51 protein-coding genes and 1 tRNA gene (1 of these 52 only partly in view) are annotated in these 57,671 nt (G+C 47.9%); 48 read left to right on the forward strand and 4 right to left on the reverse strand.

Translation table 11 applies throughout. The features are described from left to right. Positions 1 to 224 precede the first annotated feature (224 nt). The 17 genes from PHF32_00555 (at position 225) to PHF32_00635 (ending at position 13,204) form a co-directional block, all read left to right on the forward strand. Positions 225 to 1,496, forward strand: coding sequence for a hypothetical protein (locus PHF32_00555; protein ID MDD4559221.1), 1,272 nt, complete (start codon positions 225 to 227; stop codon positions 1,494 to 1,496). Beyond that, entirely contained in the window at positions 1,493 to 2,296 is an 804-nt protein-coding gene (locus PHF32_00560) for a hypothetical protein (protein MDD4559222.1), read from the forward strand. The genes PHF32_00555 and PHF32_00560 overlap by 4 nt, the downstream gene beginning before the upstream one ends. A 13-nt stretch (positions 2,297 to 2,309) precedes the next feature. Beyond that, positions 2,310 to 3,566 carry a peptidylprolyl isomerase gene (locus tag PHF32_00565; GenBank protein MDD4559223.1) on the forward strand — a complete coding sequence of 419 codons (1,257 nt, stop codon included), beginning with the start codon at positions 2,310 to 2,312 and terminating at the stop codon, positions 3,564 to 3,566. Beyond that, positions 3,563 to 4,048 (forward strand): phosphatidylglycerophosphatase A, encoded by a 486-nt coding sequence (locus PHF32_00570; GenBank protein ID MDD4559224.1) that lies wholly within the window; start codon positions 3,563 to 3,565, stop codon positions 4,046 to 4,048. The genes PHF32_00565 and PHF32_00570 overlap by 4 nt, the downstream gene beginning before the upstream one ends. A gap of 9 nt (positions 4,049 to 4,057) precedes the next feature. Beyond that, positions 4,058 to 4,399 carry a preprotein translocase subunit YajC gene (gene yajC, locus PHF32_00575; GenBank protein ID MDD4559225.1) on the forward strand — a complete coding sequence of 114 codons (342 nt, stop codon included), beginning with the start codon at positions 4,058 to 4,060 and terminating at the stop codon, positions 4,397 to 4,399. Positions 4,400 to 4,402: 3 nt separating this feature from the next. Then, positions 4,403 to 4,954 (forward strand): peptide deformylase, encoded by a 552-nt coding sequence (def, locus tag PHF32_00580; GenBank protein MDD4559226.1) that lies wholly within the window; start codon positions 4,403 to 4,405, stop codon positions 4,952 to 4,954. After that, complete coding sequence (gene fmt, locus PHF32_00585) at positions 4,951 to 5,880, forward strand: methionyl-tRNA formyltransferase (protein ID MDD4559227.1); 930 nt, start codon at positions 4,951 to 4,953, stop codon at positions 5,878 to 5,880. The genes def and fmt overlap by 4 nt, the downstream gene beginning before the upstream one ends. Then, a complete protein-coding gene (locus PHF32_00590; protein MDD4559228.1) occupies positions 5,880 to 6,629 on the forward strand; it encodes a DUF116 domain-containing protein in 750 nt (249 codons plus the stop codon). Before fmt ends, PHF32_00590 begins: the two co-directional genes overlap by 1 nt. Next, the gene (locus PHF32_00595; protein ID MDD4559229.1) at positions 6,626 to 7,468 is read left to right on the forward strand and encodes a trypsin-like peptidase domain-containing protein; all 843 of its coding nucleotides are present in this window, start codon (positions 6,626 to 6,628) and stop codon (positions 7,466 to 7,468) included. Before PHF32_00590 ends, PHF32_00595 begins: the two co-directional genes overlap by 4 nt. A gap of 598 nt (positions 7,469 to 8,066) precedes the next feature. Next, positions 8,067 to 8,912, forward strand: a complete 846-nt coding sequence (locus PHF32_00600) for a GNAT family N-acetyltransferase (GenBank protein MDD4559230.1) — start codon at positions 8,067 to 8,069, stop codon at positions 8,910 to 8,912. Positions 8,913 to 8,918: 6 nt separating this feature from the next. Then, positions 8,919 to 9,704, forward strand: a complete 786-nt coding sequence (locus PHF32_00605; GenBank protein ID MDD4559231.1) for a lysophospholipid acyltransferase family protein — start codon at positions 8,919 to 8,921, stop codon at positions 9,702 to 9,704. Between the two features lie 37 nt (positions 9,705 to 9,741). Then, positions 9,742 to 9,936 (forward strand): hypothetical protein, encoded by a 195-nt coding sequence (locus tag PHF32_00610; GenBank protein MDD4559232.1) that lies wholly within the window; start codon positions 9,742 to 9,744, stop codon positions 9,934 to 9,936. Continuing rightward, positions 9,937 to 10,818, forward strand: coding sequence for a DUF58 domain-containing protein (locus PHF32_00615; protein MDD4559233.1), 882 nt, complete (start codon positions 9,937 to 9,939; stop codon positions 10,816 to 10,818). It abuts the gene before it with no gap. Continuing rightward, positions 10,815 to 11,660 carry a fumarate hydratase gene (locus PHF32_00620; GenBank protein MDD4559234.1) on the forward strand — a complete coding sequence of 282 codons (846 nt, stop codon included), beginning with the start codon at positions 10,815 to 10,817 and terminating at the stop codon, positions 11,658 to 11,660. Before PHF32_00615 ends, PHF32_00620 begins: the two co-directional genes overlap by 4 nt. Beyond that, a complete protein-coding gene (locus PHF32_00625; GenBank protein MDD4559235.1) occupies positions 11,660 to 12,163 on the forward strand; it encodes a fumarate hydratase C-terminal domain-containing protein in 504 nt (167 codons plus the stop codon). The genes PHF32_00620 and PHF32_00625 overlap by 1 nt, the downstream gene beginning before the upstream one ends. Positions 12,164 to 12,509: 346 nt before the next feature. Next, positions 12,510 to 12,770 (forward strand): hypothetical protein, encoded by a 261-nt coding sequence (locus tag PHF32_00630; GenBank protein MDD4559236.1) that lies wholly within the window; start codon positions 12,510 to 12,512, stop codon positions 12,768 to 12,770. Continuing rightward, positions 12,767 to 13,204 (forward strand): hypothetical protein, encoded by a 438-nt coding sequence (locus PHF32_00635; GenBank protein ID MDD4559237.1) that lies wholly within the window; start codon positions 12,767 to 12,769, stop codon positions 13,202 to 13,204. The genes PHF32_00630 and PHF32_00635 overlap by 4 nt, the downstream gene beginning before the upstream one ends. 78 nt (positions 13,205 to 13,282) lie before the next feature. Here PHF32_00635 and purE read toward each other — a convergent pair whose 3' ends face one another. Both purE and PHF32_00645 read right to left on the reverse strand, forming a co-directional pair. Continuing rightward, positions 13,283 to 13,732, reverse strand: coding sequence for a 5-(carboxyamino)imidazole ribonucleotide mutase (purE, locus tag PHF32_00640; protein ID MDD4559238.1), 450 nt, complete (start codon positions 13,730 to 13,732; stop codon positions 13,283 to 13,285). Next, entirely contained in the window at positions 13,729 to 14,403 is a 675-nt protein-coding gene (locus PHF32_00645) for a PTS sugar transporter subunit IIA (GenBank protein ID MDD4559239.1), read from the reverse strand. The genes purE and PHF32_00645 overlap by 4 nt, the downstream gene beginning before the upstream one ends. Before the next feature lie 98 nt (positions 14,404 to 14,501). Between PHF32_00645 and PHF32_00650 the strand changes: the two genes are divergently transcribed. From PHF32_00650 to PHF32_00750, 21 genes are all read left to right on the forward strand, one after another. Further along, positions 14,502 to 15,002, forward strand: a complete 501-nt coding sequence (locus tag PHF32_00650) for an LptE family protein (protein ID MDD4559240.1) — start codon at positions 14,502 to 14,504, stop codon at positions 15,000 to 15,002. Further along, positions 14,944 to 15,759, forward strand: coding sequence for a pseudouridine synthase (locus PHF32_00655; GenBank protein ID MDD4559241.1), 816 nt, complete (start codon positions 14,944 to 14,946; stop codon positions 15,757 to 15,759). The genes PHF32_00650 and PHF32_00655 overlap by 59 nt, the downstream gene beginning before the upstream one ends. A gap of 12 nt (positions 15,760 to 15,771) precedes the next feature. Then, entirely contained in the window at positions 15,772 to 16,845 is a 1,074-nt protein-coding gene (locus PHF32_00660; protein ID MDD4559242.1) for a DUF933 domain-containing protein, read from the forward strand. 16 nt (positions 16,846 to 16,861) lie between these two features. Further along, complete coding sequence (locus tag PHF32_00665; protein MDD4559243.1) at positions 16,862 to 19,105, forward strand: DNA translocase FtsK; 2,244 nt, start codon at positions 16,862 to 16,864, stop codon at positions 19,103 to 19,105. Further along, on the forward strand, positions 19,092 to 19,703 hold the full coding sequence (locus PHF32_00670; protein MDD4559244.1) for an outer-membrane lipoprotein carrier protein LolA: 612 nt from the start codon (positions 19,092 to 19,094) through the stop codon (positions 19,701 to 19,703). The genes PHF32_00665 and PHF32_00670 overlap by 14 nt, the downstream gene beginning before the upstream one ends. A 17-nt stretch (positions 19,704 to 19,720) precedes the next feature. Beyond that, positions 19,721 to 20,776 (forward strand): mannose-1-phosphate guanylyltransferase, encoded by a 1,056-nt coding sequence (locus PHF32_00675; protein ID MDD4559245.1) that lies wholly within the window; start codon positions 19,721 to 19,723, stop codon positions 20,774 to 20,776. A gap of 19 nt (positions 20,777 to 20,795) precedes the next feature. Continuing rightward, entirely contained in the window at positions 20,796 to 21,692 is an 897-nt protein-coding gene (locus tag PHF32_00680; protein ID MDD4559246.1) for a SagB/ThcOx family dehydrogenase, read from the forward strand. 282 nt (positions 21,693 to 21,974) lie between these two features. Further along, positions 21,975 to 28,793 (forward strand): choice-of-anchor D domain-containing protein, encoded by a 6,819-nt coding sequence (locus PHF32_00685; GenBank protein MDD4559247.1) that lies wholly within the window; start codon positions 21,975 to 21,977, stop codon positions 28,791 to 28,793. 456 nt (positions 28,794 to 29,249) lie between these two features. Further along, positions 29,250 to 30,284, forward strand: coding sequence for an S-methyl-5-thioribose-1-phosphate isomerase (gene mtnA / locus PHF32_00690; protein MDD4559248.1), 1,035 nt, complete (start codon positions 29,250 to 29,252; stop codon positions 30,282 to 30,284). Next, on the forward strand, positions 30,281 to 31,600 hold the full coding sequence (locus PHF32_00695) for an amidohydrolase family protein (GenBank protein MDD4559249.1): 1,320 nt from the start codon (positions 30,281 to 30,283) through the stop codon (positions 31,598 to 31,600). Before mtnA ends, PHF32_00695 begins: the two co-directional genes overlap by 4 nt. After that, the gene (gene smpB / locus PHF32_00700; protein ID MDD4559250.1) at positions 31,597 to 32,049 is read left to right on the forward strand and encodes an SsrA-binding protein SmpB; all 453 of its coding nucleotides are present in this window, start codon (positions 31,597 to 31,599) and stop codon (positions 32,047 to 32,049) included. Before PHF32_00695 ends, smpB begins: the two co-directional genes overlap by 4 nt. 138 nt (positions 32,050 to 32,187) lie before the next feature. Beyond that, positions 32,188 to 33,528 (forward strand): DUF4139 domain-containing protein, encoded by a 1,341-nt coding sequence (locus PHF32_00705; GenBank protein MDD4559251.1) that lies wholly within the window; start codon positions 32,188 to 32,190, stop codon positions 33,526 to 33,528. Between the two features lie 32 nt (positions 33,529 to 33,560). Beyond that, on the forward strand, positions 33,561 to 34,001 hold the full coding sequence (locus tag PHF32_00710) for an Hsp20/alpha crystallin family protein (protein ID MDD4559252.1): 441 nt from the start codon (positions 33,561 to 33,563) through the stop codon (positions 33,999 to 34,001). A 12-nt stretch (positions 34,002 to 34,013) separates the two neighbouring features. Then, complete coding sequence (locus PHF32_00715) at positions 34,014 to 34,571, forward strand: hypothetical protein (GenBank protein MDD4559253.1); 558 nt, start codon at positions 34,014 to 34,016, stop codon at positions 34,569 to 34,571. Positions 34,572 to 34,575: 4 nt separating this feature from the next. Then, positions 34,576 to 35,730, forward strand: a complete 1,155-nt coding sequence (locus PHF32_00720) for a HAMP domain-containing sensor histidine kinase (protein MDD4559254.1) — start codon at positions 34,576 to 34,578, stop codon at positions 35,728 to 35,730. Further along, positions 35,727 to 37,079, forward strand: coding sequence for a sigma-54 dependent transcriptional regulator (locus tag PHF32_00725; GenBank protein ID MDD4559255.1), 1,353 nt, complete (start codon positions 35,727 to 35,729; stop codon positions 37,077 to 37,079). The genes PHF32_00720 and PHF32_00725 overlap by 4 nt, the downstream gene beginning before the upstream one ends. Positions 37,080 to 37,631: 552 nt before the next feature. After that, complete coding sequence (locus PHF32_00730; GenBank protein MDD4559256.1) at positions 37,632 to 37,943, forward strand: hypothetical protein; 312 nt, start codon at positions 37,632 to 37,634, stop codon at positions 37,941 to 37,943. 134 nt (positions 37,944 to 38,077) lie between these two features. Beyond that, positions 38,078 to 38,440, forward strand: a complete 363-nt coding sequence (locus PHF32_00735; GenBank protein MDD4559257.1) for a hypothetical protein — start codon at positions 38,078 to 38,080, stop codon at positions 38,438 to 38,440. Positions 38,441 to 38,443: 3 nt separating this feature from the next. Further along, positions 38,444 to 41,569, forward strand: a complete 3,126-nt coding sequence (ileS, locus tag PHF32_00740) for an isoleucine--tRNA ligase (GenBank protein MDD4559258.1) — start codon at positions 38,444 to 38,446, stop codon at positions 41,567 to 41,569. 12 nt (positions 41,570 to 41,581) lie between these two features. Next, complete coding sequence (locus PHF32_00745; protein ID MDD4559259.1) at positions 41,582 to 43,609, forward strand: SUMF1/EgtB/PvdO family nonheme iron enzyme; 2,028 nt, start codon at positions 41,582 to 41,584, stop codon at positions 43,607 to 43,609. A gap of 162 nt (positions 43,610 to 43,771) precedes the next feature. Further along, positions 43,772 to 43,846: transfer RNA gene (locus tag PHF32_00750), tRNA-Asn, on the forward strand. A 387-nt stretch (positions 43,847 to 44,233) separates the two neighbouring features. On the opposite strand, the gene PHF32_00755 is transcribed toward PHF32_00750, so the two are convergent. After that, positions 44,234 to 45,541, reverse strand: a complete 1,308-nt coding sequence (locus PHF32_00755) for a thymidine phosphorylase (GenBank protein MDD4559260.1) — start codon at positions 45,539 to 45,541, stop codon at positions 44,234 to 44,236. A gap of 15 nt (positions 45,542 to 45,556) precedes the next feature. Further along, positions 45,557 to 46,528, reverse strand: a complete 972-nt coding sequence (gene phnE, locus PHF32_00760; GenBank protein ID MDD4559261.1) for a phosphonate ABC transporter, permease protein PhnE — start codon at positions 46,526 to 46,528, stop codon at positions 45,557 to 45,559. A gap of 237 nt (positions 46,529 to 46,765) precedes the next feature. Between phnE and PHF32_00765 the strand changes: the two genes are divergently transcribed. From PHF32_00765 to PHF32_00810, 10 genes are all read left to right on the forward strand, one after another. After that, complete coding sequence (locus PHF32_00765) at positions 46,766 to 47,254, forward strand: ferritin family protein (GenBank protein ID MDD4559262.1); 489 nt, start codon at positions 46,766 to 46,768, stop codon at positions 47,252 to 47,254. Between the two features lie 20 nt (positions 47,255 to 47,274). After that, on the forward strand, positions 47,275 to 47,784 hold the full coding sequence (locus PHF32_00770; protein MDD4559263.1) for a transglycosylase SLT domain-containing protein: 510 nt from the start codon (positions 47,275 to 47,277) through the stop codon (positions 47,782 to 47,784). A gap of 53 nt (positions 47,785 to 47,837) precedes the next feature. Continuing rightward, positions 47,838 to 48,491, forward strand: coding sequence for a hypothetical protein (locus PHF32_00775; protein MDD4559264.1), 654 nt, complete (start codon positions 47,838 to 47,840; stop codon positions 48,489 to 48,491). A 162-nt stretch (positions 48,492 to 48,653) separates the two neighbouring features. Then, positions 48,654 to 49,934, forward strand: a complete 1,281-nt coding sequence (locus PHF32_00780) for a bifunctional folylpolyglutamate synthase/dihydrofolate synthase (protein MDD4559265.1) — start codon at positions 48,654 to 48,656, stop codon at positions 49,932 to 49,934. After that, the gene (gene rnhC / locus PHF32_00785) at positions 49,927 to 50,865 is read left to right on the forward strand and encodes a ribonuclease HIII (protein MDD4559266.1); all 939 of its coding nucleotides are present in this window, start codon (positions 49,927 to 49,929) and stop codon (positions 50,863 to 50,865) included. Before PHF32_00780 ends, rnhC begins: the two co-directional genes overlap by 8 nt. A gap of 300 nt (positions 50,866 to 51,165) precedes the next feature. Beyond that, complete coding sequence (locus tag PHF32_00790; GenBank protein MDD4559267.1) at positions 51,166 to 52,008, forward strand: DNA alkylation repair protein; 843 nt, start codon at positions 51,166 to 51,168, stop codon at positions 52,006 to 52,008. Further along, positions 51,998 to 52,735 carry a TrmH family RNA methyltransferase gene (locus tag PHF32_00795; GenBank protein ID MDD4559268.1) on the forward strand — a complete coding sequence of 246 codons (738 nt, stop codon included), beginning with the start codon at positions 51,998 to 52,000 and terminating at the stop codon, positions 52,733 to 52,735. The genes PHF32_00790 and PHF32_00795 overlap by 11 nt, the downstream gene beginning before the upstream one ends. 95 nt (positions 52,736 to 52,830) lie before the next feature. Then, positions 52,831 to 53,679, forward strand: coding sequence for a DNA alkylation repair protein (locus tag PHF32_00800; GenBank protein ID MDD4559269.1), 849 nt, complete (start codon positions 52,831 to 52,833; stop codon positions 53,677 to 53,679). 435 nt (positions 53,680 to 54,114) lie between these two features. Continuing rightward, positions 54,115 to 56,697 carry an ATP-dependent chaperone ClpB gene (clpB, locus tag PHF32_00805; protein MDD4559270.1) on the forward strand — a complete coding sequence of 861 codons (2,583 nt, stop codon included), beginning with the start codon at positions 54,115 to 54,117 and terminating at the stop codon, positions 56,695 to 56,697. Positions 56,698 to 56,960: 263 nt separating this feature from the next. After that, a protein-coding gene (locus PHF32_00810; protein ID MDD4559271.1) for a carboxypeptidase regulatory-like domain-containing protein crosses the window boundary here: on the forward strand, positions 56,961 to 57,671 show its 5' end (the start). It continues 4,437 nt past the right edge of the window; the window shows 711 of its 5,148 coding nt (coding positions 1–711); its start codon is at positions 56,961 to 56,963; the stop codon falls past the right edge of the window.

Consider the following 57,671-nt stretch of genomic DNA (forward strand, 5'->3'; position numbering starts at 1 on the left):
GATAAGTGTGGATAACTTGATAAATAAGGCTTTAGCTCAATTTTCTGTGGATAAGCAGTGGATATTCCACGAGACTTATCCACAAGTTATCCACATCTACCCAAGCTTCATAAGTGCCTGCAAACATCCGAGTCTAAAAAAAAGCTTGACCGATTATCTACATATCCACAGAGCCTACTATAACTACTTAATTACAAAATCTATCTTAATTAGGATTATTTAATATGAATAACTCAAGATACCTGATAATAATGCTGGCTGCTGTTTTAGTTTTGCTTTTGGCAGCTTGTACCAGAAAAGACAATCTGACGGGAACCAATTGGTCTGGTATGAATGCCATCAGCTTTATAGACAGCGGAGCGTTGATCTCCGGATACAGCTATCCGGCAGATTCTCTGGCATCGGTATTGGCCAGACGCAAAGCCCTGCTGGTGGGTCGCTGGAATGGTAGTGAGGCTCGCAGTATATTACGCTTTACGGATATTCCCGCAGATAGTGTAATCACGAACTATAGTTCTTTTATCAACCTGAAACTGGATTTGATGCTGGCAAACAGCAGCAAGATCGAGACAAATCCCATAAAACTGAGATTCTACAAGGTAAATGGTAGCTACAACAGCGATCCGTTCCTGATTCCCGACGAGGAATTGGAACTAATCACGCAAAGTGAATACATTGTGCCTGCTACTATCACTTCTTCCGATACTGTGAGCGTAAGCCTGCCCTATAGCCTGCTGCAAGAATGGCAGGCAGATGCGGATTCCACGGGCTTGAACATCGTGGTGGGGGCATCGGATGAAGCCGGATATGGCGACGGCTTTGTGGAAATCCTGCTAAGTACTGCCACCAGCGGTTCCAAACTGAGCTGGGAATATAAGAATAGCGACGAAGAAGAGGAATACAAGAGCTACAGCCTTTTTGCCACCAAAAACGATTATAACCTGATATATGAGGATGCAGATATCGCTGAAGGAATCTGGCGCATCAGCAATTACTGCCCCCAAAGAATCTATGTGGATTTACAGCCGGATATGGGGTTGTTCCAGGATGAAGCCGGATTGCCAATGAGTGTGGAAGAACTGAAGAAAGTGAGCGTCAATAAAGCGGAAATAGTGCTATTTGTAAAGGATACACCCTCTCTGGACAATACCTTCAGCTACAGCTTCAGTACCCTGATGGCGAAAGACCGTCCTGAAGTTCCGCAAGTGATACCAATCACAGAATTGTATGTGCCGGAATATAGCGCGAATATCGTAAACCTCACCGTATCATCGGCGGATTCTGCTGTGGTGGACATCACCCCCATCATCCAGGCCTATGTGTCGCAAAAGAAGTTTCCTGATGGCAGTTTGATCCAGCCCAACGGCATCATTCTGATGAGCAAATATGAACGCAACGACTTTGGCGAGATCGAGTTTTGGCACCCTGCAGACAATGCCACTCCTGCCGAGAAAATGCCCTATATCAGGATCAAATATACACCTCCGTTCCTATGAAGAAAGTCTGGTTTATCTTGCTCCTTTTATCCTTATTGATGGTTTCTTGCCGCAATAAGGAGCAAACGCAGGATGTTTTAGCGGAGGTAAACGGCGAAACGCTAAGCCTCACTGCTTTTAAAGCTACCTTTCCGGAAGGTGAGTGGGAAACCATGGATGCCGTTCAAAAACGGCATTATGTGGAAGACTGGGTGAATCTCACTCTTCTGGCTCAGGAAGCGGAAGCACAAAAACTAACCGAGGATCCCGCCTTGCAAGAGCGCATCGATTATGCTCAGAAAAAAGTGAAGGCAAATGCTTTGATTGCGGATCGGCTGAGCCAGATTCGCATTTCGGAAGATCAGCTCTTTTCTTACTTTCGGGTGCATCAGGCAGAATTTCAAAAGCCGGCGTTAAAATATAGAATTCAACGCATCGGCTTGCCGGATAAACAATCGGCAGAGAAAGTATTGCAGCAGATCAATCAAGGCATGGACTTCGGTGCTGCTCTGCGGAGCTATTCCATCGATCCTCTAAGGGATAATGACGGTATGATGGACTTCGTGGAGTTTTCTTCACCTGATTCACTGTTTTGGTTGAGTGCCAGGGATTTGGCTCCGAATCAAGCGGGATTGCTTACAAAAGACGATAAATGGTACGTAATTCGCTACACAGAGACACAAGAGAGCGATAAAGAAGCCAGCTTTGAAGAACACCGCGCTGAAATCCGCCGTAAAATCCTGCTGGAAAAACAGGAAGAAGTGTATCAGGCACTGCTGCGGGAGATTAAAGCCAAAAACTCTGAAGTATATTACTATTAAAAAAGGAAGATAAATGAAGAAAGCCTTATGGATTGCCGTGCTGCTATGCCTATCACTAAATGTAGGTGCGGAATTGGTGGACAAGATCGTGGCCCGGGTGGGTTCCGAGATCATATTGCTCTCCGAATTGGAGCGCCAAATTGCCCAGATGCGCACAGCAGACATAGCTGAAGACCTGCTTGCTCCCGCTGAAGTGCTGCAGCACATGGTGGATCAACGGATTATGGTGCAAAAGGCGCGTCAGATGGATATCAAAGTAGATACCGACGCCATCAAAAAGCATGCGGAACGCTATGTTCAGCAAATCCGCAGCCAATATCCCAGTGAAGCGGCCTTTCAGGCGGATCTTGCCAAGATGAAGTTTACTCAGCGGGATCTGGAACAATTCTTTGCCGATCAGATCACCGAAAATGTAATGTCCGAACAGCTCATGGAACAGCACATTGCCAAGAAAGTGATGGTGTCCGATGCGGAAATGCTGGAATATTATGAAGCTACGAAAGATAGCATGGCGGTAAAACCTGTATCCTGGAATCTGAGGATGATCCTGCGCGAAGTAAAGGCTTCCGATGAAACCACCACCGCTGCCCTAGCCGAGATCAACTCCCTCAAAGCACAGCTTGAAGGAGGTGCGGATTTTGCAGAATTGGCGTCTACCCAAAGCGATTGCCCCAGTTCTGTGCAAGGGGGGGATCTGGGCTACTTCAAGCGCGGCATGATGGTAAAACCTTTCGAAGACGCAGCCTTTTCCATGAGCATCGGAGAAATCAGCCCGGTGGTGCAAAGCCAGTTTGGTTATCACATCATCAAGGTAACGGACATTCGTGGTGAGGAGATTCGCGCCAGTCACATTCTGAAGACTCTGGAGGCAGGGGAAGCCGATGAAGAGCGTGAAATGACACTGATGCAAAACATCAGGGAACGCATTCTGGCTGGTGACAGCTTTGCCGATCTGGCAGCTCAGTACTCTACTGATCCCGCTTCGGCGAATGATGGCGGAATCATCGGGGAATTTGCCGAAGAGGAATTTCCGGAGCTCTTTGCCGCCCCTATCATGAGCACACCCGTGGGCATACCCACTGAAGTGCTAAAGAATGAAGGACTGATCTACATATTTATGCGGGACAGTGAAATACCCTCTCGTGTATACTCTTTTGAAGAGGTAAAAGACCAGCTCAAAGGCTTCCTGATTAAAACCAAGACCATGGAAGCCTATGAGGAATGGATCGAAGAAGCCAAAAAGGAATCTTTCATAGAAATCAGCTTATGAAGCTTAAACTAGACATCAACACAGTGCTGGCCAGCTTCTTTGGGATCGGCTTTATCCGGTTTGCTCCTGGAAGTTTTTGCAGTGCGGCGGTTTATGGATTATATATGATCCTACCGGACAGCCTGTACAGGGGAAACTGGCTTTTCCTATTTCCCATAGTGATCCTGGTGTTGGCGCTACTCTCGGTGAGAATCTGCCACAATGCGGAACTGATCCTGGGAGAAGATGCCGGCAGCATAGTGTTGGACGAAGTTTGGGGCTATTTTGTGGCCACTATGTTTCTGCCGCATACTTGGCTTATCGGCCTGTATGCCTTTATTTTGTTCAGAGTGTTCGATATCGCCAAGCCGTTTCCCATCTACCGTTCTCAAAAGCTGAAGCGGGGGTGGGGTGTGGTGATCGATGATCTTCTGGCCGGTATCTATGCTAATATCGTAATCCAAATACTAATAAGAATCTATCCAAAGTTCTTTGGAATATAGGAGAAAAAAATGCAATATATCTTGCTACAAGCAAAAGCCGGAGCAGCACAGGGAGGATCGATGGCATCTTCATTGATCTTTTTCGTAGCCCTGTTTGCAATCATGTACTTCTTGATGATCCGCCCCCAACAAAAGCGTCAAAAAGAGATGCAAAAGATGTTGGACAGCCTTCAGGTAAACGACAAAGTGCTAACTTCCAGCGGCATCTACGGTCGCGTGGTGAGCATCAAACCGGATAAGAACATCGTGGTAGTTGAAATTGACGACACAAACAATGTTCGCGTGGATTTCCAGCGTGCCGCAATCGTTCAGATCCTGAATGTAAACACTAATGTGAGCGAAAGTAAGTAAACAATGCCCAAGATACTACCGATCAGGATATTAGGTGATGATATCCTGCGCAGGAAATTGAAGGAAGCAGATCCCAAAGATCCATTCTTGAAAAGCTATCTGCCGGATCTAATCCATACTATGTATGAACGTGACGGCGTTGGACTGGCTTCAAATCAGGTGGGTGTGGATCTGCGTATCTTTGCCATCGACCCATGGTGGGGCAGAGAAGGCAATAAACGCAAGCCCATCGTACTGATAAATCCGGTGATTCACCACATGGAAGGCGATCAGCTCTATGAAGAAGGCTGCATCAGCCTGCCGGATATCTATGCCAATGTGCCCCGTGCCCAAAAGATCAAATACAGCTACACCACTCCCAACGGAGATCATGTGGAAGCGGAAGCGGAAGGATATGAGGCCGTAGTCATCCAACATGAATACGACCATCTAGACGGCATTGTGTTCACGGATAAAATCTCTACTCTGGCAAAACTGAAATTGAAGCGTAAACTACGTGATATAGAAGCCACAGCCAAAGACGGAGTTAATATCCGCATATATGAAGACGAATGAAGATCATCTTTGCCGGCAGTTCAGACTTTGCTATTCCAGCGTTGGAAGAAATAGCCTCCAGCAAGGAGCATAAGATCGTTCTGGCCGTCAGTCAACCTGCAAAACCAAAGGGACGTAAACAAGTAATTGAGGATACTCCGCTGGCGAGAACCGCTCAAAAGCTGGGTATCCCCCTGTTTTGTCCTGAAAACATCAATGAACCGGACAGCATCAGGCGTCTGCAGGAGAGCGGAGCAGAGATGTTGGTTACCGCATCATATGGCGCTTTTTTGGGCAGAACTGTGCGCAATCTATGCCCTTTTGGCGCCATCAATCTACATCCTTCGCTGTTGCCGAAACACCGCGGGCCTTCACCTGTCCGAGCCGCAATCCTGGTGGGAGATACACTGACGGGAAACACTATCTTCAGGCTGGCTGCAAAGATGGATGCCGGGGCGATATTGATGCAGCAGGAGCTGAAGATAATGCCCAACGAAGATCATGGCAATCTGGAGCAAAGATTGGCTTTACTGGCCGCAAAGATGCTTTCGGATTACCTGAACAATCCTGACCGCTATACTCCAAAGGAGCAGGATCATGCTCGCTCTACATACAGCAATCTCCTGGCAAAAGAGGATCTACGCCTGGACTTTTCCCAGCCAGCAGAGCAGATTATGCGCCGCGTCAGGGCCTACGCTCCGGATCCGGGAGCATATATAGTATTCAAAGGCAGGATGCTGAAGATACTGCAAGCGGAGATTAGCGCTAATACTCATGATGCCTCTCCCGGACAGATCACCGGCATCGTACACAACAAAGGATTTTGCCTCTCCACCGCCGATGATGAACTCCTCATATTGCGGGTTCAGGCGGCGGGCAAAAAGCAGATGGACGCCTGGGCATATCATCTGGGCGCGCGTCTGAAAATAGGAGAAAGGATAGAATAATGAAACAATACTATCTGTCTGTAATTAAATTTCCGCTGATGGTCAGCTCAACTCTGTTCATCATCGCGCTGATATTCTTTTCCATAGCTTTGTCCAGCTATTTCAAACTGGGACTCAGCTCATACGAGACGTTGCTTTTTACGATAATCTTTGTCTTATTGGTGATTCTGGTGGCTTCCTGGATTTTGAACCTGATCAGTACGCACAGTCCCATCAAACCGCGCTGGATGTCGATATATGCCAAATGGATGCTGATGCATGTGTTTTACTATATTGCTCTGTTTATGGCCACCATCACCATGCAAAAGAAATCCAGGCTGCAAGAGAGCTTTGTGAATTTTAACAATGAAGTGGTGCTATCCGCAGCAAGGAATGTGAGTCACAAGAACATCCTGCTCTTGGTACCCCATTGTCTGCAGAATTCCGAATGTAATATCCGCATCACCTCAGATATCAATGAATGCGCTTCCTGCGGTAAATGCGATATCACCGAGATTAAGAAGATAGCAGAAAAGTTCAATGTGAAAGCAGCGGTTGCCAGCGGAGGATCATTGGCGCGAAAGATCATCAAAGACGTTAAACCAGATGTGATCGTAGCAGTGGCGTGTCACCATGATCTCAATGAAGGGATTCGTGATGCCTGGCGTTTCTCCACCTACGGAGTGTTGAATGAGCGTCCCAACGGTCCCTGCTTTGAGACTACTGTGAGCCTGAAAACCATAGAGTTTGCAATTCGGAAGTTTCAATGAAAGCATCGCAAATAGTACTATTTGGAATCATCATCCTGATCCTGAATGCCGGGATTACTCTGATCCTGATCAATCAGTTTCAAACCAATCAAGCCGGCGGACACGGTATCTTCAGCGCCCCGGATGTTCCCTGCGACAGCACCGGTATCAGCCGTCAAAACGCCATTACCCGTGCCGTGGCAGATGTGGAACCGGCGGTGGTAAGCGTAAACGTGATCAAAACCCAGATTGTTCGTGGCAGAATGGGAGCTCCCGGTCTTGGCTTTGGCTTCTTCGATTTCTTCGACTTCTTTGGCCCCATGCAGCGCCAGGTTCAATCGCTGGGGAGCGGCGTGATCTATGATCCCGAAGGGCTGATCATTACCAACGCCCATGTGGTGGAAGGCGCTACAGAGATCAAAGTAGTTCTGGCGGACAACCGGGAGTTTGACGCTACTCTGATCGGCCTGGATAAAGAGAACGATGTGGCAAAACTGCGCATCAGAGGTAACAATCTGCCTTATGCCAGACTGGGTAATTCCGATGACATCCTGGTGGGGGAATGGTGCATTGCGCTGGGTAATCCCTATGGTTACGTTATGAACGATGCCAAACCCACCGTGAGCGTGGGTGTGATCTCCGCTTTGGGCAGGAATCTGGATTTTGGCAGTTCGCGGCACTATAACCTAATCCAGACCGATACAGCCATCAATCAGGGCAATAGCGGCGGTCCGCTGGTGAATATCTATGGCGAAGTGATCGGCATCAATACCTTAATTATTTCAGAATCCGGCGGCAATATCGGCTTGGGCTTTGCGCTTCCCGTAAATGCCGTGAAACAGCTTGTGAACGCAATGTAAATCACATTATATCAGTTGAAGGCGGATGCAATTCTGCCTTTTTTGCGTCAGCATTTGGCAGATAATCTACCAAACGGTTCAAAAGCTTTATTCCTCCTCTGGTTTATCGATACTTGAACCTGATATTATCGGGTTATCATCGATTGAACACAGGATGATAACGGCTTGATATCAGCTTCAACACTGCATAGAACAAAGGGAAAGAGGAGAATGATCCAAAAGCTCCCTTCGGTCGCTGTGGCAATTCGTAGATAACCACAGCAAGCCTGATATGACAGCAGCATTGTATTCTGTCCCTATAACTGTAGAATAGCTCTGAGCACGATTTTTAACTAAGTTCATGCGATGGAGTCACATGTGACCATGTAAGATACTGGCAAGCAGGAAGTTATCTAAGACCAAATGAACTCCAAAGCATTATCAAAGGTTAACTCGGATTATCCATATTTATTGAGCACTAGCATCAGCAATTGCGAGGGCAAAAAAACATCCGCATCTTTGCCTCCTACCCCTTGAACACACTTTGCGCTTGACAGATTTTACAGGCTATAGAGATAATGAAAATAAAGTATATTTTCGAAGGAGGTATATGCTTCAGATGAAGGCGATTCGCCCGATAATCAACGCCAAGGTTCTATTGAGCATCCTGCAGCGCAACCGGATGAACAATTTCCGCGCACATATTCCGATCCTGATTGAGAAGAAAAACTTCATTGTGAAAACTGCCGATTGCCGTGAAGAACTGTACGATGCCCTCAAATTGCGTCACGATGTCTTTCTGATGGAACTACTCAAAAGAAAGAAAAGAAGCGGCCTGGATAAAGACCGCTTCGATAAACTCTGTGATCACCTGATAATCATAGATAAACGCAGCAATAACATTATTGGCACCTACCGTATGCAATCTTCGTTACACTCCAAAAAATGGTATACAGCCACCGAATTTCACATGAAACAGATCAAGCGTTTACCAGGTATCAAGCTGGAGCTCGGACGCGCCTGTGTGCATCCGGAACACCGCAACGCAGTAACCATCTCCCTGCTTTGGGAAGGGATCAATGCCTATGTGGAAGCCAGCGGAACAAGTTACCTTTTCGGTTGTTCAAGCATCAAAACCATGGATCGCGACGAGATTGGCAGGATTTACCAATATCTGCTTCAAAGCGGACACCTGAGCAACGAGCATCTGGTACGCCCCAAAGGGAAATTCAAGATCAATGGAATGAAACAAAACTACCGACAATATGACGAAAATTTACTGGGAAACATCGATACCAACATGAAAGAAAAAATACCCTCACTGCTGAATTCCTACTTGAAGGTCGGCGCAAAGGTCTGCGGCTCTCCGGCTTTGGATAAAAGCTTTAAATGCATAGACTTTCTTACTTTGCTGGACATCAAAGATATGCAGCATCAATTCATCCGGAAACCTCGTGATAACTGAAGAATCGTGAAAATCCTGCACTTGCTCCGCCATCTCTATCTGGTGGCCGAATACTTCATCCGGGCCTGGAGCATCAGCATATTATACAAAGACCCCCAGCGACGGCGGCATTGCTGGTGCCGAAACGTGAGCCACAGTGCCAAAAGATTTCAAAAAGCCTTGAATATCAAGGTGAAGCTCTTCAACGAAGAAAGGCTAAAAGAAATGAAGCACAGCTCCTATCTGCTGGTGGCAAATCACTCTTCCTACACGGATATCATCGTGCTGGCCGCTTTGGAAGAACTAGTTTTCATCACTTCGGTGGAGATGGGGAACAATCCGTTTCTAGGTTCCATTACCCGCATGGGGGGCTGCCTCTTCACCAATCGCAAGAATCCCATGAGCCTGAAAGAAGAGATCAAGATATTCAGCGACACCATCGCACAAGGATTCAAAGTTGTCCTCTTCCCTGAGGGAACATCCACCAATGGCAAGGACATCCGCGAATTCCGCAGGTCGTTATTTCAGATAGCGCTGAACGAGAATTGTCCCATATTACCTGTATGTATAAAATATACACATCTGGATGGTGAACCACTCAATGAAAGAAGCCGTGACACAATTGCCTGGTACGGGGACATGAGCTTTGCCCCTCATTTTATGAAGCTCATAGGACACCGTATCGATGCGGAAATTCATTTTTTGGATATAACACACAATCCGGGGGAGAAAACACGTCAGGAGCTGTCAAATAGCGTTTATGAGCAAATGCGAACTTGCTTCCATTCTGGAACGGCAGCTAGTTATACATAAATAATTGTTTGCAAGATAACTTTTAAAAGGAGTTATGATGAAGGATAAAGAGAAAGAAAAATTGCACCTGGGAAAGAAGAATGTGATTCTTCTCGCACTTGCCGGCATCATTCTGGTGCTGGCCTATGTAATTATGTCCTTCAACGAGATCACCATATCACCGGTGCTGTTGTTGATTGCATATGGGATACTTATCCCCTTTGCCCTGTTGTGGAACCCCAAAAAGAAATAGATGCCGCTGCTTAATGAGAGCCAACTGGCTCAGCTAAGTAAATTGCAATTGAGTGCCCGCCAGATCGTAGAGGGCTTTTTGATCGGACTGCACAAATCTCCTTACCACGGCTTCAGTGTGGAATTTGCCGATCATCGTCAATACAATCCTGGTGAATCCCTGAAGAATGTGGATTGGAAGATTGTGGCGCGTACGGGTCGTTACTACGTAAAACGCTATGAAGAAGAGACTAATCTGAGGTGTTACATCTTGCTAGATCACAGCAAATCCATGTTTTACGGCTCCGGAAATGAGACCAAGATGGAATTTGCCAAGCAACTTGCCGCAGCCCTGGCGTGGCTCATGATTGCTCAGAAAGATGCCGCAGGATTATATACTTTCAACGAGCGTATCACCTCCGCTATGGCGCCCAAAGCCTTCAAAAGCTATACGGGGCAGATATTTGCCCAGTTAGTCAAGCTGGAAGCGGGGGAAGGCACGGATATTTACAACGCGCTCATCCAAATAGCAGACAGCATCAAGAAGCGCAGTTTGATTGTGCTGATATCCGACCTGCTGGATGAACCGGAGCGCATCTTACAGACATTCAAACGCTTTCGTAACCACAAGCATGAACTGATAGTATTCCACATCTATGATCCTCAGGAACAGGAGCTTAATTTCAAGCGAGAAACCGAGTTTGTCGATAGCGAAACGGGAGAGAAGATAAGCGTGAATCCCTGGCAGATCAGAAGCGAATACCAGGGCTTGTACAATGACTTTTACCATACCTTAAAAGAGGCTTGTCACCAGATTCAGGTGGAATACAACCCGGTATCCTGCCGTGAGGAAATTGGGAACATGCTCATGAGGTATATGATCAAACGCAAGAGTGGTCTATGATAAAAAGACTTGGCAAGGAAATGATCACACTAAAGGTATTTGAAGCTATCCGGTATATCTCATATCATCCCGATCCGGATTTAACAGGGCTTTTGCGGGAAGCGATGGATACAGAAGAGAGTGAGATCGCCAGAGATGTCCTGAGCGCTATCCTGGAGAACCATCGTTTGGCTCCACAGAAGAATATTCCTCTATGTCAGGATACCGGAACAACGGTGGTATTTGCTCAATTGGGAATTGATGTTCACTTGGAGGAGCCGTTGCGGGAGTCCATCGATCGCGCAGTGATCCGGGCACAGAGTGAATTACCCCTTCGTGCCAGCATGGTGATGGATCCCTATGTGCAGCGACGCAATAGCGGCAATAATGCTCCTGCAATTATCCACATACAAAGCGTTCCCGGAGATACTCTGAGACTGCAGATCTGTCAGAAAGGTGGAGGAGCGGAGAACATGAGTTTTATGAAGATGCTCAATCCCGGAGCTGATCATACAGAGATAGCGGCATATGTATCCCAGAAAGTGATAGAGGCGGGTTCAAAACCTTGTCCGCCGCTGATCCTGGGGATTGGTATAGGGGGGAACTTTGAAACTGCTCCGCTCCTGGCTAAGCAGGCGTTGCTGGAACCTCTGGGACGAGAGCACCCACAGCGCGATTATGCTGAACTGGAACGAGAGATCAGGAACAGGGTGAATGCTGAAGGATGCGGAGTGCAGGGTTTTGGCGGCAATCATACCGTACTGGCGGTTCATATACTCAGTGCGCCCTGTCACATTGCCTCTTTGCCGGTTGCGGTGAATGTGGAGTGCCATGCCCACCGGCACATCAGTGTGGAGTTGTAATGCGAGAAATCAAGTTATCTTTACCGATCAGGGTTGAGCAGATCAGGGAGTTGAAGAGGAATGACAAGATATTGCTTTCCGGTGATATCTACACTGCCCGTGATTTAGCGCACAAGCGCTTTATGGCGATGATCGAAAGAGGGGAGAGTTTGCCGGTTTGTTTGGCTGAAACGGCTATCTTTTACTGTGGGCCAAGTCCCGCAGGAGCTGGGCAAATATGCGGAGCAGTGGGACCAACTACGAGCTACCGGATGGATCGTTATGTACAGCGGATGCTGGAGCAAGGATTACGGATTATGATCGGTAAGGGTGACAGAAGTGAGGATACTGAGAGATTGATCCGTGAGTATGGAGCATTGTATTTGACCTGTGTGGGGGGGATATCTGCCGTACTCAATCAACATATTGTTTCATGTGAAACATATCTGTGGCCGGAACTGGGTGCGGAAGGCGTTTATCATATGGTGGTAAGAGACCTACCTTGTTACGTGGCAATTGTTTAGAATGCATTTGTGTCTTTGTCCATAGCTGGTTCTTTACTGTCAGCAGAGTAGCACAGATTCTGTACCGGCGCTCACTGAAGCGCCGAGAAGGTTTTGGAGAGGATTGCCGGGGTCATCGCAGAAATGCGCTGCATTTTCGTGGGGTGGTTCAACAGCGAAGCTAGGCCTGAGTGTTCAGCAGGCCGAAGGCCATAACACAATAAAGAATTTTCACTACTACATCCTCCATATTATCAACCATTTACAAGATTGCTCATACAATTCGATGCTGTTTTGTCCCAGTGCTGTCCGTCATATAGTTAGTGAGAGGCCAATTTCAAAATATCACCTCTCAAAGGATATAACAATGTTTGAAAAGAAAAGAAAGGCGATCATCAGGAAAGCAGCTTCATTAAAAGGATCAGGTAATCTGATCGATGTATTACTTGAGAATCCCACCGTGCATCGGGATCCGAACCGGGCAAAACTGTACATAATCCATAGTTTTATGAAGGATGTGGAGGATCCTGAGCTGATCAGGATCAAGCGTATATTGGAGCACATTCTGGAGCCCACGGTTAACGTTCTGTACAAAAGGCAGAGCACAAAAAAGGAAGGCACGAAATGAAGGTAAAGTTCAAGAACCTCCTGATGGGTTACACTGGCATGCTAGATGATTCCGTGGTTTATTTTTCTGCCAAGCGCAATCAATACATCATCCGTAGACGTCCGAAGTTTAAGGCCGGCAAGCATAACCGGGATTTCACCGATGTACAGAAGAAGATCTATGCGATCCAGCCCAGTGAAGAATATCGGCAGGATTTACGCGCTTATCTGGGATTGTACAACGATTTGCCGCAGCATAGGGACAAGCCTCTTCATGCCTGGAATCTGATATACGTAAAACTAATGTGGAACATGAGTCACATCTTGCAGATCGATTTGCACAGCATTGACCGGGAACAGGTTTTGAATCTACCCTGTCGCACAATTGCAGCGGCGTGTGCGGCGGGATTATTGCCTAAGGTGAAGGGATACGAAACTTTTACAGCGCTCATCTAGGCCACAATGTGGTCAGAGAGCGCTTATAAAGAATAAATGAACTCTCACCTATCGTATAAGAGCCGATGTCTTGCTATACTATACCTTCAGGCTTTCTTTGTATTCCTTGTATCGTTTGGCGAGTTCAGGATCTGTCAGGGCGAGGATTTGGATGGCGAGCAGAGCAGCGTTTTTAGCGCCGTTAACAGCCATGCAAGCAACAGGTACGCCTGGCGGCATTTGTGCGATGGAGAAGAGGGCGTCAGTTCCGCCCAGACTGCCGGAGGCGATGGGGACACCGATGATGGGCAGAGTACTGTGAGAAGCGATCACACCGGGCAGATGAGCAGCCATTCCGGCGCAGGCGATGATGATGCCAAAGCCTTCATGTTCGGCTTCTTGTGCCAGCTTGGCAGTCTTTTCAGGATTGCGGTGAGCGCTACTGATGTGAAAATCGGAAGTAACGCCGAATTCATCCAGGGTTTTCTGGATTGGGCTGCAGATTTCGATATCGCTCTTGCTACCCAGGATGATGCGGACTTTCTTCACAAACTCTTCTCTTCCATCGGAGCGGTAAGGGCAGTGTGGATTTCGTCGGCGTTTGAAGCGCTGAGGAAGCTTTCCAGCACACCGGGATTCATAATCAGCTTGGAAATATAGGAAAGGCTGAAGAGATGTTGTTTGTCGTTGTGCAGAAGCAGCATAAAGAAGAAGTTCACCGGTTTGTTGTCCGGAGCGTCGAAATCTACGCCTTCATCGCTGCGTCCAAAGAGGATGCTGGGGGTTTTGATCTTGGAAGGGTGTAGATGGCGTGGATGCAGCAGAGCCACACCGTTGCCGATGGCGGTGGAGATCAGTTCTTCGCGGGCAACCACCACTTCGTAGAGCCAGCGTGCGTCGCGTACCAGTTTGAGGTCTTTTGCGTGTTCGCTAAGGATGCGAATGGCGTCGTATTTGTTTTCCGCGTGAAAATCCAGAAAGATGTTTTCCTGGCGCATGTATTCTTCAAAGTGGCAGATGACACGTTTGAGAGCCAGCATTTTTTCGTCGTTTTCATTGAGGTTTTCCAGCCATTCATTCAGGGAGTCATCATCGATTTTCTCGTTTTTTCCCACTATCTTGGTTTCGAAGATTTTACTGTTGATCATTTCCTGGATCACGCGATCGGAAACTTTCAGTTTCTTAGCTGCTTCGGCTTTCGAAATGTATTTCTTAGCCATGTCTTACCTCCTGATATTATAAGGATTTTAATGTGAATCAAATTATGAGTGCAAGGTTTAACTTGACAAGGATACGAGATTTTTTTGAATATGGTATAATGGTCAAGAGATTTATTTTCATAGTCATGCTAATGGCATCGCTTAGTAGTTGCTACTATTCCGTTTATTCAAATGCTTATCCGCATTTAAAAAAAATCCGGATCGAGCCATTTGAGAACAGCACCGTGGAGTTTGCCCTGGCGGATAAAGCTCTCAACGAGTTATCGTTATCCGTGCGAAATGATGGACGCTTGAAATTGGTAACCCAGGATCCGGATTGCCTTTTGGAAGGTAAGATAACCACTTTTGAAGAAAAGATTTACAGTTACGACAGCTCGAACCGGGTGCAGGATTATCAATTACGGATGGTATTGAGTGTTACATTCACGGATTTGGTGCGTAATGAAGTGATCTACGAGAACTCGGCGCTAAACATCAGCGAAATGTATAAAGTGGCGGAAGGCAGTACAGCCAGAAATGAAACAAAAGAGGAAGCCTTAAGTGAAATCTTCTCCAGCATCTTCAAAACAGTTATCCAAAACAGCCTTGAAGCCTGGTAAAGCAATGCGTTTGAACCGCTATCTGGCGTTGTGCTCTCTGGGCAGCCGGCGCAAGGTGGAAGCCTTTATTTTGGACGGATTGATATCCGTGAACGGCGCTGTAGTGAAGGACTTGGCCACGGTTGTGGATCCAAAAGTGGATGAAGTGCGATATATGGGGAAAGTAGTCACGGCAAATGCAGAGAAGACCTACCTCATTTTGAACAAACCTGCGGGCTATGTGGTGTCTCAAAAGGACGAATACGAGCGCAAGACAGTATATGATCTATTGCCGGAGAGATTTGCACATCTGCCTTATGCCGGGCGTTTGGACAAGAATAGTGAGGGTTTACTGCTGTTTACCGATGATGGCGAATTGATCAAGCGCCTTACACATCCCAGTCACAAAGTAGAGAAAATCTACCGGGTGCGTCTGGAGCCGAGGTTGAATAAAGCGGCGATCATGAAGCTGCGTGAAGGTGTGGAGATCGAGGGCGGCATCACTCGGACTGCCAAAGTGTATGTGAAGAGTGCCACCGATAGTGAAATGCTGTTGCGCATTGGGATCACCGAGGGCCGCAAGCGCCAGCTTCGCCAAATGATAGAAGCAGTAGGGGGCAAGGTCAAGAGTTTACGCCGGGTACAGTTTGGCCCCATCATTCTGGGGGATTTGCCTCCGGGCAGATGGCGTCCGTTGCTTCCCGCTGAGCTGCGGGAGTTGCGTAAAGCGGGACGCGGAGAAGAGAGCGAAAAGAAAGCTGAAAAGAAGCAGAAATAAAAGGATATAGACATGAAGATTGCCTTGATCGGACCGCCTAAAAGCGGTAAGACCACTATATTTAACGCCCTTACCGGACAGGATATTCCGGTGGATAAATACAGCCCTGCCACTGAAGCCAACGTAGGCATCGTGCAGGTGATGGATGAGCGCATCACCCGTCTCAGCGAGCTATACAAACCAAAGAAAACCATCTATGCGAACATCGAATTTCAGGATTTTCCCGGCATCTTTGCCACTGAGGGAGAAGAGGTGGAATTGGCAATAATGTCTTCCATAAAGTCTTGCGATGCTTTTGTACTGGTATTGCGTGCTTATGTAGATGAAGAGCTGGATCAGCTATATGGGGAGGCGGATCCCTTGAAGATGCTTTCTCATTTTGAGGATGAGATGATTCTCTGCGACATGGTGATCACGGAAAAGCGGCTGGAGAAGATTGAGCTGGGTTATAAGCGTGGAGTAAAGACTCCGGTGGTGCAGATCGAAGAGAAGGCTCTACGGTGCATTTTGGAGCATCTGCAGGAGAATAATAGCATTCGCAATATAGAACTGCATCCGGAAGAGGAAAAAGCTATCCGCGGCTTCCAGTTTTTTTCCTCCAAACCCATCCTGATCCTGCTCAATACATCGGAGGATGGTTTCAAGACTCCGCATGCGGCGTTGGAGGAATTTGCCCGCAGGGGATATCTTGCAAATCAGATCGCCGGAAAGTTCGAGCAGGAGCTAAGCACACTGGATAGTGATGAAGCAGAGATGTTCATGACGGATATGGGTATCAGCACATCCATCCGGGATCGCATCACTCTGCTCTGTTACCAGCTTTTGGGGCTTATCAGTTTTTTCACGGTGGGGGAAGACGAAGTTCGCGCCTGGACCATTACCAAGGGTACAAATGCTGTGAATGCGGCAGGAAAGATCCACAGTGATCTGGCGCGGGGTTTTATCCGGGCGGAGTGTTTCGCATATGATGCCATCATGGAGCATGGTAGCGAAAAGCATCTGAAAGAAAAAGGACTCTTTCGCTTGGAAGGAAAAGAATATATAGTTCAGGATGGTGATATTCTCAGCATCCGTTTCAACGTATAAGAAAGCAAGGAAAGCCATGCCTCCAAAAAAGAAACGAGCCAAAAGCAAGCAGAAGACACTGGCACTGTGGCCTCACAGCAAAAGGTTTACTGCCGCTGCGATCTGTCTGATCTCGATATTGGTGATCATCTCCCTTTTGACCGGATATCAGAGTATTGCCGGAGATATGCGGGTCTTACGCGAAAACGGCAATATCTTCAGTTGGTTCAGCTCTTCCGGGCAGGATACCGGTAATCCGGTGGGGGTTTTTGGTATCCTCTTCGGGTATGTGTTTATCTATATTTTTGGCTACTGGTTGGCGCTGTTTGGTTTCATCATCATATCTATCCTTTCCTTTCAATACTTTGTGGAGCCGGAGCATTATCTGATCCGCCAGAAAGCATATTTACTTGTGCTCGTGCTCTTTTTCCTACAAGCTGTGCTGGCGGGATCTCAGCCGGGTTATTCTCACAGCATCATACCGCTTTTTGTGTATCGGGTGCTCTCTGGGGTCTTTAGCGATACAGGTGCCAAGATTGTATTGATCGGAGCCATGATCCTCAGCCTGTTATTGATCATCGAGATGAGGCGCATCAAACAGTGGTTCTTGGTGATGTGGGAAGATATGGCGCGAGCAAAAGAAAGCAAAGCGCAGCGTCCGCAGATCGATGGCGCACCGATGCAGGAGAACAGAGTGGAATCCAAGCCGCAGATAATGGATCATGTGGAACGGGAAAGCCCCAATGTGAAGATTGCGGAGCCTATTGCTACCAAGAGTACGGAGCCGGAGCAAAGACCACCAAAGGTCGTTTTAGAGGGCTTTGAAGACGATCGTGAGTATCAGATGCCCAACGTGGAAGAGTTTTTGGAAAGCCCGGTTAAGCTATCGGATAAAGATCGCAAAGAGATCGAAGCGCAGATATTGGAAACCAGTGCCATTCTGCAGAATAAACTTGCGGAATTTGGCATCGAGGCTGAAGTGCGTAATGTGAACATTGGCCCCATCATTACCCAGTATGAACTGGAACCGGCAAAGGGTGTGAAAGTAAGTAAGTTTTCCTCGCTGGCGGACGATCTGGCTCTGGCGATAAAGGCAAAATCCATTCGCGTGCAAGCGCCAATTCCGGGACGTGGGCTTATCGGCATCGAAATCCCGAATCTCACCCGTGATATGATCTATCTGAAAGACCTGTTGTTGTGTGAAGAGATGCGCAAACATAAATCCAAGCTTGCCTTTGGGCTGGGGAAAGACATCTCTGGCAGGCCAATTGTGACGGACTTGGCAAAGATGCCGCATTTATTGATAGCCGGTGCCACGGGCAGCGGTAAATCCGTATGTATCAATACCATATTGATGAGTTTGATAATGCGTACCACTCCGGATGACCTGCGTCTGATCCTGATCGATCCCAAGCGCGTGGAATTGGCGGGTTATGCTGATCTGCCTCATCTGATCGGCAGCGTGGTTACAGATCCGGATACGGCTCTGGAAACCATGTATTGGGCGGTGAAGGAGATGGAGCGGCGCTATGAACTCTTGCAAGAGGCGAAAGTGCGTGAGATAATAGGTTATAACGATAAATATGCCCAGGATGTGAGCATGGAACGCCTGCCCTATATTGTGATTGTGGTGGATGAATTTGCCGATCTGATTATGACCAGCGGCAAGGATATCGAGCTGCCTATCACCAGACTGGCGCAGATGGCACGTGCAGTGGGCATTCACTTGATCTTGGCTACTCAACGTCCCTCCATCAAAGTGATAACCGGCATTATCAAGGCAAACTTTCCTGCCCGCATTGCATTTCAGGTATCCTCCCGGGTGGATAGCCGCGTGATTTTAGATATGATAGGTGCGGAACGGCTTTTGGGCAATGGCGACATGCTCTTTCTGCCTCCGGGAAAGGCGACTTCGGAGCGCATTCACGGCGCTTATGTGTCCGATTCTGAAATTGCCAGGGTGAACGAATATATGGCAACGCAACCCAAACCCAAGCAGGATTTTAGCCTGAAGCTGGAAGACGGTGGCAGGGGCGGCGGTTTTGTGGAATGGGACGATGAACTGTTTCCGGAAGCGGCGCGGGTAATCGTGCGCAGTGGAACGGCATCGGTATCCATGTTGCAGCGTCATTTCAAGATCGGTTATGCCAGAGCTGGGCGTTTGGTGGATCTATTGGAGCAGGCGCAGATTGTGGGGCCGCATCTGGGTAGTAAATCCCGTGATGTATTGGCAAATCGTGATGATCTGATCAGAATGGGAGTATTGAATGAAGAAGATTAGCATCGTCCTTGTGCTATTGTGTTCGGTTTTGACGGCGCAAACCAGCGCTGATCTATACAACAAGCTTGCTTCCTATTATTCCGGGCTTAGCGGCTTTCAAGCTGATGTGCAACAGGTAAATTACTTCAGCCAATTGAAGCACAGCGTAAGTTATACAGGCAAGCTATACTTTCAGAAGGATCGCATGCTGATGGAATTTTCCAAACCATCTACGCAGCGGTTGTTGATCCAAAACGGTTTTGCCGAGCTATACGATGCCGGATCCGGTACGCTGTTCAGGAGTGCTGTGATGCCGGAATTTAACAAGATGAATCCCATTGAGATTTTAGAACATTACTGGACGAAAAGTACGGTAAAAATCCTGGAAACATCCAAAGGGATCAGCCGGGTGGAGCTGAAACCCAAGAGTGACCCCCTGATCATTAGCCTGGAGGCACGTTTGAACACAGCCACCGGTATGGTGCAAGAGCTAAGCTACACCGATAAATCTGCCAATAAAGTGTCATACCGCTTCACAAATGTAGTGCGGAATAAGAAGATAGAGCCCTCGGTGTGGAAATACGATTACCCCAAAAACACACGTGTAATAGAACAATGAAGGCCGGTTGAGGAAAGATGATAGCACTTATTATGGCAGGGGGATCCGGTACTAGATTTTGGCCTATGAGCCGCAACAACAGACCCAAGCAGTTCCTGAAAGTGGCAGGAGACCGCTCTATGATTCAGTTGACGGTGGATCGTCTGATGCCCATGATCCCGCAAAAAGACATCTATATCGTAACTGCGGCAAATCAAACGGAACTGGTACGCGAACACTTGCCCGCTTTGCCAGCGGAGAACATCATCATAGAGCCTTTTGGGATGAACACAGCACCCTGCATTGCCCTGAGTGTTGAGTATCTGAAGTCCCGATATAATGAAGACACTGCCATGATCGTTCTGCCGGCGGATCATGTGATCAGCAAGCGAGATGCCTTTCTGATGTCTCTGAATAAGGCCGGGGATGCCGCATCTAAAGGGAGCTTGATTACTTTTGGGATTGTGCCAGATTATCCCGCAACGGGTTATGGGTATATAGAAAGCGGAGAGCTGATCTCCGAAGGTCTGTATGAGGTGCGCCGGTTCAAAGAAAAGCCTGATCTGGCTACAGCCAGGGTCTTTCTGGAGCAGGGCGGATTCTATTGGAACAGCGGGATGTTTTGCTGGACTATCGGTACTATCAGCAAGGCCTTTGAACGCCATCTGAAGCCCGCTTTTGACCTCTGTGCGAAGATCAGCACTGTATGGAGCGAACATGGTTTCTCTGCTGACATCAGCGCTTTGTACAGGCAGATGCCCCGCATCCCAATCGATATCGGGATCATGGAAAAAGCCGAGCAGCGCTGTGTGATTCCCGTGGATCTGGGCTGGAGTGATGTGGGCAGTTGGAAAGCGCTCGCCGAGCTAAGTAACAGAGATGCTCAGGGAAATTGCAGCTCTGCCGGATTGTATGCCCGTGATGCCCGCGACAACTATATTCAAAGCGATAAATTCACTGCCATCATCGGAGTGGACAATCTCTGTGTGATCGAAACCGGGGATGCCATCCTGATAGTGCCCAAAGACCGCAGCGAAGACGTGAAGTATGTAGTAGAACACCTTAAACAACAAGAGCTTACGGAACTGCTCTGATACGATTAGGAGATAAAAGATGGATTCCAAAACCTTTGATTACCTGTATTACAAAACTCATGGCTACACTCATGAACAGATCTGCAAGGAAAGCGGTATGAGCACAGAAGAACTGGAAGTGATGGAAAGCGCTTTACGGCCTGTATTGGCAGAGATCGAACTGGATCGTCCCAAAGCCAAAAACATCGGCCAGGATTTTGTGAAGCTGACCCGCTATGTGTATGCGGTTCAGAGCGATCAACAACTGGGTATCCCCCGTCCTGATGCCATCAAAGCCCGCAGCGGAGAGCTATTTGCACTGCCGGCAGTAGGCACCCTGGATTTCAAGGATAAGAGCTTGCAAGACATGATCTCGCAGCGCCGCAGCCTGCGGGAATACAGTGAAGAACCGCTGAGCATGGAAGAGCTTTCCTTTTTGCTGTATTGCAGCAGTTGGGCGCGGGATTTTCGTAGCAACGAGCGTATGGAAATCACCTTTCGCAATGTCCCGTCCGCCGGTAGCCGCCACCCCATTGAATGTTTTCTGGATGTGCACCGGGTTAGCGGAATCAAGAACGGACTCTACTATTATCACCCCATCAAGCATTGCCTCATCCTCATGGAAGAAGGCGCTGAGGTGCACCAAAAGATCTTTGAGGGCTGCCTCAGGCAAGAGATGGTTAGCAAAGCCGCGGTGAATTTCATCTTAAGTGCTGTGCCCTATCGTACTTCCTGGCGTTATGGGCAGCGAGGATATCGCTATCTGTATCTGGATGCCGGGCACATCGGGCAAAACCTGCATTTGGCAGCAGAGGCTATTGGAGCGGGATGCTGCATGATCGGTGCATATCTGGATGAAGGCTTGAATTCGGCCTTGAATTTGGATGGTTTCGAAGAGTTTGTGATCTATGTGGCTGCTTTGGGCAAGAAAAAATGACCCGGTACAAAACTGGATACAAGCCCATGGAAGTGTGACAGAGCCGATATTCTCCTTTACAAGATTCTCATGATAGGATAAGTATCTCTTTACTGAATCATTGGGAAGATGCTGGTTGTCAGATGATGCTGTAAGGTTGGGAATGAAATGTGCATACATTTCTAACTATAAGATGGATAAAGCTGGAAACAAACATTAGGAAATTATTGGATAATGCGTTTTTAGATACAGGCAAAGGCGCAGTAAATGGATAAAAATAAACCATAAAATGGAGAAAAAGACATGAAGAAAACAACTGTTCTGTTTTTGCTCTTGATGCTTTTTGGCATTATAGCAGCAGAAACGTACACAATCGGAGATGGCACCTCCACGCAGAATTATGTCCCGGCATACGGGTTATATGATTACAGCTGGAGCAAAACCATCTACACCGCAGACGAACTAGCCACTGCCGGTTTTACTCCCGGTAGTATTACAGGTCTCGGTTATAGTGTTGGAAACACACCATCCAATTACACATTTTTGGATCAACGGGTATATGTCCGTCACACCACGGCAGCAATGTATGCACCTGAAGACAACACTTTGCCAGCAAACACAGAGTTTCAAAATGTCGCAATGACAGCTGTTACCTACAACGGTGGCGGATGGCATTATGTGATGTTCAGTACTCCTTTTGTCTGGAATGGAACAGACAACATCGAAATACTGTGGGAAAACTGGGATGGCGATTATATAAGTAATTATCCGAATTTCCATTACACTGCCACCACAGACTATAAAACAGTATATAAGTATGCTGATAATTCTTTTCCTGCAGAGGCAACCGGGACTCTTTATTACAATCGTCCCAATATTCAGATCGTAACCCCCAGCACCACTCCTCCCAGTCCGGCAACCCTCTTGGGGCCTGTTGACGGTGGAGTGTCTTTCACAGATGTAACACTAAGATGGGCTGCCGGTGACGGTATGCCTACCGGATACAATCTCTATTTTGGTACCACAGAGACTCCGGCATTTCTCGTAAACCAAACGGCAACCTTCTATGAATTGACAGATCTTGCCCCTGCCACCACCTACTACTGGCAGATAGTTCCTGAAAATGCCAATGGTACTGCTGAAGACTGCCCTGTATGGAGTTTTAGCACTCCAAATGCAGATCAATTGGCAGAGAGTTTCGAAGTAAGCGTCCCGCCAGCGGGTTGGGTCTCTGTGGGAACTGCGAGCTGGAGTCAAAGCACTACTTCAGCCACACACGGAGGTTATGCAGCATACAAGTCTGGCTTGTCATCAGGTCAATTCACTCTCTCCACTCCGATGCTTACTATCGCATCCGGAGACGCTGTTACCTTTGATCTGAGAATTTCCAGCCTCACCGCTTCTTTGGAACTGGTTTATTCTTCAGATCGTGAGACCTGGACTCTTCTGAACAGCTATAACGTAAGCGCTACCAATACCTGGCAAACAATAGTGGCAGATCTCAGTACCATAGCCGGAAACTACTATCTTGGCTTCCGTACTTCTCAGACATCCGGCAGCTTCTATATCGATAGTGTATTTGGCCCTGATGTTACACCCCTGGCTCCAGGTGCCCCTGTCCTCTCAGCTCCTGCTGATCTAGCTATAAATGTGGTTGAAAATACCACTTTCACCTGGACAGCTCCTGTTACTGGTGGCGTACCCACAGGTTACAACCTCTATCTGGACACGGTGGACGGAACTACCCTATATGCCTCCAACGTGACATCTCCTTATACACTCACCACTCCTTTGGCATATAATACCACGTATTATTGGACGGTGGAAGCTTATAATGGAGCAGGTACCGGTCCTCAAGCTACTGTGCAAAGCTTCACAACTAGACCAGACCCCACAATCTCAAGCTTCCCATGGACGGTGGATTTCGGTACAGTTACCGCAGATTGGCCTGTGTTGAACTGGAGCCAGCTCAGTGGATTGTATCCCACTCCCACCGGAACCTCAACACAGTGGAATCAAGGTAATTGGTTAAATGTGAGCACTCCCGCCAACAAAGCTGCCAAGATCAACATCTATGGAAGCTCTCGCAACGGCTGGCTTATCACACCACCGGTAGATATTCCTACTGCTGGTTACGAGTTGAGCTTTGATTTGGGTCTTACCGACTACGGCAATGGTGACCCCATCGAAGATCCTACTGGTCAACTGGACGACAAATTCATCGTAGCTATGGGTACAAATCCCAGTATGACCGATGCAGTGATCCTGCGTGAGTGGAATAACGCAGGTAGTGAATTTGTGTACAATCAAATTCCGAACACTGGAACCGAAGTAGTCCTCAACCTTGGTGATGTTCAAGGTGTTCGCTTCTTTGCTTTCTACGGTGAATCCACTGTATCTGGCGGGGACAACGATCTCTTTGTGGACAACGTAACCGTGCGTGAAATTCCCAGCTCACCGGTGCTTACTGTCAGTCCTCTGAGTATAGATTTTGGCAGACTGGTACAAGGCACAGCGTCTATTCCCGTTGATCTTACCGTTGCAAACGATGGCACCGGTATCTTGAATGTGAATGCTTCCGAGTTCACAATCTCCGGTCCCAATGCCTCAATGTTCACAATTGATGCTACAAACCTTCCTGCTGCTTTGGCAAACGGAGAGTCTGTGATCATACCGGTTACTGCTACCCTCAGTGTAGAAGGTATCGTATCCGCTACCCTGACTGTGAACAATGTGCAGACCGGCACCATTGTGGAAGTAGCCTTGAGCGCATATGGAAATCCTGAAGGTCTGGTAACGATCGGCGACGGTGTTGTAAATCAAAACCTGCCCATCAATGCCTTCTATGGTTACACATATTCTCAGAGCATCTTCATGCAGTCCGAGATCAATATGCCCGGTCAGCGTATCGAGAAGATCTATTATCACTGGAATGGATATGAAGAAGCCGTATCTTCAAACGACTGGGTGATCTACATGGGTCATACCTCTTCGAGCGAGTTTGCTTCAAGTACAGCTTGGCAGGCTCTTGATGATCTCACCCAAGTATATGCTGGCAACGTAGCCCTTCCTGCAGTTGATGGCTGGATCGAGATTATCCTTGATATTCCCTTCACATACAACAACACAGATAACTTGGTGATAGCAGTGGACGAAAACACTGCCGGTTACGATGGAAATTCACACTATTTCTACAACACAGCAACCACTGCCAATCGTAGCCTTCGCTATTATAGCGACAGCGCAAATCCAGATCCTGCTATACCTGTAAGCGGAACCCTGGTATCTGCAATCCCCAATATCATGATTCAATTTGGCGATCTGCCTTCTGATCCTATCCTGGCAGTAAGCCCCACTACCTGGGACTTTGGCAACCAGATCATAAACACCACCCATAACAAGAGCTTCACTATTACAAATAATGGTGCCGGAACTCTCAACGTAGGTAGTGTCGTAGTGTCCGGTGCTGCTTACGCATTGGAAGCCCCCTTTACGCCTGTAGCTTTGGGTGCTGCTGAAACCGCAACCTTCACAGTGGTATACTTGCCTACAGTAGTTGGTGACCACACTGGAAGCGCAGTAGTAACCGCTGGTAACCAAGAGATCACAATCGATCTTACTGGTAGCTGCTACGATCCTATCATCTCCACCTTCCCCTGGTTGGAGGATTTTGGCACTTCAGAAGCCGATCCTTTCGTACCAGTTGAATGGAACCAGATGAGCGGTTTGTACCCCACTCCTACCGGGACAAATGCTCAGTGGAATCGTGGTGACTGGTTGTACAGCTCTACAGAGAACAACGCTGCCAAGATCAACATCTATGGCACCTCACGTTACGGTTGGCTGATTACCCCGCCTGTAAATATTCCCGATGGCAACTATGTCCTCGGCGTAAGCCTGGGTCTTACCGACTGGAACAGTGCTAATCCTTCAGAATCTATTGGCGAACAACCCGATGACAGATTCCTGGTGATCATGAGCGACAGTGCAGACATGACTAACCCTGTGATCCTGCGTGAATGGAACAACACCGGTGCTGCCGATGTCCTTGACGCTATTCCTGCTACCGGCGCTGATTTCGATATTCCGCTTACCGGTATCTCGGGCATCAAGTACTTCGCATTCTACGCGGAATCCACCGTATCCAATGGTGATAACGACTTATATCTGGACAATGTGACCGTCTATGAAGGCACTCCCATAGATAACCCGATCTTCGCCATCACACCTACACAGCATAACTTTGGTGAGTTGAACGTAGGCGAAACAGCCAGCCAGGATTTCACCATTTCGAATGCAGGCGATGGTACTCTTACCATCAATGCCATCAGCATCAGCGGAAGCAACATGATGAACCTGGACACACTGCCCACTCTGCCCGCAAACATCAGCGGTAATGAGACACTTACTGTTACAGTGAACTATGCTCCCACCGCAGCAGGTGAACACGCAGCCACTCTGGTTGTCACCGACAACCTTGCCCGTGTAGCCCACAATATCAGCCTCAGCGGTTCTGCAGTTGAACTGCCGAATGATCACTATCCGCCCTCAAACCTGAACTTGATAAATGTCGTTGGTATGAACGTGCATTTGGCTTGGGACGCTCCCACTCCTCCTCCTAGTGGAGAATGGATTACCTGGTGCGACCCTGAGACCATCGGAAACGCTATTGGAACAAACAGTGCTGCTCAATTCGACGTGGCTCATCGTTATGATGCTACAGATTTGGCAGACCTCCATGGCTCTACCCTCACCAACGTCATGTTTGTACCAAACGAAGCAAGCTGCACATATACAATAAAAATATGGACTGGAACTTCAAATACAGCTCCCACCACCCTGGTACACTCTCAAGTGGTGTCCAATCCTGTGATTGCAGCATGGAACGACATCGAGCTTACCAATCCCGTTGCCATTCCCGCTACCGGCCAACTCTGGATCGGTTATGGAGTAGATACCACCACCGGTCATCCTGCCGGTTGTGACGCCGGGCCTGAAGTGGAAGGCAAAGGTAATATGATGAACTTCGGTGGCTGGACTACTCTGACTCAGATTACTGATCCTGTGCTGCATTACAACTGGTCCATCCAGGGTTACGTAGATTACAACCGCGCTATTGGCAGCATTTCCAAGGGTATCGTGGAAGCTCCGCTTCCCAGACCCGCCGGCGATCTGCAAGTGACAGGACAAATCAGAACCGTAACCCGTGAACACACAGCTTACAAGCTCTATCGCGACGGAAACCTTGTTTCCACCATCGCCGATCCTGCTGCTTTGAGCCATGTGGATACAGTTCCCACTTTTGGAACTTATTTCTACACTCTTACAGCGGTTTATCCCGGTGGTGAATCCGTACCTTCAAATATGCTTGAAGTAACGATTGAAGAGCTCGAAGGTCCTCAGGATCTGGCTTATACCGTGGATGTAAATGATGTGACGCTGACCTGGACCAGCCCTGTTCCGCCGGTTACCGGTGACTGGATCTCCTGGAGCAACAATGAAGCTGCTCTGGGTAACATGGTTGGCACAGCCGGTGCAGCTACTTTCGATGTAGCCCATCGCTTCGATGCTAGTGACCTTACCGACTATGTGGGTGGAACTCTGGTTCAAATGAAATTCGTACCAATGTATGCAGACGCTGTGTACACTGCGAAGATCTGGACTGGTGGTTCCACTACAGCTCCCGGAACTTTGGTACACAGCCAGGTAGTTGACGTTACGACTGAGAATTGGAACACCGTGATCCTCTCCAACCCTATTACCATTACTGCCGGACAGCAACTCTGGATCGGCTATGGCATCAATACCCAGGGCGGATACCCTGCCGGTTGCGATGACGGCCCTGTGGTAGAAGGAAAGGGTAATTTAATGAACTTAGGTGGCTGGACTACTCTGACTCAGATTACTGATCCTGTGCTGCCTTACAACTGGTTGATTCAAGGCTTGATAGCTCAAAACCAAAACCTGAAAGCCATTACTATGTCTCCCATCCATGAAGAGCCTCTGCATATGCCTGAGGGCAATCTTGCCGCAAAACGTATCGATATGTCCAGAAGCGACACCCGTGCGATTCTGATGGGTTATAAAGTCTATCGCAATGGTGAACAAATCGGAAGTGTGAACGATCCTGAAGTAACGACTTATACCGATCTCGATCTGCCTAACGGCGATTATGTGTATGGTGTGAGCGCCGTTTACAACACAGGTGAAACCACTCCTGTTACCATCGATGTAAACGTGAATGTGGAACTCGGTGAAGAAGTGTTCATGGAGACCTTTGAAACCTACGATGATTTCGCTACTACCTTCGGTTGGTGGAACACCCTGGACCAAGATGCTTCACCTACTTATGGTTTCACAAACATCGATTTCCCGAATAGCGGCAGTGCCATGGCATACATCATCTTCAACCCAAATTCAACCGTACCTCCAATCGAAGGAATGGATGCCTATGAGGGAGATAAGATGGCTGCCAGCTTCGCTGCTACAACTCCTCCAAATAAAGACTGGTTGATCACAAACCGTATTTCTCTGGGAACAAACAGTAGCATCAAATTCTACGCCAAGAGCCACACAACTGAATATGGTATGGAACAGTTCAAAGTTGGTGTTTCCACCTTTGCAACCATCATTCCGCAACTATTCCAGTTCGTGTCTGGCCCAGACCCTGTACAAGTTCCTGGAAACTGGACCGAGTATTATTTTGATCTCTCGGCTTACGACGAACAGAATGTATTCATTGGTATCCAATGTGTATCCAATGATGCCTTTATCTTCTTGCTGGATAATGTCGGCGTGTATAGCGACGACGGATCTCCCACAGAAGATGAAATCACTCCTGTGGTGAAGACCGAACTGAAGGGCAACTACCCGAACCCCTTCAACCCGGAAACCACCATTCGCTACAGCGTAAGAGAAACCGGTCCTGTAAGCGTGGAAATCTACAACCTGAAAGGACAATTGGTGAAACGTCTGGTGAACGAAGAAAAAGCCGCTGGTGAACACAGCGTGGTTTGGAAAGGAACCGACAACAACAACCGTCCTGTAAGCTCCGGTGTATATTTCTACAGAATGACAGCCGGTAAATACAGCTCATCCAAAAAAATGATCATGATGAAATAAGCTTCGGCTTATCGTGATATGGCAGGCTCCCGTTTTTGGGAGCCTGTTTTAATATACAGTCACATATCTGGTGTCGTGGCTAGCTTGGTGCGCTAATCTCTATTGCTACAGCGACCGAAGGGAGCTTTTGATCCCTCCTCTTTCCCTTTGTTTGATACAGTGTTGAAGCTGATATCAAGCCGTTATCATCCTATGTTCACTCGATGATAACCCGATAATATCAGGTTCAAGTATAGATAAACCAAAGGGGGAATGAAGCTTCTGAATTATCGGCAGAAGTATCTGGCAAATTGGAGTTTGGTAGCCCGGTAGCTAAACGACCTTCGTGTCTTGACGAGTCGCAAGTACAAGCATGCATTGGATTGGGGATATGGAAAGTGCCGGATGTAACAATTCATTGACACAATCAGCACTACTATTCAGACTTGTTCTTTTACATTGACTACTGGAGACAAAATGCAAATAAACGGACAAGAATACCGCTCAGTATGGTTCGAGCGAAACCGCCTGAACATTATAGATCAGAACAGGCTGCCATTCAACTTCTGTATTCGTGAATTTGGCACCTATATGGAAGTGGTAACCGCTATCCGGGATATGACGGTGCGCGGAGCTCCGGCGATCGGTGCTGCCGCTGCATATGGCCTTGCTTTGGCTGCCCTCTCCGCTCCGCAGGAAAAGTTTCGCACCTATCTGAGAAGTGCCCGTAATGAATTGCTTTTGGCACGTCCTACGGCAGTGGACCTCTCCATTGGCGTAAATTTCGTATATGAGAGCACTCTAAAGTTTATCCCGGATATAGATCATGCTCGCAATGTGGCGCTTATGGCAGCCAATGAATATGCCAATCGCAGCGCAGCAGAGTGCCTGGAATTGGGTAATGTAGGTGCGGAATTGATTCAGGACGGTTATCGCATCCTTACACACTGCAACGCCGGGGCTTTGGCCACTGTGGATTACGGCACGGCGCTATCGGTGATACGTCAGGCTCACAAGCAGGGCAAAAGCATCTTTGTGTACGTGGATGAGACACGTCCCCGCTTTCAAGGTTCTCGTTTAACGGCGTATGAACTGGAACAGGAAGGCATTCCGCACGCCATTATTGCGGACAGTGCCAGCGGTTTCTATTTTTGGAAGAATGAAATCGATATCGTAATCACCGGGGCAGACCGCATCTGCTTAAACGGTGATGTGGCAAACAAGATTGGCACATACGAGAAAGCGGTTTTGGCAAAAGCTCACGAAGTCCCCTTTTACATTGCCGCCCCCCTTAGTACTTTCGATTTCGGCTGCCAGAAAGGTGAAGACATTCCCATCGAGATCAGGGACGAATCTGAAATCAAATGCATAGCTGATGTCTGCACGGCAAATCCCGCTTCTCCAGCGCTAAATCCTGCCTTTGACATCACTCCAGCTGCCTACATCACCGGCATCATTAGCCCCAAAGGAGTATTTGAACCGGAAACTGCAGCGCAAAAGGTACAATTATGAAAAAACATTATGAACACATTATCAAAGGTGGCACGATCCTCTGCATGGATGCCTCATTTCGGGTTTTGGAAGATCACTTTATCTGTATTGATGGTGGAAAGATTGTGGATATCCTGCCCTTGGAGCTTATCGGGGATTACGAGGCCGATTACCTTCAAAACGGCTTTGATTGTCTGATTATTCCCGCTCTGATAAACGCACACAGCCATCTGCCCATGACCTATTTCAGGGGTTTGGCAGATGATATGGCGCTGAATAAATGGCTGGGAGAATACATCTGGCCTTTGGAAGCACGTATGGTGAATGCGGACTTTGTGTACGACGCCAGCCTGCACGGTGCGGCAGAGATGTTGAAAAACGGGATTTGTCTTACCAATGACATGTATTTTCACTGTGAAAGGATAGTGCAGGCCTGTTCACGGGTCGGGATGCGAGTGATCGTTTCCGACGCAATCATCGAACGCGATAGCAACGTTGGTACGGCTTTGTATGAAGCCCGGATGCTGGATCTTCAGGACTATTGCCAGGATTTCCCGTTAGCAGATTGCGCTTTTGCCCCTCACGCCATCTATACCTGCTCCAAAGATTTACTGCAATCTGCTGCAGAATTTGCCCTGAAGCACAATTGGCTGCTGCATACTCATCTCAGTGAAACCAGGGGGGAATTGGAAGACTGCCTGAAAACTCATGGCACAAGGCCTCTGGATTATCTGGCGGATCTGGGTTGGCTGGAAAACAAATGCCTGTTTGCCCACGGTGTGTGGCTAAGCCCTGAAGAATTGAAGCGGCTGGGAAAGAGCAATTCTGCCGTGGCTGTATGTACAGACAGCAATTTGAAGCTTGCCAGCGGATTTGCCCCCCTAAAAGCGATGAACGAGCATGGAGTATGCTATGCTCTGGGTAGCGACGGAGTGGCCAGCAACAACAATCTTGATCTGCTGGAAGAGCTTTCCACCACTGCCAAGCTGCACAAAACACTGACTGCCGATCCGGAGTTTATGCCAGCACGGGAGGCATTCGCCCACATCACTATTGAAGCTGCCAAAGCTCTGGGCAAAGAAGACAGTCTGGGCAGTCTGGAGATCGGTAAAGCTGCAGATTTATGCATCATCGATACTCAAAATCTGCAAAGCAGCCCGCTCTACAATCCCTATTCCCAATTACTCTATGCCATGGGCTCCCATCAGATGCGGGATGTAATGGTAGACGGCACCTACGTGGTGAAGAACTACCAATTGGTGAATTTGGATGAAGCAGAATTGGTGCATACCGCAAATGAATACAAGGTGAAGATAATAAAAGAGTTGAATAAATGAGAGCTATCCAAAACCGTAAAGCCTTGCACGAATATAGCGTGGTGCAAAGGTTTGAAGCCGGAATCTCACTGAAAGGAACGGAGATAAAGTCCATCCGCGCCGGCATGATAAACTTCAAAGACAGCTTTGCCAAGATCAAGGATGGGCAATGCTGGTTGATGAATTTTCACATCTCGCCTTGGGAAAAAGCTGCCTATTTCAATCATGAAGCCGAGCGCCCCCGCCGTCTCTTGCTCAACCGCCACGAAATCCGCCGCATCAAAGCCAAAGTAGAGGAGCAAGGTATGACGCTGGTACCTCTGGAGATATATATCAATGATAAAGGACTATGTAAGCTCACCATTGCGCTGGCCAAAGGGAAAAAGACCTTCGACAAGCGGGATGCCCTTCAACAGAAAGATATGCAACTCGATAAAGAGCGGAGCCTGCGCTCTGAAAGACAGAATTGATGCAGGATTTGCACAAATGACGGGTAGTATGGAAATGATAGCAAATTCTTTGCTTGACACATCTGTGCAGCATGGAATAATCTGTTATCATCGTAACATTATACAGGGATTTAAGTAAGCAAATAAAAGGAGCCTCAAATGAATTACCGGCTTATTCTCAGTATCATCATCATTAGCCTCTGCTCTAGGCCTTTGATTGCAGAAGATTGGATTACCATATACAACGACGACCTTTCTCTGATCCGTTCCCAATTTGAATTGGAACTGGAAAAAGGGCTGCAGAAGTACAACTTCGACGACATCACATCCCGCATAATGCCTGCATCCGTGATCGTGAAAAGCGACGGTCTACGCGTGGCAGAGCAGAACTATGAATACGACTTAGCCGGCAAACATCAGATTATGGCCAAGTATCTGGATCAGGAAGTGCTGGCAGTTACCAAAGATCAATCCAACCTGCGCGGGATTCTCAAATTCTACGACGGCAGCAGCCTGGGCATTATTGAAGAAGGTTCCGGACGCTTGCTGATAATAGCAGATGGCGAAGTGCAGTGGATCCAATTGGCATCCTTGCCCTCAAATTTCTACACTAAGCCCACTCTGGCCTGGAATCTGATCGCTCCCAAAACCGGAAGTTTCCCGGTCATGCTTAGCTACCTCAGCGGAGGATTCTCCTGGGATGTAACCTATAATGCTGTGTGGGACGAAGAAAAGCTGCATCTGAACAGCTGGGTAACCATCAACAACCGCTCCGGCAAAGCATTTGAAGATATAAATCTGAAGCTGATCGCCGGAGATGTGAACCAGGTACAGCAGAAATACAGCAGGGCGCTAAATTATGAGATGATGGAAGATAGTGCCGCAGGCAGTATGACGGCACCTGCTTTTGAGGAAAAAGCCTTCCACGATTTTCACATGTACACTCTGGATCAAAAAGTATCATTTGCAAACAATCAGACCAAGCAATTGGAACTGTACCCCACCCAAAATGTCACCGCTCAATCAGTATATGAATTCAGGACATTCAGTAGCAGTGTGAACAGCATGATCAAATTTGTAAATACCGAAGATATGGGCTTTGGTAAACCCCTTCCCAAAGGTGTATTCAAGATCTACAAGGAAGACAGCGATGGCAATATGGAGTTCATAGGGGAAGACAGTATCAATCACACCGGCCGTAATGAAGAGATCAGCATCAATACTGGCAAAGCCTTTGACCTGGTGGCAAGCTCCTCGGTACGCAATCAGCGCACCATCTCCCAGAGAGCTTCAGAGCGTGAAATCCATGTAAACCTGAGGAACAACAGCACCGAAAGCAAGAGTATCAATGTGGTCCACCAGCTTTCCGGAAATTCGCGCATAGTGCAATCTGAACGTCGTTATGCACTGGATGAAGTGAAAAACACAATTACTTTTACCGTGAATATGGAGCCCAATACCGAGTATAACTTCTTCTTCCGTGAACGGAGTGAATGGTAAAGTGATAAGATACATCTGAGGAGGTTTATCAAATGTGCGAGAGGATATTTTCCAATCTTGTGGGCATACACCGGGAAATGTTGAAGCTTCTGGGGGAAGTGAATGCCATCAATGGAGACCCCCTGGCCATAGAAGATGCCATCGATGAAGCATGGCATCCCCGCTGTGACGTGTTTCTTACCGATAGCGAATGGATAGTGGTGGCAGAGCTGGCGGGAGTGGAGAAGGACGAGATTTCCATCTCCCTGAGTCCGGAATACTTACGCATTAGCGGACAGCGCAGCTTCCCTGCCAAAACATGTCCCGTGAGCTATTTCAATATGGAGATTGAAACTGGGCACTTTGAACGAAAGATATACTTTCCGGATGCGGAGATAGACAAAGAAAACCCAAAAGTGAGCTATATTAACGGTATCCTACGCATTGCTTTCAACCTCGCTCCCGTAGTGGAGCGTATCATTCCGATCTTATAGCGGGCAGGTCTGATGCTGGAAGCTTTGGGAGCTAAAGTACTATCGGGAATCGTTGCTTTCTCGCTCTTGATGTTCTCGTCGTTTGAAGGGAACGATCCCCGCTTTGAACCCTTGAAGATTGCAAAAAACGATAGCTATCTCTTCATTAGCAGCAAGCTTGTCTCCGCATTTGACAACGATTTTCCCAGTATCTTCAGTTCTGGAACACCCATACCCATACACTTTACGATCAGCATTCGCAAGGGTAGCCGTATCTTGGGGCAGAGCCGCTTCACTCACACGGTTACTTTCGATACCGCAAAAGGTGTGTACCAATTGGACAAAGGCATGGGCGGTACGGCTTTATTAACTAAATCCATGGAAGAGATCATCCAGGAAGTGTCTCATTTCAGCGTTAGTGTTCCCTATCGAAAGAATTGGGGGGATGTGAGCATCCGGATAGAAGCAAAATTGCCCAAATTGCGCTTTAACAAAACGGATAAGGATGTGGATCTGATGGTATTGTGGAAGTATAAAAAGCCAAGCGCAAAAAGCACTGTAAATCTGCACAAAGCGCAACACAGAGGTTAACTATATGAAGCAACTGGGATTCCGTTCCACTATTATAATTCTCTTTCTGAGCGTCTCCATTGGTGGTCTGATGCTGCTGAATGCAGCCTTTCAAGCAAAACAGGAAGAGATTCATCTGGCCATCGAAGGCATGGAATTGAGCGAACGGCTGCGCGAGATACGTTTTTACACAAATGAGGACTCACTGAAAGCCGGGGATATCATGCGCGAATACGATGCGTCCAAAGCACTGTTGAATGTTGCTTTGGGGAATTCCCGGTTGGTTACCTCCGTGGTTCTGCTTTTGGTGATGTTAGCATCCAGCGCCATCTTTATCCTAGCGATCATTTGGCTCAGTAAACCCTTGCGGGAGCTAAAGATGGCAACCGACCAAATTCGAGAAGGCAATTTCAGCGTGCATCTGCCCGATACCGGTATCCGAGAAATCCGCGAGCTCAAGAGCAGCTTCAATGTGATGTCCCGCGAGCTTGAAAACATCCAAAACAAGCTCTTGGTAGCAGAAAAAGAGATGATCTGGAAAGACCTCTCTCGCATCCTTGCCCACGAAATCAAGAATCCGCTCACCCCTATTCAACTGGTGGTTCAACGCCTGGAGGAACGCTTTCAGAGCGATCCTGACAGCGTCAAAGACCTGCTGCCAGAAACTATTTCCATCATCAGCCAGGAAATCGAGAATCTGCGGCTATTGGCACAGGATTTTAGCAGCTATGCCAAGGCTAGTCAACCCGATCGGGAACAGTTCAATCCCGCTCTGGTAATCCGCGAGATCGTGAAATCCTATTGCCAAAACTATTCTATTGAGCTGAATCTAAACGACAATCTGAGTATCACTTTCGATAAAACTCACTTTTATCAGGTGATTACAAACATCCTGCAAAATGCCATTGATGCCTCAGAGGACGGCAAGCCCATCAGCATCAATCTGCACGGTGAACACTCCTATGTGGTGCTTAGCATCAAAGATGAAGGCAGCGGTATCGATCCCGCCGATCTCTCACGCATATTTGAACCCTATTTCAGCAAAAAGACCAAGGGCACCGGTCTCGGCCTGGCGCTGGTGAAGAAACTATGCGAAGCAAACAGCGCTATCTTAAGAGTGAAGAGCAAAAAGGGTGAAGGCAGCGAGTTTACCATCATCATCGAGGAACACACAGCGTGAAAATCCTCATCATCGATGACGAAAAAAACATCCGTCTCAGCCTCACTGGAATCCTGGAGGACGAAGGCTACGACGTGATCAGCTTCGGCAATATCCGCCAGGGATTGGCGGCCTTCGACGACGAGGATCCCGATGCGGTCTTGCTGGATGTGAAACTACCCGATGGCAACGGCATCGACGCCCTGGAAAAGATCAAGAGTCTGGCACCGAAGATCCCCGTGATCATGATCTCCGGAAACAGCAATATCAGCGACGCTGTGAAGGCCATCAAGCTGGGCGCGTTTGACTTCCTGGAAAAACCGCTCTCACTGCCCAAGATCAAGATTACCGTAGCCAAAGCCTTGGATTATTACAAGCTATCCCTGCAAGTTATGCGGATGCAAGCCGACAGCGAGCGCGGCTGGCGCATGATAGGCCAAAGTCCTGTGATGCAGGAGCTAAACCGCCTCATCAACCGGGTTGCTCCCAGTGCATCCAAGATCCTGATCCAGGGCGAAAGCGGCACCGGTAAAGAGCTGATTGCCCGCTTGATTCACATGCGTAGCAACCGTGCGGACAAAGCCTTCACAAAGTTCAATTGCGCCGCAATCCCGCGGGAACTCATCGAGAGCGAACTCTTCGGCTTTGAAAAAGGCGCTTTCACCGGTGCTGATGCCCGTAAAAAGGGAAAACTGGAAGAGGCGGATGGTGGCACTCTGTTTCTGGATGAGATTGGTGATATGGAGCTGGCGGCGCAAGCCAAGATCTTGAGGGTGATTCAGGAGGGTGAATTTGAGCGCGTGGGCAGCAATCTGACCCGGAAAATCGACGTAAGAGTAATCGCCGCAACCAACAAAAATCTATCCGAAATGGTGCAAAACGGCAGCTTTCGGGAAGATCTCTTCTATCGCTTAAACGTAGTACCCATCACCAGCCCACCCCTCAGGGAACGAAAGAGCGACATTCCGCTGCTGATAGAACACTTTGCCAAAGATCTGGCCCTCGAATTGGGCATGAAAGTTAAAAGCTTCAGTGCGGATGCCTTGGCCGAAATGCAGCGATATCACTATCCCGGTAATGTGCGCGAATTGAAGAACATCATGGAACGCATCTACCTGCTCTGCGATATGGATTTCTTGAGTGCCGCAAACCTTGGCGGCATGATCCCGGACAGCAGCCCAAAGACAGAGGGCGACTCGCTGTTCTGGAGCGAAACTGCATCGTTTCAGGACAAGAAAAAGGAATTCGAGATCCGCTACCTCAGCAAGCAATTGGAGCGCTATAACGGGAATGTATCGAAGACCGCAGAAGCGCTGGGCTTGCAACAGAGCAATCTATCCCGTAAACTGAGCGAACTGGGTATCCGTTAACAATTCTCTACCCCCCCCCCCCATCAATATTCCTGTCCCACACAGAGGTTTTCCGCTCTATATTTACCGATTTCCCCCACTGCATAGAGCTGTACCGAAGCAGATATCATCGGGTTATCATCGAGTGATCACTGCTTGATAACGGCTTTATATCTGGTTCGGTACTGCCTGGTACAGAGAGGATGAATGGCACTCAGATCATCATTTTTTGAGGATAACCGGGGTCCCCGCAAAAATTCGAAGCATTTTCGTGGAATGGTTTGAGAAGGGTTTCGGATGTGCTCTGAATGTATGCGGGAAAGCCAACGAAAACAAGCCTTGACAAGGAATAGACGATATATGGATGGTTATTTTGTGAAAAAACCCAGAATCTTGCATTGCGAAGTAAAACGACACCGTCAAATAGCGCCCGAATTATGTTCGGTGTGCCAGCGTGTGTCTAGATGTCGTGCCTTCAGATTCTGGTATAGTAGTCATCAAACCCAATATCTTAGTTTTGTACTGGATATTGTAACAAGATTCCCCGAAAAATACACACTGGAGGTGGAGTTCATGGCAGAGAAACAACAATTTGTGCAGATCGTGGATATGGCGAGCGGCAAGATTGATCGGATCGTGAACCTCAATGAAATCGACGCAATGAGCGCAGAAGAGAAGCTAGCGCTCAGCAAAGAGAAAAATCTCTTTATCGTAACTCATCGTTTGCAACCTATTGTGAAGGTTGAGATGAAGAAATCTATTATCGATAGCCCCATGCAATTTGACTCTGTGACACGCGCGGAGAGTGAAGAGAAAGCTACAGCAGAGCCGAAGATAAAGCCAGAACCGCAAAACAGCAGTAAGGGCCGCAATAAGAAAGTTTAAGCCTTTATCTCTACGCTCACGAAAAAAAGCTTTTACAAATTTGCGCTATCCAAAATAGTGGCACAAACTGACAGAATTGCCGCAGTTAAGCTGGCCATTGTGTCAGTAATGGCATCTCAAAGAAGGAGATATGTATGTTTACATTGGAAGAAAAGCACCTGGATGTGGCGAAGAAAATAGCCCTGGATCATCGTAAGAAAAAACGCTGTGACGAGTGTTATGATCGCGGATGGATCGGAGTATCTGAGCAAAACCTGCTGATACTTTGCCATCGCTGCGTGGACATTGATGCCGCTATGGAAGATTGGAAACAGTATGTAAGCGAACACGAAGAATTGAAAGAGCATTTTAGCGAGCTGTTTGAAGAAAACGCTGAAACCGAAACCGCAGAAGAACATCCCGCACAACAAGCATATGAACACAAAAAAGCCCATCCCGTAGGCAAAACAGCCTATGTGCCGGGTCCTAAAAGAACAGGAAGAGCAAAGAAAATCTAAGCAATGTATAAAAGTATAGACCTCAAAGAAAATCCCCGTGATTTGGAAGCCCGGGTGCGCACCTTTTGGACACAGCACAATACCGCGCAAAAAAGCATAGATTGCCGCGAAGGCAATCCCCAGTTCATATTTTATGAAGGCCCACCTACGGCAAATGGCAAACCCGGTATCCACCATGTCATGGCACGAACCTTGAAAGACGTGGTCTGCCGCTACAAAACTATGACCGGTTTTCAAGTGAAACGCAAAGCCGGCTGGGATACCCATGGCTTGCCCGTGGAGATCGAAGTAGAAAAAATGCTGGGTCTGGAAGATAAAAAAGCCATCGAAGCATACGGTTTGGAAGCATTTTGTAAAGAGTGCCGCAATTCCGTGTTCGCTTACGAAAAGCTCTGGCGTAAAATGACCGAGCTGATGGCCTATTGGATAGATCTGGATAACCCCTACATCACCCTGGACAACAACTATATAGAGTCCGTCTGGTGGATATTGAACAACTTTTTCCAGCGCGATCTGATCTTCAAGGAACACAAGATTGTGCCATATTGCCCTTCCTGCGGTACCCCGCTTTCTTCTCATGAAGTGGCGCAAGGGTACAAGGATGTGGAAGATCCCTCTGTGTATGTGCGTTTCAAAGCTTTGGACGAAGACAATACATACTACCTGGCCTGGACCACCACGCCATGGACGCTAATCTCAAATGTGGCTCTGGCAGTGCATCCGGATGAAGATTATGTTTTAGTGACGCATCATCAGCAAAACTTGTATCTGGCAGAAGCGCGTCTTGGGGTATTGGATGGCGAATATGAGGTCATCAAGCGACTGAAGGGCAAGGATCTGGAACGTCGCCGTTATGAACCGCTCTTCCGCTTTGTGCCTGTGAATAAGGACGCCTGGTTTATTGGTTGTGCGGATTATGTGACTATGAGTGACGGCACGGGAATAGTGCATACTGCACCGGCTTTTGGTGCAGACGACTATTCATTGGGGCAAAAATATGACCTGCCATTTGTGAATCCAGTAAATGGCGAAGGTAAGTTTAACGAGCAGGTAAGCCCCTGGGCCGGTGTTTTTGTGAAGACTGCCGATAAAGACATCATCCGTAGTCTCAAAGAAAGCGGCAGCCTCTATCGCCGTGAACAGATCAAGCACAACTATCCGCATTGCTGGCGCTGCAACAGTCCACTGATCTATTATGCTCGCGAAAGCTGGTATATACGCACCACGCTCTTTAAAGAACAGCTCTTGGAAGAAAATCGCAAGATAAAGTGGTATCCGTCCTTTGTGGGAGAAAAAAGATTTGGTGATTGGCTGGAGAACAATGTTGACTGGGCGCTATCCCGGGATCGTTTTTGGGGAACTCCACTGAATATCTGGGTCTGTGACGATTGCGGTCACAAAAGCTCCGTAGGCTCCCGCAAGGAACTGTGGGAACGGGGAATAAAAGCCAATGGCGAAGCAGTAAGCGAAGATATGGAACTGCACCGTCCCTACATCGACGAAGTGCTCTTGACCTGCGATAAATGCAGGGGCAAAATGCACCGTACTCCGGAAGTGATAGATTGCTGGTTCGACAGCGGCTCCATGCCCTTTGCACAGTGGCACTATCCCTTTGAAAACGCAGATAGATTCGATACTGAGCTCTTCCCCGCCGACTTCATATCCGAAGGTATAGATCAGACCCGCGGCTGGTTCTATAGCATGCTCACCATTGCTACTCTGCTAAAAGGGAAATCGTCCTTCAAAAGCTGCCTGGTGAACGACCTCATTCTGGATAAAAAAGGCCAGAAGATGAGTAAAACCCGCGGCAACAGCGTTGATCCCATCCAATTGATGGATGAACATGGTGCTGATGCCATCCGCTGGTATTTGCTGGAAGTAAGCCCGCCCTGGGTTCCCACGCGCTTTGACGTGGATGGAGTCCGGGAGATTCAGAGCAAGTTTGTCGGCACTCTGAAAAACGTCTACTCATTCTATGCCACTTATGCCAATATCGACGGATTTGACGCCTCAAAGTACCCTTCTGACTGGGTTCGTGAGGCAGAGATAGACCGCTGGATCATATCCCGTCTGCATTCGCTGATAGCAGATGTGCGGGAATACACTGAAATATATGAATTTACAAAGTCTGTGCGTGCAATACAGGACTTTGTAATAGATGAACTTTCGAACTGGTATGTACGTAGAAGCAGACGCAGATTCTGGAGCTTCGAGCTGGATCAGGACAAAGTGGAGGCGTATCGTACACTGTATATGGTACTGGCTGAGACCGCGAAACTGATCGCACCCTTTGTGCCCTATCTCTCCGAAGAGCTGTTCCAAAGTCTTTGTGCCGGGGATAGCGTGCATCTGGAAGACTATCCCAAAAGCGATAAACGCTACATCAATAAAGCGCTGGAAAGCGATATGCAGGCAGTAATCGATGTAGTATCCTTGGGCAGAACCGCTCGTGGCGAAGCCAATATCAAGATACGTCAGCCTTTGGGTGAGATGTATGTGTCGGCAAAGCTGCGCGCATCTTTAGACAAAATGCTGCCGCTGGTGCAAGAAGAAGTGAATATCCATCACATCCGTTATGTGGAAGAAGACAGCGACTTTGTGCAATATGAGTTGAAGCCGCAGTTCAAGGTGATGGGTCCCAAATACGGTAAGCAGATGAAAGCCATTGCTACTTTTCTGGAGACTGTGGATGCTGGGCCTGCGTTAAGGGCATTTGCCCGGAATCTGCCCTATGAATTTGAGCTGGGGGGCCAGAAGATCAGCCTTTTGGAGGAAGACCTCCTGGTTCAGATACGTCCTCGGGAAGGATATCAGTTTGCTACCATGAGGGATATCTTTGTGGCTTTGGATACATCTTTGAATGAAGAATTGTTGCGGGAAGGGTATGCTCGTGAACTGGTCAATAAGATTCAGTATTCCCGCAAGGATCAAGGCTTTGATATCATGGACCGCATCCAGGTGAAATACTATGCGGATAGCGAAATAGAGGCCGCCATTGCAGAATATAGCGGCTTCATAAAGAGCGAAACCTTGGCAGACGAGATCTTACTGTCTAAAGATAGTGATCTGCCCTTGATCGATATCAATGGACGGGAGGTCGGACTCTTGGTACTGAAGTCCGGAGCCTGACCGGCAGGATAATTGGAGGAAATCATCATACATTACTGTATAAACTGTGGTACAAAGATCCCCGAAAAGGCGAAGTTTTGCCCAAACTGCGGTGAGAAGGTAGATCAGTCTGTAGAGCTAGATGCCGTCTCCAGCGTTGAAGTAAGTAGCGTAGCGCCGGATATCAAGGAAGCCAGGGAGGAAGTGAACACCAATTTCACTCTGCTGGATCCTGGGGATGAATTCCATTCTTACAAGATTCTGCGCATGATGAACAAGGATTCTGAAGGCATTAAATATATAGCCGAAAAAGACGGTCGTGAATACGTATTGAAGGTTTTCTACAAATCCAGCTTTCATAATATGCATACCCTAGTGAACCTGCAAATGCGCCTGTCCCGCCTGAACAATCTGAAAGATACCCGTATTGCCAAAGTGGTGGAAGTAAATCAAAGCCACTCACCGGCATATATGGCGGTGGAATATGTGCACGGAGTGTCTTTGGCAGAGCTGCGGAAATATAATCCGGAACGCATCACCGAAAACATGGTGCGAGAACTGGGCTTGAAGCTGATCCAAATCGGGAAAGCCGTGCGGAATCATGGTCTCACCATATCCAGCCTTACCTTGAATGGAGTAATGGTGAAGGAAGATGGGGAACTGATAATCCTCACCAGCGGCATCCATTATGAAGACGTGGACGAAAGGGAAGATGTTTACATAGTGGCAAAGATCATGGCTCAGATTTTGGCTAAAAACCCGGTAATTCAACGGCTGTATGATGAAGACAGGCTGCGCTCAAACAAGTTTATGCCCATTGTGGGCGTAAGTGTGAACCTGAACAAAGTTCTGTCTGAGGCCTTGCATCGTAATATTGTTCAACGCTATGGCAGCCTGGAAGAGCTGGAACAGGCAATCGGAAAGTTACCTCCCGTGGAGGGGGCTGAACTGGTTGTACAGCAGGATACCATGGTTCTGGATACAGGACAGGACTCTACTGCAAGGTCTATGCCGCGTGCCCGTATAGAATATGGATTTTGGGCCTTGGTGATAGTGGTGATCATAGCCATTGCCATGCTCTTTACCACCAATATTTACACAGTTCTGTTTGGGGCAAAGGGTGATAAACTGCAATATACCGGATTCAGCTTCGGGAGCGATTCTGCCGATGATGACAGCCTGCGTGCCCCAGCGGCAAAGCTTCCGCCGAGGGAAGGACGAAGTCCTGCACAAACCACTTATGGAGAGCTGAAAAGGTTCGATGATCAACCCCGAATTGATCCCCGTCGAAGTATTGACACCAGCGTAGAAAGTCCCGCTCCTGCTCCTGTAATCAAGCCCAAACGCCCCGGAGCGAACTTCGTCTACATAGAGCCCGGAACCTATGGATTTGGCAGATTAAGTGACAATCAGGCCCATAATGTATCGCTATCTGGCTTCTACATCAGCAAGTACGAACTAACTCAGGCGGAATGGAACCGCTTGATGAAGCCAGCAAAGGTAAGCGAAGTAGGCAATAAACTGCCGGTGGACAATGTCAGTTGGTTCGATATCGCTATTTTCTGTAATGGCTTGAGTGAAGAACAAGGACTCACACCAGCTTACAAAATCCGCGGTGTGGGCGCTTCCAGAGTGGTAACCTGCGATTTTGACGCAAACGGCTACCGTCTGCCTACCGAAGCGGAATGGGAATATGCTGCCAAAGCTGGTAAACTCTTCAATTACAGTGGCTCGGACGATCCTGAGGACGTGGCATGGTATAGAGATAACTCCGCCGGAAAGCTGCGTCAACCTGGTCTAAAGGACGCAAATGCCTTTGGCCTCTACGATTGCAGCGGTAATGTATCGGAATGGGTTTGGGATTGGTATGATGCAAATTACATCCGCGCATTGCCCACTTTTGTAAATCCGAATGGGCCTGCCACCGGAACTCAGAAGACCATCCGCGGTGGCAACGTGATGAACAGCGAAGGTCGCAATCTGAATATCCTCTGGCGTGAAAAAGGAGATCCCAACCGGGGCTATCCCTTCGTGGGCTTCAGGTTGGCGAGAAGCAAGTAGCGCCAGATCGGTTCCGCAGCCGGATCAAGCTCTGTAAACGAGCCGCATGATCGAAGACGCACTATTGTCTGTTCCAAAAGCAATGCTTGTGCGGTGAAGCGTGACGATCTGAAAAAAGTATTGACAAAAAATTGGGCTTAAAAGAGATTGCTCAAACGGTGTTCCGGAATAGCTCAGCGGTAGAGCGGGTGGCTGTTAACCACTAGGTCGGGGGTTCGAATCCCTCTTCCGGAGCCAGTATAGTTTGCCCTCTATTCGGAGGGCGTTTTTGTGTCTTGATGTTGTATGCTGTTCTACCTAAACTAGAGTTATGTCGAGCTTGGTGTGCTAATCTCCGTATTGCCACAGCGACCGAAGGGAGCTTTTGATCCCTTCTCTTTCCCTTTGTTCGATGCAGTGTTGAAGCTGATATCAAGCCGTTATGAAGCAGTGATCACTCGATGATAACGGCTTGATATCAGGTTCAAGTATAGATAAACCAAAGGGGGAATGAAGCTTGTGAATCCTTTGGTAGATTATCTGCCTTTGCGGAGTTTGGGGGCCCAGTAGCAAACGACATTTGTGCCTCAACGAGTCAATAGGTCATGGGATTGATGAGCGGAGATTCTTTTAGGGAGCTACAAACTATCTCAATATATCCAAGATTAGCTTCTCTTTGTCCTTCTTATCCGGCATCAAGCGATAGGCCTTACGGATCAATTCAGCTACTTCCTTGCCCTTAATCTCGTCATTGGAGTGTACCATACCGATCCGGCTGCCGGCTTCCACGTAATCTCCGATTTTGGGTTTCAGCAGGGCTCCGGCAGCATAATCCAAACTATCCGTAGTCTGCATTCTGCCGGCTTTGATGCGCACCAACGCATAACCGATGGCTCGGGAATCGATCTCATGAACGTATCCGCTTTCTGTGGCGATGATGGGGATTTCGTATTTGGCCTGGTCAAAGAGGCTGTAATCCTCACACACTCTGGGATCTCCGCCTTGGGCAGTGATGATTTCGGCGAATTTTGCCAAAGCACTACCGTCTTTCAGCACTTTATTAATCATCGCTTCGGCTTCGGCATGTTCTTGTGCTTTTCCAGCTAATACAAGCATTTCCGCTACCAATGCGGTAGTGATCTCGTAAGTATCGTTCAGATGGTTACCTTTCAGATATTCTATGGCTTCGATGGTTTCCAGAGCATTGCCCACGGCTTCTCCCAAAGGGGAATTCATGTTCGAAAACACCACGGATACCTTTTGTCCAAAGCTTTCTCCAGTAGATTTCAAATGCTCTGCAAGTTCACGGGCCCGTTTCAGGTTTGGCATGAATGCGCCAGAACCGATCTTGAGATCAATCACCAGATACTTTGTACCTTCAGCGATCTTTTTGCTCATGATGCTGGCGGTGATCAGGGCGGGGCTTTCAACGGTGGCGGTAACGTCCCGCAAGGCATAGATACGCTTGTCTGCCGGAACCATGGCAGCGGACTGTCCCACCAAGGCATAACCGTGTTTCAGCACCAGTGCTTTGAAGTCTTCCATGCTGTATTCGGTGTTGAATCCCGGAATGGCTTCCAGCTTGTCCAGTGTGCCTCCGGTGTGCCCCAATCCGCGTCCTGAGATCATGGGTACATACAGCCCCAAAGCTGCAGCGATGGGAGCCAGCATCAGGCTTAGTTTGTCGCCTACTCCGCCGGTAGAATGCTTATCAGCTACGGGCAGGGCACTATCGAAGTAAATGCGTTTTCCGCTATCGATGTAGCTCTGGGTAAGCGCACTAATCTCCTGGGGCACCGCACCTTGAAAGTAGAAGCACATCAGCATGGCAGACATCTGATACTCGGAGATATCGCCCTTTAGATAACTCTGGATGAAGAATTGTATCTCGTCAGTACTCAATATATGTCCGTCGCGCTTTTTCAGGATCAGTTCTACGGGGTTGAATTGCATCTTAATTCCTTTTCTTTAGTTTGATACCAGTTTCTCGCGTATGTAACCGCTGAATATATCCATCATCCAGACTACCAGTGCGATTAGCCACATTATCAGACCAACATTACGCCAGGATAGCATCTGCTGTTCCTGATACAAGGCCAGACCGATGCCGCCCCCGCCAACAAAGCCCACGATCGTAGCCATGCGGACGTTTATGTCCCACCGGTAGATGGTGAAAGCCAGATACGGCGCCAGGATCTGCGGTGCTACGGCGTAACGCCAAATCTGCAGTGTGGATGCACCGGTAGCTTTGATGGCTTCCACGGGACCGGGATCGATGTTTTCGATCTGTTCACTGTAGAGTTTGATCAGAGCGGCGATGGAGTGGATCCACAGCGCCAGCATACCGGCAAAAGGCCCTATGCCTACCCATACCACAAAGATGATGGCCCACACTATGGCCTCGATGGAACGGAAGATGGTGGAAACCGTACGAATAAAGATATATACTATCTTGCCGGCAAGACTGCCATACATGAGATTCTTTGCTGCAAAGAAAGAAAGCACAAAGGCAAATGGGATAGCCAGAATGGTTGCCATCAAAGCCAGGTAGATGGTTTCCACCAAGGCTGCCAGCATCGGCACCAGATTCGCAGTATTGGGTCGAAAGATACCGCTGAGGATAGATGCGGTGTTTGCGCCTTTGGTTAAGAAATCCAGGGGACGCACTTCCACTATTACCCAGGCCATCATGATCGAGATGATCACGGAAAAGGCGGCTTCATACTTCCAGAAGCTCTTTAGCCTCTGTTTGCCTAATATCTTCTGTGCCAGAGCGGCATTCAGAGAGACCAAAAGTAGAGCCGGCGCTGCGGGAACCAGCAGAATGAGTCCTATGGGAATGCTTATCTCGCCAAGACGCAGCATCAACCATGCGATACAGGCAATGTTGTACAGCCAAAAGCCGTATTCTATCAGAATATATTTCAGGACTTTCATAATCTTCCTTTTGTTCAGGATATTCATAAATAATATAAAAGAAAGTCTATCCGGACGTGGCGCTTTCCGTCAAGGTTTTTGTTCTGATACTGCTTTCACTACACACATAGAGTCAGTTTTGAAGGCAGCTGGTGATACATATTGGTGATAATGGGTGGTCAAACGGCACTTTTTGGTTGACAAAGATTGCTATCTGTTTAAGTAAGGATATTAGTAAAAAAGTACTGTTTGGAGGATAATATGCCTACATATTCTGTTAATGAAGTCATCGAATTTGCCGTTCAGATCGAGAAAAACGGCTATGCATTCTACAATGAAGCCAGTAAGCGCAAGGATTTGGAAGCCAAAGCGAGAGAATTTATTGAGAAGCTTCGAGATGAAGAGTTGAATCACGAAAAGACCTTCCTTGCTTTACGCAGTGATGCGGACATGAAAGATCTGGAACTCACGGCAGATTGGGAATTGATCTCCGAGTATCTGAAAACCATAGTAGAAAGCCGCATCTTCAACAGCGAAGATTCCGCCATCAAGAAAGCAACCTCTGCCAAAGATCTTCTGGAAATAGTGAACAACGCCATCTCCTTCGAGAAAGATACTCTGCTTTATTTCCACGCCATCAACGACGGTTTGTACAACACCAAAGCCAGAAAGATATTGCACAAAATCATCAATGAAGAGGTATCTCACGTCCTGAGGCTGAACGACTATAAAAAGACTCTCTCAGCATAAGGAGTAAGCACACCCGGTACATGGCAAGACGAAAGAAACACAAGCTGCTGGGGGTTGTGATTGCAATCCTGGCGCTTGGTATCATACTAACCTACAATCCGGTTTCCTTGCGTGTAATGACGGTGGGAGTGGCTGTGTGGCACAAGATCGATCCAGCCATATTCTATCGTCTCATCAGCACTGAAAGCAGTTTTCGCAGCTTTGCCATCTCTCCAAAATCTGCCATCGGTCTAGGTCAGATACAAGAGGGCACCGCAATGTACATCAATTCCGAACACAAACGGGGTATGCTTTTTTTGCCCATATACAACCTGAATCTCTCGGCCCGGTATCTGAACTATCTGAACGGGAAATACCGGGGCAACTGGAGCCTGGTACTGGCTGCATACAACTGGGGAGAATCCAATGTTTCGCGCCGTATGAAGGGGATTGAGATCGATCCCAATAGAGATTATCGGGACAAGTTCCGGGACATCCCGGAAACATGGAATTACATCGCTAAAATCTTGCCATCCCGAAAAAAGGCTTGACGAATAATGGCTGTTCAAAACAGCATATCTTTAGAAATCGATAGGAGCGTAAAATGCTGCGTAACCAACACGGAATCTCGGTATATACCGTCCTTAGCATAATTCTTTTTATCGCTTTGATCTTTGTCTTGGCGATCCCGAATTTCTACAACTTGGACAAAGAACAAAACGTGGAAGATTGCATCAATAATATGAAAGAAATCTGGGTTGCCACCACGGACTACATTAGAGACACCAATGCGGATTTCAGCGGTGATCTCTCGATCTTGCGAACTACCCGCAAAGCTACAGACAACAGTAACTACTATCTGGGCTCTAAATCATATTGCCCCGAAACATCCCGGCAAAAAGAAGAGTACGTTGTTTATGGCAAATACGTGGCAGAAACCATCGGCACTGAAATAAAACACAATTATGGTGTCATTGTCTATTGCCCAAATCTGGCTGAATTTCCCAAGCACTTTATTCCCAAAGTCTTCTATGAAAACATGGAGCCCACTCAACTGCAAAACTACATGATCGACGACCTGGATTATATCAACTCCGAAACCGGTTCCAATGGCGTAAAGAAGAAAGAGATGGTGGAAAAGTACATCGAAATCTGGAAGACAGACCCCGATGCCTTTGCCAAACGCAAAGCCGATATCTCTGCTCTTCGTGCCATTCTTTTCCCCGAAAACTTCGGTTTCACCACTCAGGGAAACTAAGATATACTTACTTTGAAGCGGGCGGAGCAATATGCCCGCTTTACTCTGTGTAGAGCCCCGTTTTTAATAGCTGTCCGGTATCCTTCTTTCAGCGGTGCTACCCGCCTCTGACGGATCCCTGAAGCAACCCCCTCCTTCAATCTATTACAGCATCGAGGTACAATGCAATATCAAGAATTTTTAGACCACATCTATCAGCGCTATTCTGGAAACGTGAAGCTGGAGTTGGGCCGTATGGAAGGGCTACTAAAGGACATGGGCGAGCCCCAAAAACAACTGCACGGCTTTCATGTGGCTGGGACAAACGGCAAAGGCAGCATCTGTGCCAGCCTGGAAGCTCTTGCTCTGGCTCACGGCCAACGTACCGGCTTGAACACTTCACCACACCTGATCAACTACACAGAGCGCTTCAGGATAGATGGGAAAGAATTGGATATCAAGCCCATTCTGGATGCATTTAACCAGTATGAAGAGCTGTTCAACAAATGGGAAGCCTCTTTCTTCGAGATCACCACTGCCATCGCTTTTGCCCTCTTTGCCAGAGCCAATCTCGATCTATCCATCATCGAAGTAGGTTTGGGAGGCAGGCTGGACGCCACCAATCTCTTTATTCCGGATATTAGTGCCATCAGTACAATCGGGCTGGATCACATCAAGACTCTGGGCAGCAACACCCAGATTATCGCCGCGGAAAAGGCGGGGATCATAAAAAGTGGCGTACCCCTGGTCTTGGGAGACATTGAAGCTCCGGCAAAGGAAGTGATTCTGGACAGAGCCACTGCCATGGGCGCTCTCACATATCAATTTGGCACAGATTGGAAGGTGGAGATTGTCTCGGACAACACCGCCGGAATCTGCTTTGAATATGTGTTTGGTAAATACATTTATCGGGGTCTGAAGAGCAACCTCATGGGCGAACACCAGGCCGCAAACATCGGCTTGGCGATCACTGCCTTCATCCTGTATTGCGAGAAACACAAGCTGCAGATTTGTGAGCAAAAAATCCGCAATGCTTTACTAAAGATCAATTGGGCAGGCCGTATGCAGGTACTTTCCACTCAACCCACCGTGATCGTGGACGGTGCTCATAATGTACATGGAGTCACAGCTTTGATGGCTACTCTGAATAAAGTGTTTCCAGACAGAAAGCTGCGCTTTGTCATCTCCATACTGGCCGATAAAGACTACAGTGAAATGATCCGCTTATTCTGCTCGCAAGCCGAACGGCTGTATGTGGCGCAAAACAAATCCGATCGTGCAGCCAGCGCTGAAGCTCAATTGACTCAGATCGCCAAACACCACATCCCCGCTACGGCATATCCCTCAGTAGCGGAAGCGTATAAAGCAGCCATTAGGGATGCCGGTAGAAATGGCGTCGTGGTGGCTGGTGGATCGCTATATACCGTTGGAGAAGTAATCTCCGCACACAAGGCTGATGCATAAAGAGATCCAGAGTTATCTCTCCCATCTTACACCCATGCTTCTGACGCGCGGGATAGACATCTATCTGCAACAAGAGATTGCCTGGGGACATCAATTGAAGGTGCGACGCGGCAACGACTGTGCAACGATCAACATCTATTACAGCGAAAAGAAAGGGATCAGCAGAGTATTGAGCTCAGTCAAAGACAGTAGCCTGAAACAGGAACTTGAGCTGCTGCTATTGGGAGAAAAGGAAGAGAATGCTTTCGCCGGATTTCACAACTGGCATCGCTGGATCGGTAGCGATGAATGTGGAAAAGGCGATTATTTCGGCCCCCTGGTGACCTCTGCCTTCTATGTAAGCGCAGAGCAGGTTTCAGCCCTACAAGCCTTGGGAGTGCAGGATAGTAAACATTTGAACGATCCCCGCATCGTGAAAATAGCTAAAAGCATCTACCTGAATTTCCCCAACCAAGCCGCCTGCATCGTACTTAAACCCAGCAAATACAACGAACTGATCGCTGATTTCCGCATGCAGAAGCTGAACCTCAATGACCTCCTGGCATGGTTGCATGAAAGAGTGATCATGGAGCTTTTTGCTGCTCACGCCGATGCAGAAGGCTCTGTGGTAGATCAGTTTTCCCGAACTCAGAAAGTGAAGAACCGCATAAACAAGAAGCAACCGCAATTGAATGTGATTGAACGACCATCCGGTGAGCGGGATATTGCAGTAGCTGCAGCTTCGATTTTGGCACGCTATCAGTTTCTGGAAGCCCGGGCAGTATTGGAACGGCGCTACAAGTTCAGTTTTCCCAAAGGAGCCGGACCTTCAGCAGTCAAGGCCGCACGTGAGTATCTGGTTCAACATCCTTCAGGGAGGTTGGCTGATGTGGCAAAAGTGCATTTCAAAACCACACAGAGTCTGCTACCTGATATCTTCGATGATATATAATCTCTATAGATGTTCCCGGAAATCTCGCAATCGACACGGGAAGAACCTCGAAGGAACTAAAGTATAAATATCTATAAACATAGAAAGGACGGTAAACAACAAAGTTCTTGACAGATTTCATAGTATTCAGAACTTGTAAATAACAACGTAGCATAACAATCCACAGCCTCACTGGCGATTCGTTACGGCTTATCTGATTACAAGGCTTTAAAGGTCTTTTATTTTACTCATCTGGGCTTTTGCCCTATATTTAACTTACTAATTATTAACATGATACATGCCAATCTTGGAGAAATGTATATGATCAAAGAAGTAGGACGTCTGAATATTGACGACTATAAATTACTCGACGCTCAGGTAGAGAAAATCTTCCGCAACATGGACAAAGACAAAGTAGCTCTGGCTATCAAACAAATCACAGATGTGGGAAATACAGCGAACTACTTTGTCCGCGAAGAACTCGGTAAACGCCTGGCAGCTTACACTGGAACCGGCAATCTGGATCAGGTTTGCGGCGATCTCTTGGGAGATTATATCTACGGCATCAGAGCCACAGGGCTCTTTTATTTCTACTACAGGTATCAGGATGATCCGGTGCGCATCATCACAACCCTTGGTAAAACATACGAATCCGTTCCCTGGGAAAGCGAAACCATCTGTTTTGAATTGTGGAAGCGCTTCCCCGATGCCATGCGTGAACAAATGCCGCTGTGGGCTGAAAGCGACAACGAAAAGAAGCGCGCCATGAGCATGCACGGCATGGAAAACATCGCCGCCCGCAATCCCCAATTTGTACTCACCTTCATCTCTCGCCTCTTGGATGACGAAAGCGAAGAAGTCCAGAAAAAGATCTCCCACATCCTAACCCAGGTTGGCAGAGTACGCCCCATCCAAACTTACGTAAATGTCCGCCGCTGGCTGCTGGATGCCGACGAAATCCGCTTCAACACCATCTGGCAAACCTTGAAAAAACTGGCCAATATCTACACGCAAAAGAGCAAGAAAGATCGCGGAAACGATTTTATCAGCATTTCCCAACGCACCATTGCCGATTGGAAGAAAGACCCCAATCCCAATGTGCAAAGTATGGGCAATAAACTTGGCTCCGTGATCCACATGCGCAAGAAGGCAAATGCCCGCTAATCTATCCCGAATCAGTATCATCCTGGTGGAACCCATCTATGCCGGGAATGTGGGCGCAATCGCCAGGATCATGAACAACTTTTGCTTTACAGACCTGCGCATTGTAGGCTCGGTTCCGCAGAAGAATGATTTTTACCTTGCCATGCACTCCGAACACCTCTTGGAAGACGCACGCATCTTTCCTACTTTGGCAGAAGCCATCACGGATCTTGACCGTGTGATAGCCTTCTCCCGCAGATTGGGAAAGACCAAACCTATAGACCTGTCTCCCATGCAGATGGCCGCCTATGTCCACGAACTTCCGGAGCTCAAGCTCGGGCTTGTCTTCGGCCGCGAAACCTTTGGCCTCACCGATGAAGAAGCCGATCTATGCCCCCTGCGCTGTCACTTCAGCGCAAACAAAGCCTTTCCTTCCATCAATCTGGCTCAGGCCGTGGCTCTTGCCACCTACGAAATCCAAAGTTTTGAACAGCGCAATCTGGAAGACGGGGGGACAAAGAAGAACGGAGCTGTAGACGGCGAGGAACTGGGCAAAATATATCGTTATATGAAAGATGTACTTGGTGATATCGGCTATTTCACAAATCACGAAACTACGAATTGGGATGCCTTCCTCAAAAAGATGCTGGCGCAACTGAATCCAAACAAAGAAATGGTCTATCGCCTGCGGCAGATGTTCAATCGCATTCATGTTTTGGTTACCGGCAAAGGCAAAGGCTATGAATAACTATCATTACAAAACCGTCAATTGGAATAATCCTTGCTCGTCAAAACACAGGCGAAGACTTGTTCAAGGATATTCTTTTATCTAAGGAAGCTTCAATGGAAGAGCTAAACGACAGATTCAAAGAGATTTACAAACTGGTGGAGAAATTCTGCTTCGATCGCGAAAACCCCGAGAAAGCGATCCAAAACATGCGTAATTTTTCTGAAGGATACGATGCCTTTGGGATTGATGATGAAGAGATCAAGATTCTGCGCGACAGGATCTTGGATGAATATGACCTCAGCCCCAGGGACTTGGCGGATTTTGGCTTGATCCTCTTGAAAAGCGGTAAATATGAATTCGGTACTCTGGCTATATTCCTGATCAAAAAACACCGCCCCCGCCTGGATCCATACATCCGCGAACGTGTCAAGGAATGGCTGGATACGGCAGTGGAAAACTGGGCTCATGCCGACCTTCTGGGCATTAAAATTTTGCCTGTACTATTTGAACTGGAACTCACAGATCTGCAAAGCTTTAGCTCCTGGAGAGACTCCCCTTCCAAATGGACCCGAAGAGCCGCTATCACATCTCTCATCTGGCTGCGTAAAGCCTTTCCCGCCGAGGATGTTCTGCGTTTCATCGAACCTGTATTGAATGACAAAGAACACGTGGTGCAGCAAGCCATCTGTTGGCTGTTGAAAGACCTCTGGAACAAAGCCGGAGAGCCCGTGGAAGAATTTCTGGAAACTCATAAGAACGATATGAACCGCACCACTCTGAAACAAGTAACCGCCACCATGCCGCTGTCAAAAGCCCGAAAATTCCTTCCCCAAAAAGCTTTTGGTGCCAAAACCCAGAATGGAGAGCGTAATAAAAGATTCCACAAAAACAGAAACTATTCCCCAAGAAACTCAAATCCCCGTGAAAGAGGCCCAAAACCTATAGAAAACCGGGAAAAATAACAGCGCATATTTACCTTTTTCACCTCCTACCAAGAGCGATCCCCTCTGCTTGAAGCTGTACCGAAGCAGATATCATCGGGTAATCATCGAGTGAGCACTGCAGGATAACGCCTTTATATCTCCTTTATACTCCGTTTATGCTCTGAGGATGAATAGCACGAATCCTGCATCGTAGCATTCCGATGCTACTGGGATTTTTCGTATCGTAGCATTCCGCTGCTACGCTTCATTTCTGTGCGGCTCCAGCGAATCATATGACCAACTGCAGCAGTTCATGTAGTTGACGTCCGTTCGGAGCTTGACAACTCCATATGCAGCATGGCTTTTCCGGTATCACTCTGGGTTTTTAGCAGTCTAATAAGTCGACTGCTAAAAAAAGTGCTTGACACACAGTACGCTCTGCTTATCTTGTCTATATCATATGGAGGTAAGGTTATGAATACGCAACGTTTAACCATAAAGTCACAAGAACTGATCGCCAATGCCCAAACTATGGCCGGCGAATACGGACATCAGGAAATCACAGACCTGCATTTACTGAAGGCAATGTTTGACCAGGAGGAAGCCCTGATCCATCCCTTGTTGGCCAAACTGGAGATAAAGACCGACGACATCATGGTAGATCTCGAAAATGCTCTGCGCAAGCTTCCCCGAGTTCAGGGCGCTCAAGTGTATCTGGCTCAAGCCATTTTGGACATTCTGCACGTTGCGGAGAAGGAAGCGGATCGGTTGGGGGACGACTACATCAGCGGCGAGCATATTCTGTTGGGCATCCTGTCCACAAAGTGTGAATCTGCGCGGATCCTTTCGGCAAAAGGGCTGGATTCGGACAGGCTGTTGCAAGCTCTGAAAGAGGTACGGGGCAATCAGCGGGTCACAGATCAGAATCCTGAAGCCAAATATCAGGCTTTGGAAAAGTATGCCCGCAATCTGACCCGTCTGGCCCGGATGGAGAAGCTGGATCCGGTTATCGGGCGGGATGAAGAGATTAGGCGCACGATGCAGATACTATCTCGCAGGCGCAAGAACAATCCTATCCTGATCGGGGATCCCGGTGTGGGTAAAACTGCAATCGCCGAAGGATTGGCGCGCAGAATAGTAACCCGGGATGTGCCGGAAAACCTTTTGGGCAAAGATCTTCTAGAGCTTGATATGGCGTCTTTGGTAGCCGGAGCAAAGTTCCGCGGAGAGTTCGAAGAGCGTTTGAAGGCGGTATTGGCGGAGGTGGAAAAATCCAGCGGGCAGATCATCCTCTTCATCGACGAGATCCACACAGTTGTAGGCGCAGGCTCGGCAGAAGGCAGCGTGGATGCCTCCAATATGCTGAAGCCGGCTCTGGCGCGCGGGGCACTACATTGCATCGGCGCTACCACGATCGATGAGTATCGCAAGTATATCGAAAAGGACGCTGCTTTGGAACGCAGATTTCAGCCGATTCTGGTGGAAGAACCCAGCATGGAGGATACCATCTCCATTTTACGCGGAATCAAAGATAAGTATGAAGTTCATCATGGCGTTCAGATTACGGACAGTGCGATTGTAGCGGCGGCTACCCTCTCGGATCGCTATATCTCTGATCGCTTTCTGCCGGATAAGGCCATTGATCTGATCGATGAAGCCTGCAGTAGATTGCGTTTGGAGATAGATTCCATGCCCTCCGAATTGGATGAGATCGAGCGCAGAATCAGGCAATTGGAGATAGAACGGCTGTCTCTGGGCAAAGAAACGGACGCTTCATCCAAGGCCAGGCTCGAAAAGATAAATGAAGAACTGGCTCGACTTTCCGAAGAGCGCAATAGCATGAAACTGCAGTGGGGAAATGAAAAAAAACAAATAGAACAGATCAGACAGATCAAAGAAGAGATCGAAAACCTGAGAATGGAAGCGGAAAAGGCAGAACGGGAAGGAAACTACGAAAAAACCGCTGAGATCCGTTATGGCAGCCTGAGCGCTAAAGAACATGAATTGAATGCATTGCGTGAAAAGAAGCAAGGCACAGAGATGACACTCCTGAAAGAACAGGTGGACGAGGAATTGGTGGCAGAAGTAGTATCCAAATGGACAGGCATCCCCGTATCCAAGCTGGCTTCCGGAGAGATGAAGAAACTGCTGTCTCTGGAAGATGTATTGGCTCAGAGAGTGGTGGGTCAAAAAGAAGGTATCAAAGCCCTGGCAAATGCGATCCGGCGTAGTCGCAGCGGGCTTTCGGATGAGAACAGACCGATAGGCTCCTTCATCTTTTTGGGGCCTACGGGAGTGGGCAAGACTGAACTGGCCAAGACGCTTGCCAGCTATCTATTTGATACCGAAAAGGCATTGCTGAGGCTGGATATGAGCGAGTTTATGGAGCGGCACTCCGTGGCTCGGTTGATCGGTGCGCCTCCCGGATATGTGGGTTACGAAGAGGGAGGATACCTCACCGAGGCGGTGCGCAGACGCCCATATAGCGTGATTCTCTTTGATGAAATCGAGAAGGCTCATGGCGATGTGTTCAACCTCTTGCTGCAGATATTGGACGATGGCAGATTGACCGATGGTAAGGGGCGCACGGTGGATTTTCGCCATAGCGTGATCATCCTTACATCCAATATCGGCAGTCAGGAAATCTACAATCATCAGGGGGATTTGGCGGAGATCAGGCCGCAGTTGATGAGCATCCTGCGGGACTACTTCCGTCCGGAATTTCTCAACCGCCTGGACGACATCATTGTGTTCCATAGATTGGATAAAGAGCAGATTCGGAGGATTGTCCGCTTGCAATTGGATATCCTGGCAGACAGATTGGCAAAGCGGGATCTCAGTTTGAAGTTTAGCGAAAAACTGGTGGATCATATTGCGGATGTTGGGTTTGATCCACAGTTCGGTGCCAGACCGTTGAAACGAGCCATTCAGAGCGAGTTGGAGGACTTGTTGGCGAAATCTCTTTTGACTTCCGACATACCGCCAAATGCTGATATAATGGTGGATTATGATGGCGGTGGAGCAGGGATTGGGATAAAATACGTCCCCAAACAATAAATCCTGCTTGACAGAATTCTTGAATCAACAATATGTGAATATTGGGGTGAAAATATCCCTTTGAGTTTATAGTGTGGTTAGGTTTTCGGAGCTGTTCTTCCTGAATAGGGACGCTGCTCCAGGACTACATATCGAAGGTGCATCTCTGCGGCTATGGAATTTCTATTGCACAGAATGCTTTGTATTGATTACATACTTCTGGAAATCAGGGTATAAAACAAATGAATAGCACCAATCTAATAACCTAAGAAAGGAGAAACGCAATGAGACGATTATTGCTTTTCACGCTGCTGTTAATACTTACACTCAGTCTTAGCAGCACCATCTTTGCCCAAGTAACCGTTACCTTGGGAGAAGGGACGCAAACCAATAGTACAACTGGTTCCCCTGCTCCTTATGGTACATGGTACAGAAACTACCGGCAACAGTATCTTGTGCTTTCTAACGAGCTCAATGATATTGGTGGCGGACCTGGAAACATCAACTCCGTCGCCTTCAACGTCGCCGCTTTGAACAACTGCACACCAATGAACAACTTCAGAGTGCGCATCAAAACAACTGAACAGACTACACTATCAAGCAATTTTGAGGCTGGAACCTACACAGAAGTGTTCCAGGTCGCAGAGTTCATGCCTGTAGTTGGATGGAATACTCATACTTTCAGCACTCCATTCAACTGGGATGGCGCTTCAAATCTGCTCATCGAAGTGGTTACCGACCTTATAACTGGTAGCTATGCACAGAATGCCTCAGTTTACTACACGGTAACTTCTCACAATAGCTCCCTGCGCTATCAGAGTGACTCTGAATCTGCTGATCAGTCCACTACCGGTACCACTTTTGCCGGTCGCTCCAATATGCAAATCAATATGGAAGCGTTGGACATCACAGACTTGAACGCAATGGGTATCACTGGCCCCACAACTCCAAACGTAAACTCCACCGTGAACTACACTGTTTCGGTGAAGAACTAC

Source organism: Candidatus Cloacimonadota bacterium (assembly GCA_028706475.1).
Classification (GTDB): Bacteria; Cloacimonadota; Cloacimonadia; order Cloacimonadales; family Cloacimonadaceae; genus UBA5456.

Bases quoted from the DNA above. Each gene is read 5' to 3' on its own strand.
- yajC (MDD4559225.1), top strand. From the start codon at position 4,058: ATGCAATATATCTTGCTACAAGCAAAAGCCGGAGCAGCACAGGGAGGA.
- PHF32_00790 (MDD4559267.1), top strand. From the start codon at position 51,166: ATGATCAAAGAAGTAGGACGTCTGAATATTGACGACTATAAATTACTC.
- PHF32_00710 (MDD4559252.1), top strand. From the start codon at position 33,561: ATGTGCGAGAGGATATTTTCCAATCTTGTGGGCATACACCGGGAAATG.
- smpB (MDD4559250.1), top strand. From the start codon at position 31,597: ATGAGAGCTATCCAAAACCGTAAAGCCTTGCACGAATATAGCGTGGTG.
- PHF32_00635 (MDD4559237.1), top strand. From the start codon at position 12,767: ATGAAGGTAAAGTTCAAGAACCTCCTGATGGGTTACACTGGCATGCTA.
- PHF32_00600 (MDD4559230.1), top strand. From the start codon at position 8,067: ATGAAGGCGATTCGCCCGATAATCAACGCCAAGGTTCTATTGAGCATC.
- PHF32_00755 (MDD4559260.1), bottom strand. From the start codon at position 45,541: ATGCAATTCAACCCCGTAGAACTGATCCTGAAAAAGCGCGACGGACAT.
- PHF32_00660 (MDD4559242.1), top strand. From the start codon at position 15,772: ATGAAGATTGCCTTGATCGGACCGCCTAAAAGCGGTAAGACCACTATA.
- PHF32_00620 (MDD4559234.1), top strand. From the start codon at position 10,815: ATGATAAAAAGACTTGGCAAGGAAATGATCACACTAAAGGTATTTGAA.
- PHF32_00560 (MDD4559222.1), top strand. From the start codon at position 1,493: ATGAAGAAAGTCTGGTTTATCTTGCTCCTTTTATCCTTATTGATGGTT.
- PHF32_00765 (MDD4559262.1), top strand. From the start codon at position 46,766: ATGCCTACATATTCTGTTAATGAAGTCATCGAATTTGCCGTTCAGATC.
- PHF32_00650 (MDD4559240.1), top strand. From the start codon at position 14,502: ATGGTCAAGAGATTTATTTTCATAGTCATGCTAATGGCATCGCTTAGT.
- PHF32_00555 (MDD4559221.1), top strand. From the start codon at position 225: ATGAATAACTCAAGATACCTGATAATAATGCTGGCTGCTGTTTTAGTT.
- PHF32_00775 (MDD4559264.1), top strand. From the start codon at position 47,838: ATGCTGCGTAACCAACACGGAATCTCGGTATATACCGTCCTTAGCATA.
- PHF32_00565 (MDD4559223.1), top strand. From the start codon at position 2,310: ATGAAGAAAGCCTTATGGATTGCCGTGCTGCTATGCCTATCACTAAAT.
- PHF32_00570 (MDD4559224.1), top strand. From the start codon at position 3,563: ATGAAGCTTAAACTAGACATCAACACAGTGCTGGCCAGCTTCTTTGGG.
- PHF32_00735 (MDD4559257.1), top strand. From the start codon at position 38,078: ATGTTTACATTGGAAGAAAAGCACCTGGATGTGGCGAAGAAAATAGCC.
- PHF32_00705 (MDD4559251.1), top strand. From the start codon at position 32,188: ATGAATTACCGGCTTATTCTCAGTATCATCATCATTAGCCTCTGCTCT.
- PHF32_00680 (MDD4559246.1), top strand. From the start codon at position 20,796: ATGGATTCCAAAACCTTTGATTACCTGTATTACAAAACTCATGGCTAC.
- PHF32_00665 (MDD4559243.1), top strand. From the start codon at position 16,862: ATGCCTCCAAAAAAGAAACGAGCCAAAAGCAAGCAGAAGACACTGGCA.
- PHF32_00590 (MDD4559228.1), top strand. From the start codon at position 5,880: ATGAAACAATACTATCTGTCTGTAATTAAATTTCCGCTGATGGTCAGC.
- PHF32_00595 (MDD4559229.1), top strand. From the start codon at position 6,626: ATGAAAGCATCGCAAATAGTACTATTTGGAATCATCATCCTGATCCTG.
- PHF32_00730 (MDD4559256.1), top strand. From the start codon at position 37,632: ATGGCAGAGAAACAACAATTTGTGCAGATCGTGGATATGGCGAGCGGC.
- PHF32_00695 (MDD4559249.1), top strand. From the start codon at position 30,281: ATGAAAAAACATTATGAACACATTATCAAAGGTGGCACGATCCTCTGC.
- PHF32_00685 (MDD4559247.1), top strand. From the start codon at position 21,975: ATGAAGAAAACAACTGTTCTGTTTTTGCTCTTGATGCTTTTTGGCATT.
- PHF32_00800 (MDD4559269.1), top strand. From the start codon at position 52,831: ATGGAAGAGCTAAACGACAGATTCAAAGAGATTTACAAACTGGTGGAG.
- mtnA (MDD4559248.1), top strand. From the start codon at position 29,250: ATGCAAATAAACGGACAAGAATACCGCTCAGTATGGTTCGAGCGAAAC.
- ileS (MDD4559258.1), top strand. From the start codon at position 38,444: ATGTATAAAAGTATAGACCTCAAAGAAAATCCCCGTGATTTGGAAGCC.
- PHF32_00795 (MDD4559268.1), top strand. From the start codon at position 51,998: ATGCCCGCTAATCTATCCCGAATCAGTATCATCCTGGTGGAACCCATC.
- PHF32_00780 (MDD4559265.1), top strand. From the start codon at position 48,654: ATGCAATATCAAGAATTTTTAGACCACATCTATCAGCGCTATTCTGGA.
- PHF32_00670 (MDD4559244.1), top strand. From the start codon at position 19,092: ATGAAGAAGATTAGCATCGTCCTTGTGCTATTGTGTTCGGTTTTGACG.
- PHF32_00610 (MDD4559232.1), top strand. From the start codon at position 9,742: ATGAAGGATAAAGAGAAAGAAAAATTGCACCTGGGAAAGAAGAATGTG.
- rnhC (MDD4559266.1), top strand. From the start codon at position 49,927: ATGCATAAAGAGATCCAGAGTTATCTCTCCCATCTTACACCCATGCTT.
- PHF32_00770 (MDD4559263.1), top strand. From the start codon at position 47,275: ATGGCAAGACGAAAGAAACACAAGCTGCTGGGGGTTGTGATTGCAATC.
- def (MDD4559226.1), top strand. From the start codon at position 4,403: ATGCCCAAGATACTACCGATCAGGATATTAGGTGATGATATCCTGCGC.
- PHF32_00715 (MDD4559253.1), top strand. From the start codon at position 34,014: ATGCTGGAAGCTTTGGGAGCTAAAGTACTATCGGGAATCGTTGCTTTC.
- PHF32_00675 (MDD4559245.1), top strand. From the start codon at position 19,721: ATGATAGCACTTATTATGGCAGGGGGATCCGGTACTAGATTTTGGCCT.
- PHF32_00615 (MDD4559233.1), top strand. From the start codon at position 9,937: ATGCCGCTGCTTAATGAGAGCCAACTGGCTCAGCTAAGTAAATTGCAA.
- PHF32_00645 (MDD4559239.1), bottom strand. From the start codon at position 14,403: ATGGCTAAGAAATACATTTCGAAAGCCGAAGCAGCTAAGAAACTGAAA.
- fmt (MDD4559227.1), top strand. From the start codon at position 4,951: ATGAAGATCATCTTTGCCGGCAGTTCAGACTTTGCTATTCCAGCGTTG.
- clpB (MDD4559270.1), top strand. From the start codon at position 54,115: ATGAATACGCAACGTTTAACCATAAAGTCACAAGAACTGATCGCCAAT.
- PHF32_00630 (MDD4559236.1), top strand. From the start codon at position 12,510: ATGTTTGAAAAGAAAAGAAAGGCGATCATCAGGAAAGCAGCTTCATTA.
- PHF32_00625 (MDD4559235.1), top strand. From the start codon at position 11,660: ATGCGAGAAATCAAGTTATCTTTACCGATCAGGGTTGAGCAGATCAGG.
- PHF32_00720 (MDD4559254.1), top strand. From the start codon at position 34,576: ATGAAGCAACTGGGATTCCGTTCCACTATTATAATTCTCTTTCTGAGC.